Source organism: Mesorhizobium sp. Arg314, assembly GCF_053714275.1.
This window is the reverse complement of record NZ_JBSKBP010000008.1, coordinates 168,434-223,690: the sequence shown is the minus strand read 5'-3', so window position 1 is coordinate 223,690 and position 55,257 is coordinate 168,434. Positions and strand designations below refer to the sequence as shown.

The following is a 55,257-nucleotide window of genomic DNA, read 5'->3' as shown; positions in this document are numbered from 1 at the left end:
GCTTCGCGAACGAGCGCCTTCAGAGCGTCGGCGTTGATCTTGTCGCCCTCTTTGAAATCGATGGCGCGCCTGGTGTTGCCTTCGAGGCTGGAGTTGAAGAGCTTCGCCGGATCGGGCAGCGCCGCGCCCTTGGCGAAGGTCAGCTTGACCACGGCCTTGTAGGTCTCGCCGGTGCAGATCATGCCGGCGTCCTCCCAGACCGGCACGCCGCGCCATTTCCATGCCTCCATGGCTTCGGGCGCGGCCTCCTTGATAAGGCCGCGGAGCCGGGCAAGCGTCTCGCCACGCCAGTCGCCCAGTTCCTTGATCCTTCCGTCGATCAGCTCGGACGGAGACTTCTCGTCCTGCTCGCCGCCTTCTTGCATGTCCGGTTTCTCCCTTGATGCTGGATAAGAGATTGCCACCGTGGCCCTTTTAAGGGGGACGGCGCTTGATCGTTCGTGCGCTTACATCCGTTCGCCGGATCAGCATGACGTTCGTTGGATCGTCATCCTGATCCGGCTGCTAGTTGGAGCATGATCTCTTCCGAAAACCGGCTCCCACTTTTCGGGATCATGCTCCAGGCAACTGGCTCGCCTGCTTCACCCAGGAAACGAATTGCTCCTCGTCGAGCCGGTCGTTCTCATGGATGTGGAAATAGCGTGTGTCCTTGCTCTTGGATTCGCCGGGCGGCACCGGCTTGAGCGACATGCCGCGAAAGAAGGCCACCTTGATGTATTTGGTGAAGCAGTGGATGCCGAGAAACCAGCCTTCGCCTTCCATTCCGTAAAATGGAGAGTTCCATTTGACGGCCTTCTGCACGTTGGGGACGGCCTGCATGATGAGTTGGTCGAGCCGCCCCCCGATCCCGCTCTTCCAGCCCGGCATCGCCGCGATATAGGCCTGCACGGGAACATCGCCGTAGCCCTTGGCGATCTGCGGGTTGCCGCCTGAAAGCAGGACGGGCTTCGCGGTCGGGGAAACGGCGGCAACCTTCTGCGATTTCGCCTTCGCCATCAGGCCGATCCTATGCGCCCGCGCACCGACTCGTCGCGCCGCCTGGCGGCATAGGGCAGCACGAACATGTAGAGGCCGCTGAACAGCAGCAGGAAAAGCGGAATCAACGGCGAATAGACGATCCAGGCGGGCGGTGGGCCCATGGCCATGGCGGCGAAATTGGCAACAACGGTGAGTGTGAAGATGATCGACAGCCAGCGGTGAAGCTGCCTGATCCACTTGCTCCAGTTCAATCTAACCTCCCTTGCAAATGACGAGACGGATCGAGCTGCCTACCAGCGCGCCAGCTGCGAAAGCTGAATGAGGTTGCCGCAGGTGTCGTCGAGCTGCGCGATCGTCGCGCCGGTCACCGCGGTCGGCGCCATGGCAAAGTTGCCGCCATTGGCCTTGATACGCTCATGGTCGCCCTTGATGTCGTCGCTGAAAAGCATCAGCGCCGGCTGGCCCTGTTCGAAGATGGCCTGCTGATAGGTTTTCGCCGCCGGATTGTCGTTGAGCGCCAGCTGCAGTTCAGTGCCGTTCGGGTCGTCGGGCGAGGTAACCGTAAGCCAGCGAAATGGTCCATTGGTGAAGTCGGCCTTCTTGGTGAAGCCCAGGACGTCGGTATAGAAACCAAGAGCCTTTTCCTGGTCGTCGACATAGATGCTGGTCAGCTTGATCTTCATTTTCGTGTCTCCATTGCTTACACCTGCGGTTTGCCGCCCGCCCAGGACCGTGTCTGTCCCTTGAAGCTTTGGCGGACTTCAATCGATCCGCGAAAGCAAATGCTCCAAGGCCGTGAAGTTGCGCTTCCAGCCCACTGTGGCGCCGCGGTAGTACGGCTCCTGGTCGGTGCGGAAGCCAACCTGCTCCATGCGCAGATGCGTGCCCGCGTTCGTCGGGGTGAGCGTCCAGGTGACGACGCTCTCGAGGTCCTTGGTGTCCCAGCTGTAGGACAGCGTCCTGTTGGGCTCGACCGTCTGCACCTGGCAGTCGACGCCTCCCCAATCCGCGCTCAGATTGAAGCGATGGTCCACGACCGGCTTGAAATTGTTCTTCATCAGCCACTCCTCGATGAGATGCGGTTGGGTGAGCGCGCGCCAGATCTTTTCCGGCGGAAAAGGTATCTCGCGCTCGACAATCACGGAGCGCGTTCCGGCCGGCATTTCATTCATTGGTCCATCCTTTTGAGCAGGTCTTCCAGGTCGTCGAACCGGCTTTCCCAAAACCCCGCCATGTCGCGCGTCCAGTCCATCAACGGCGCAAGCGCTTTGAGCTGAGCGCTGTAATGGGTCTGGCGCCCTTCATGGCGGTCGCGTACCAACCCCGCCGCCTTGAGCACGCCGAGATGCTTGGACACCGCAGGCTGCGACACGCCGGCCTGCGCGGTGAGGGCTCCGACCGTCTGCTCGCCTTGACGACACAGACGCTCGAAGATGGCGCGCCTTGTCGGATCGGCAAGCGTCCTGAACAGCATATCGTGCGCGGCGGTCATCGCAATCAATAACCCGTTGGCTATTGATCGACGTATAACCGCTCGGATATGTATAAGTCAAGCAGCGAATGGGCGTGCTCGGCCGAAACCGCGGCTGTGGATCTATACCGGCATGCCGGTACGGCCCGAACGATACTGAATAGGTGTCTGTTTATGCCGGGTCGGCTGACGGAACAGTCAAATCCCTCAGCAGTGTCGAAAGCTCCGGCTCGTCGATGAGCAAGGCGGCGTCTGCCGCCGGCAGCCACGCGCGCTGCCGGTTCGCGGCTTCCTGCCAGTCGGCAAGCTCCTCGGTGACCTCGAGCAGATAGACCGCAACATCCACGCGAATGAAGCCGTTGTTGATGCGCTTCCAATAGGAATAGGTTCCGGCAGGTTGCCTCAGCGTCTTGCCGAGAACGCCTGCTTCCTCCTGGGCTTCGATCGTTGCCGCCTTGCGCCCGGACTTGCCCTTCATCGGCCAACCCTTGGGCACGATGAAACGCCGCGTGGCGCGTGAGGTGACCAGCAACACTTCGAGACCGCCGTCCTCGCGCAACCGAAACGGAATGGCCGCCACCTGGCGGATCCGCTGCCCTTTCCTGGCCCGGCGAACTGCTTTCTTCTTGGTTGTTGCCATCCCAAATTCCGGTGAGAGCAGCGCCCCTGCCATACGCTATCCGCGCGGGCAAAAAACCCTGTCCCCTGCAGACCCTAAAACCACCGCCCTTGCAATCCGGCATTTTGCCAGCAAGTAAGTCGGCTAATAAACTGAAAAAAGCGAAATGTCAGCGGCAAACCCGCGAAATCGTGTTGCCGACCGCTTCCATTCGACATGTCTGGTCATATACCGGCACATCGGGCCGCGGCTTGGGCGCGGTCTGCCTGTCAAGCTCGCGATACAATTGCTGCTGCTGTTGGTATTGCTGCCGCTGCAAACTGTTCTGCAACTGCTGAAGCTGGTTCTGCTGCACCAAAGCGTTGCGATTCGTCGGGATGACGACCTGCGCGTAAGCAACCTGAGAAATCGCGACCGCCAGCAAGGTGCCCGCAAGAACAGTCAGGGTGTGACGAAGCATTTGGTCGGCTCCCATGCGAAAAACCATGTGTTCTATATAGTGCGGCCGGCCAACGGCGCCATGGGCGACTGCGAAACGTGATGCTGTTCACGGAGGCAGCGCGAGTGCTCCACCAAGCAGTAGGAGATCGAGGGGCGCTTTGCCGCCGCCGAGAATCTGCCCGGCAACCCAGCATTGCACTTGACGGAAGCCATCGATTCGCCGCTCTATCGGGCCCGCGCCGGGCTGGAGCTCAATGGCGTCAACGGCGTCGGCCTGGCGGTCGGGTACAACGGCGCTTTCGGGGAAACGGTCAGGCAGAACGCAGTCAGCGCGTCCCTGAAGGTCAGCTTCTAGCTGACGCGGGGCGGGGGCCAAGAAGGGATGTCATGAGGACGAAGTACGCGTATCTTGCGGCGATGCTGGCAGCCGCCTGCATCGCAGGAGTGCCGGCGGCGGGGCTTGCCGCCCAGAACAAGGGCGACAAGGTGGCGCCTGCCGCTCAGCCCGCGGCAGCCAAGCCGCAACTGCCGGGTGGCGCCTCGGCGTTGTCGGAAACGCATGGCGACTGGACTGTCAACTGCCAGGTCACCGGCACCAACAAGGTCTGCAGCCTGTCGCATCAGCAGTTCAACAAGCAGAGCGGCCAGCGGCTGCTGGCGATCGAATTGACGACCAAGACCGGCCGGGACGCCGCGGGCACGCTGGCGCTGCCCTTCGGGCTTGCCTTGGCCAACGGTGTCTCGCTCGAGATCGACGACAAGAAGCTCGATGGCACGCTGCAGTTCAACACCTGCCAGCCGGTAGGCTGCCTGGTGCCGGTGGCGTTCGATGCCGATACCACGCCGCTCTTGCAGAACGGCACCACGCTGAAGATCGACGCCACGGCGGCGGACACGACGCAGCCGATCTCCTTCACCATCTCGCTCAACGGCTTGGGCAGCGCGCTCGCCCGAACGGCGGACCTGTCGGCGGATTAGAGCGCGTCACGCTGAAACGGATTCAGGCGACGCGCTTTAAGTCCTTGTTTTTATGCATGTCGTTGTCCCAGAACCGCGTACACTTCTGGGCGACATGCATTAGTTTTCGCCGGGATCGCTGCTGTATGTTGGCGGATGCGCCTGCAGGGATTTTGCTGAAGCGCCTATCGCTTCGTCATCCTATGGCGGAGCAAGGAGCGAAGCGACGCAGACCATAGGATCCATGCCGTGACTTCGAAGCGTTGCGACGATCCAGGTTCTGCTCCGCAGCGCTCCCTGGCTGGCGTAACGGCATGGATCCTCGGGTCTACGCGTCCGCTTCGCTCCCGCTCCGCCCGTGGATGACGACGTTGAGATGCTTCGGCCAACCACAGCGGTTTCCGTCAGCTATTCCACCTCACGCAATCGATAGCCGACACCGGTCTCGGTGATGATGTAGCGCGGCTGGTCCGGGGTCTTCTCGATCTTCTGGCGCAACTGGCGCACGTAGACCCTGAGATATTGGACGTCGGTCGAGTCGTTCCAGATCTGCTTCATCAGGAACTGATGGGTCAGCACCTTGCCGGCATATTGCACGAGCATGCGCAGGATGTCGTATTCCTTCGGCGACAGTTTTACGTCCTTGCCCTCGACCTTGACGATGCGCTTCACCAGGTCGACCGAAAGGTCGCCGGTGTGGAATACCGGCTTCTCGCCCTGCTGCTGGAATTTGTGGCGCAGCGCCACGCGGATGCGGGCTACAAGCTCGTTCATGCCGAAGGGCTTTGTCACATAATCGTCGGCGCCAAGCTCGAGCGCCGAGACGATACCGGCCTCGTCGGTGCGGCTGGAAAGGATGACGACCGGAATGTCGAGCCCGTCGCTGCGCCATTTGCCGAGCAGCTCGAGACCGGTCATGCCGGGCAGGCCGAGATCGAGCAGGATCAGGTCGGGCCGCTCGGCCTGCATGAGCTCGATCGCCGCCCTGGCGTTCGGCGCTTCGGAGACCGCATAGCCCTGACTGCCGAGGCCGACGCGCAGCAATTTACGGATCGGCGGTTCGTCGTCGACGACCAAGATGGAGACGGTCTGATTTGTCATGCCGCATCATCCGTAAGGGGGGCGCCCAGCACAGGCAACTCAGGCGGCACCGGCATGCGGATGGTAAAGATCGCGCCTTGCCGGTCGGTGCGGTTGGCGGCTGCGATCGTGCCGCCCATCGCCTCGATGAAGCCGCGGCTGATCGACAGGCCGAGACCGGTGCCGGCGCGCACCTGGTCGCGCTTGCGCACGCGGTAGAAGGTGTCGAATATCCGCTCCAGATCCTCCGGCGGGACGCCCGGTCCCTCATCCATCACCTGCAGGATGACGGCGCCGTTATCCACCCAGGCCTGCAGCCGGATGGCCGAGCCGGGCGAGGCATATTTGGCAGCGTTGTCGAGGAGGTTGAACAGCGCCTGCTCAAACAGCACCGGATCGAGCCGCAGCATCGGGAGGTCAGCCGGAATGTCTGTCTCTATTGTGTGCTCGGCGGTGATCTTCTGTGCCCGGTTCAGCGCCGAGCCGACTACATCGCCGACATAATGGAGCGCGTAGTTCGGCTCCATCGCGCCCGACTCGATCCTGGTCATGTCGAGCAGATTGGCGATGAAGCGGTTCAGCCGCTCCGCTTCGCTGACGACCGTCGACAGAAGCTCCGCGCGATCCTTTTCCGGCAACGCCGGCGCGAATTCCTTGAGCGTGCCGGCCGCACCCATGATCGCGGCGAGCGGCGTCTTCAAATCATGCGAGATCGAGGTGAGCAGCGCCGAGCGCAGCCGGTCGGCCTCGGCCGCAAGCCGGGCGCGGTCGACATCGGCGACGAGCTGGACACGCTCGATGGCGACGGCGGCCTGGTCGGCCAAGGCGTCGAGCAGGCGCTGCTGCTCCGGCGTCAGCAGCGGCCCCTGCTTGTCATTGTCGAGACCGACCACGCCGATCGCGGTTCGCCCCGTGCGCAAGGGGAGATAGAGACGTTTTGCGCCAGGCAAGGTGTCGGCGCCGCGGCCGGCGGCGCGGTTGTGCTCCCAGGCCCAGCGGGCGGCCGCGATGTCGGCCTCGGCCAGGGTGTCGTCCGGCGGATAGCCGGCCTTGACGGTGATGGTGCCGTTTTCCGGCAGCAGCAGCACGACGCGGACTTTCAGCATCGAGGCGATCTGAAAGGCGGTGGCCCACAGCACGTCGTCAAGCATGCCGGCGCCGGCAAGCTTCTTGGAGAAGGAATAGATGTCCTCGGTGGCGCGTGCCCGCGAGCGCGCGGCGACTGCCTGGCGCTGCACGCGCGCCGTCAGATTGCTGGCGATCACGGCCACGACGAGGAAGACCGCAAAGGCAACGATGCTTTCTGGATCCCTTATCGTCAGCGTGTAACGCGGCTCGAGGAAGAAGAAGTTGAAGGCAAGCGCGCTCAGGAAACAGGCATAGAGCGCCGGCCAGAGCCCGAACGTCACGGCCGCTGTCAGCACCGCCAGAAGCAGGACGCTGGCGAGATTGCGGACGTCGAGGAACTGGTCGAGGATCGAGCCGACGGCCAGCGCGCCGGCGACATAGATCGTCGAGAACAGATAGGGCCAGATCTGGAAAGGCTTCTGCTCGGGCGCCGCTTTCACCCGCGCCGACGGCGTGTCGGCATCGCGCCCGGCGCCCGAAATGACATGGACGCTGATGTCGCCGGCATTGCGGATCAGATCGTAAGTGAGCGAGCCCTCGATCAGCTCGCGCCAGCGCGAGCGGGTCGGCCTGCCGATGACGATATGGGTGAAATTGTTCGCCGTTGCGTGGCGCACGATGTCCTGGGCAACGTTCTGACCCGGAATGGTGGTGATCTCGGCGCCGAGCTGTTCGGCAAGGCGAAGATTCCTGGCCAGGCGGTCCTTGTCCTCCTCGGACAGGCCGGCCAGGCGAGGCGTGTCGACGTGGAGCGCCGTCCAGGGCGCGCGCAGCCGGTCGGCGAGCCGGCGCGCATAGCGGATGCGAGCCGCTCCGCCAGGCTGCGAGTCGACGCAGACGAGGACGCGCTCGCCGGCCGCCCAGGGGCCCGGAATGGCGTGCGACTGCATGTGGTTGAGCAGCTGTTCGTCGACGCGCTGGGCGGTGCGGCGCAAGGCCAGCTCGCGCAGCGCCGTCAGATTGCCCGGCGAAAAATAGTTCTCGATGGCGCGTTGCGCGGTGTTGGGGAAATAGACCTTGCCGTCCTGCAGCCGTTTGATCAGGTCGCTGGGGGTGAGGTCGATGACCTCGATGTCGTCGGCCTCGTCGATGATGGAATCGGGAACAGTCTCGCGCACCCTGACGCGCGTGATCTGGGCGACGACGTCGTTCAGGCTCTCGACATGCTGGATGTTGAGCGTGGTGTAGACGTCGATGCCTTGCGCAAGGATCTCCTGCACATCGAGATAGCGTTTGGGATGCCGGCTGCCGGGCGCGTTGGTGTGGGCAAGCTCGTCGACCAGGACCAGGGCGGGACGCCGCTTCAGGATGGCGTCGATGTCCATTTCGTCCAAGGTTTGGCCGCGATACTCGACCAGCCGGCGCGGGATCACCTCATAGCCGTCGACCAGGGCCTGGGTTTCCTTGCGGCCGTGCGTCTCGACGATGCCGATCACGGCGTCGATGCTGTCGGCGCGCTGGGCGCGGCCGGCCATCAGCATCTCATAGGTCTTGCCGACGCCGGGGGCCGCGCCGAGAAATATGCGCAGGTGGCCACGGCCCTCGCGCTCGGCATGCTCGAGGAGCGCGTCGGGGGACGGTCGGTTCTGGGAGTCGGTCCTGTCGTCCGGCATCAGGTCCAATCATGAATTGCGCCGGGGGTCGTGTCGATCCCCGGCGCGGAGGGTGATTACTTCAGGTCATCCAGCGCCAGGTTGAGCGCGAGCACGTTGACCGCCGGCTCACCCATGAAGCCCAGCTCGCGATCCTCGACATGGCTGGCGACGAGCGCCTTCACCTTGGCTTCGTCCACGCCGCGGGCCTTGGCGACGCGCGGCACCTGGAAATACGCGGCCTCGGGGCTGATGACTGGATCGAGGCCGCTGCCCGAGGTGGTGACGAGGTTCATCGGCACCGGCGTGTTCGGGTTTTCCGTCTTCAGCTTCTCGGCGTCACCCTTGATGCGTTCGATCAGCTTCGGGTTTGTCGGGCCGAGATTGGAGCCGCCGGAGGCGCCGGCGTCGTAGCCATTGCCGGCGGCCGACGGCCGGCCATGGAAATAGCGGTCGCTGGCGAAGGCCTGGCCGATCAGGCCGGAGCCGATCACCTTGCCGTCCTTGGTGATCAGGCTGCCATTGGCCTGGTTCGGGAACAGCGCCTGGGCAATGCCGGTCATGCCGATCGGATAGATGAGACCGGTCAGCACCGTGAAGAAGACGATCATGACGATCGCGGGCCTGAGTTGCTTGAACATCGGGGTTATCCTTATGCGAGGCCGAGGGCCGTAACGATCAGGTCGATCGCCTTGATGCCGACGAACGGCACGATGATGCCGCCAAGGCCGTAGATCAGCAGGTTGCGGGTGAGCAGCGAGCCGGCGCCGATGGCACGATACTTCACGCCTTTCAGCGACAGCGGGATCAGCGCGATGATGATCAGCGCGTTGAAGATGATAGCCGACAGGATGGCGCTCTGCGGCGTCGCCAGATGCATGATGTTGAGCGCCTGCAGCGGACCGGTCGACTGACCGGGCGCAACATAGAAGACGGCGAACATCGCCGGGATGATGGCGAAGTACTTGGCCACGTCGTTGGCGATCGAGAAGGTCGTCAGCGAGCCGCGCGTCATCAAGAGCGCCTTGCCGATCTCGACGATCTCGATCAGCTTGGTCGGATCGCTGTCGAGGTCGACCATGTTGCCGGCCTCGCGCGCGGCGACCGTGCCGGTGTTCATGGCGACGCCGACATCGGCCTGGGCGAGCGCCGGGGCGTCGTTGGTGCCGTCGCCGCACATGGCGACCAGCTTGCCCTTGGCCTGCTCCTCGCGGATCAGCGACAGCTTGTTCTCGGGCGTCGCCTGGGCGAGGAAGTCGTCGACGCCGGCTTCCGCGGCAATTGCCGCCGCGGTCAGCGGGTTGTCGCCGGTGATCATCACCGTGCGGATGCCCATCTTGCGCAGTTCGGCGAAACGCTCGGCTATGCCGCCCTTGACGATGTCCTTGAGATGGACGACGCCGAGCAGGCGACCGTCGCGCTCGACCGCCAGCGGCGTGCCGCCGGCCTTGGCGATCTCGTCGGCGATCGCCTGCAGGTCGCGGATCGTGTCGCCGGCCGGACGGGCGCCATGCGCGGCGACCGTCGCCTGGTTGACATGGGCAAGCACCGCATCCACCGCGCCCTTGCGCACCGACGAGCCGTCAATGTCGACGCCGCTCATGCGGGTCTGCGCGGTGAAGGGCACGAAGGTCGCGTGCAGCGTTGCCATGTCGCGAGCCCGGATGGCGTATTTCTCCTTGGCCAGCACGACGATCGAGCGGCCTTCCGGCGTCTCGTCGGCCAGCGAGGCAAGCTGGGCCGCATCGGCCAGCTCCTGCTGGGGGACGCCCTTGACCGGGCGGAACTCCGTCGCCTGGCGGTTGCCGAGCGTGATGGTGCCGGTCTTGTCGAGGAGAAGTGTATCAACGTCGCCGGCGGCCTCGACGGCGCGGCCGGACATTGCGAGCACGTTGAAGCGCACCAGGCGGTCCATGCCGGCGATGCCGATGGCCGACAGCAGCGCGCCGATCGTGGTCGGGATCAGCGTCACGAAGAGCGCAACGAGGACCGTCACCGAGATATAGCCGCCCGAATAGGAGGCGAAGCTCGGGATGGTCGCGGTCGCCAACACGAAGATCAGCGTCATGCCGACAAGCAGGATGTTGAGCGCGATCTCGTTCGGGGTCTTCTGGCGCTCCGCACCTTCGACCAGCGAGATCATGCGGTCGAGGAAGGTATGGCCGGAAGCGGCGGAGATGCGCACGCGGATCCAGTCGGACAGCACCTGGGTGCCGCCGGTGACGGCCGAACGGTCGCCGCCGGATTCGCGGATGACGGGCGCGGATTCACCGGTGATCGCGGCTTCGTTGACGGAGGCCACGCCTTCGATCACCTCGCCGTCCGAGGGGATGATGTCGCCGGCTTCGACCAGCACGATGTCGCCGACCTTCAGGCTGGTGCCGGGCACCAACTTGAATTTCGAGCGATCGCCATTGGCGAGCAGCTTGGCCTGGGTCTCGGTGCGCGCCTTGCGCAGCGAATCGGCCTGCGCCTTGCCGCGGCCTTCGGCGACGGCCTCGGCGAAATTGGCGAACAACACGGTGAACCAGAGCCAGATGATGATCTGCAGGGTGAAGCCGAGATCGCCGCCGCCGGTGACGAGATCCTTGACGAACAGCACGGTGGTGAGCGCCGAGACGACGGCGACGACGAACATCACCGGGTTCTTGATCAGCGTGCGCGGGTCGAGCTTGCGGAAGGCGCCGCCGATGGCGGGCACCAGGATGCGGGCATCCAGGATGCTCGCGGATTTGGACTGGCTCATTTCGAGGCTCCAGTATCGGTGATGTTGGACGGCGCCGGGTGTTCGGTCTTCGGCAACAGGCGCGGAAGGCCGGAGGCCAGCAGCCACAGCACGAACAGCACGGCTGCCATGCCAAGGAAGGTGGAGAGCGTCGGAAAAGGACGAGGCTTCTCGTCCCCACCGTCATCGGGCGCTCCGTCACCGGGTTGGCGACGGTCGTGCCGACGTATGTTGTTGAACCAGGGCATGGTCATCTCAGAAGGTCTGTCCGTGGATCATCGCCAGGTGCTCGACGATCGGGCCGACGGCAAGCGACGGGAAGAAGGTGAGGCCGCCGACGATGATGATGACGCCGACCAGGAGGCCGACGAACAGCATGCTGTCGGTCGGGAAGGTGCCGGCGGAAGCGGGCACGGTCTTCTTGGCGGCCAGCGAGCCGGCGATGGCTAAAGCCGGGATGATGACCAGGAAGCGGCCCATCAGCATGCCGATGGCCATGGTGATGTTGTACCAGTGCGTGTTGCCGGAGAGGCCGCCGAAGGCCGAGCCGTTGTTCGCGGCCGCCGATGTGTAGGCATAGAGCACCTCGGTGAAGCCATGCGGGCCGCCATTGGCCATCGAGGCCACGGCGCTCGGCAGGACCACGGCGATGGCCGTGAAGATGAGCATCGCCAGCGGCAGGCACAGGATGGCGAGCATCGCCATCTTGACCTCCTTGGCCTCGATCTTCTTGCCGAGATATTCGGGCGTGCGGCCGACCATCAGGCCGGCGACGAAGACGGCGATGACGACGAACATCAGGATGCCGTAAAAGCCGGCGCCGACACCGCCGACGATAACTTCGCCGAGCTGCATGTTGATGAGCGGGATCATGCCGCCAAGCGCGGTGAAGCTGTCATGCATGGCGTTGACGGCGCCACAGGAGGCGGCCGTGGTGATGACGGCGAAGAGAGCGGACAAGGCGATGCCGAAGCGGGTCTCCTTGCCTTCCATGTTGCCGCCGTCGATGCCGAGCGCATGGACCAGCGGGTTGCCGGCGGCTTCCGCCCAGTAGCAGACGGCGACGCCGGCCAGGAACAGCACGCCCATCGAGGCAAGGATGGCCCAGCCCTGGCGCTCACTGCCGACCATGCGGCCGAAGACGTTGGTGAGCGCAGCACCCAGCGTAAAGATCGTCAGCATCTGGATGAAGTTCGAGATGGCGTCGGGGTTCTCGAAAGGATGCGCCGCATTGGCGTTGAAGAAGCCGCCGCCATTGGTGCCGAGCATCTTGATGGCGACCTGCGAGGCAACCGGTCCGAGCGCGATCGTCTGCTTGGCGCCTTCCAGCGTGGTCGCATCGACATAGGGCCCGAGCGTCTGCGGTATGCCCAGCCAGACATAGGCAAGCGTCAGCACGATGCACATCGGCAGGAGCACGTAGAGCGTGCAGCGGGTGAGATCGACCCAGAAATTGCCGATCGACTTGCCTGAAGCGCGGGCAAAGCCGCGGATCAGGGCAATGGCGATTGCAATGCCGGTGGCGGCGGACACGAAGTTCTGAACGGTGAGGCCGGCCATCTGCACGAGGTAGGACATCGTGCTTTCGCCGCCGTAGTTCTGCCAGTTGGTGTTGGTGATGAAGCTGGCTGCGGTGTTGAAGGCGAGCCCGGGCTCGACCGCCGTCATCCCGGCGGGATTGTAGGGCAGCACGCCCTGCAGCCGCTGCAGCGCGTAAAGAACGAGGAAGCCGGCGAGGTTGAAGAGCAGCATGCCGGTCGCGTAGACGGCCCAATGATGTTCTTCCTTCTCGCTCGTTCCGGCGAGGCGATAGAGGCCACGCTCGATCGGAACGAGCACCAGCGACAGCAAGGTCCGGTCGCCGCTGAAAACGCGATACATGTAGCCGCCGAGCGGCTTCACGAGCAAAAGCAGGACCCCGCAATAGACGAGGATCTGTATCCAGCCGTTGAGTGTCATGATGTGACCTTCCGTGCGCCGATCAGAAGCGTTCTGGGCGGATGAGGGCGTAGGTGAGATAGGCGAGCAGGAACAAGGTCACCGCGCCGCCAAGGATGTAATCGAGAAGCATGATCCGACCCTTCCGCTCAGATAACGTCGCAGGCTTTGACGTAGGCTAAGGACAGGGCGAAGAACAAAATCCCGATCCCGAGAACTAGGAGGTCCATTGCAGGCGTTCCTTGTTTTTCATTTGTGTCGACGGCCCGCATCGGCGGGATCAAAACTGCGCGCGGACGCACGTCACCTTGGCGGTGACGGCGATCAAGCGCTTCTTCGAATGGAAATATGGACCCGATCGCCATAAAGGTTCGAGACGGGGCGGATGAGAAAGATATAGGAATTTTATAGGGGTTTTGGCTGGCTTACCCAGCGGGCGTTGCCTACGCCTTCGCCCGACGGTCTCTGTCCGCAAAATCAGTCTGTAACTATCCTACTTTACTGTCAAGCGGCAGCGAAGTGCGAAAGCATCAGGTTCAATCATCTCTTATCTAATAGTATGATTTTTCGTTGTTTTCTGCCCGCTTGCAGTGTCTGTTACTTTCCTACATACTCGCCGCAGTTGATTGCCTGCCAGCGGACGGATAATCGCGAAGATGCTCCAGAAGCGGACTGGGGAGGACTGGCCAATGACCGAAGCTGACAGCCAGGCGTTGCGAACCACGGAAGAGGACGACGACCGGCACGACCATGTCAGGCGCATTCCCGATATCATCTCGCAGGTGAAGGACAGCTATGCGGAGCTGCGGCCGGCCGAGCGTCGCGTCGCCGACGTCGTGCTCGACGACGTCAAATATGCGGTCGATGCCTCAAATGCGGCACTCGCGCAGCGAGCAGGGGTCAGTGAACCGACGGTGACCCGCTTTTGCCGTGCCATCGGTTGCGAGGGTGTGCGCGACTTCAAGCTGAAGCTGGCGCAGAGCCTGGTCGTCGGCGCGCTCTATCTTGCCACCAAGCCGCAACCCACGAATGGCGACAGCGGCATGCCTTTCTGGAACGCGGTGTTCGGCGAGGCGCGGCGCGCGCTGCAGGAGGCGGAGCGGCAGATCGATCCGGGACAGTTGCAGAAGGCGGCGGAGCTGATCGCCAAGGCGCGGCAGGTGACGGTGTTCGGCCTCGGCGGCAGTTCGTCGGCGCTGGCGCAGGAGACGCAATACCGCCTGTTCCGCTATGGCATCACCATCAGCGCGCAATGCGATCCGTATTTGATGCGCATGACCGCCTCGACACTGAAGCCGGGCGATCTGGTGATCGCGATTTCGGCCACCGGCCGCACGCGCGAGGTGATCGAAGCGGTCGAGCTCGCCAAGCATTATCGCGCCAACGCGATCTGCGTGACGGCGCCGGACACAGAGCTGACGCGCGTCTGCGACGTGCCGCTGACGGTTGCCGTGCCAGAATATCCCGACACGCTGAAGCCGACCGCGTCGCGCTACGCCTTCCTCGCGGCCATCGATCTTCTGGCGGTGGCGACCGCTTACAGGATTGACGGCCCGGCGCGCGAAACCGTGCGCCGCATCAAATACAACGCCCAGATCCATCGGACGGGCAAGGAGATGGAGCCGCTCGGAGATTGAGGCGGCTTTCCCTTCTCCCCTTGTGGGAGGAGGTGGCCTCGCGAAGCGAGGTCGGATGAGGGGTGCTCCCGGGGACGCCAGCGTCTCACTCCGCTGGAACACCCCTCATCCGTCTCGACGCTATCGCGCCGATCCACCTTCTCCCGCAAGGGGAGAAGGAGAAGGCGGCGGCGCCGGCTTCGAAAAGGAATTCGAACTGAAAAAGGGACCAAGAAGAATGCTCGACATCGCACCATTGCAACAGGCAGCAACCTGGCTTGGCGCTTTCGGCCGTGCGCTCGAGGCCGGCGACATCGAGGCTGCGACCGGCCTTTTCGTCGAGGATTGCTACTGGCGCGATCTGCTTGCCTTCACCTGGAACATCAAGACCATGGAGGGGCAGGCCGCGATCCGCGAGATGCTGAAGGCCACGCTCCATCTGGCGCAGCCGTCGCACTGGCACCTGACCGGAGACCCAAGCGTCGACGACGGCATCATCGAAGCGTGGTTCAGCTTCGAGACGGTGGTCGCGCGGGGCGAGGGGATCCTGCGGCTCAAGGACGGCCGCTGCCGCACGCTGTTCACGGCGATGACCGAGCTCAAGGGTTTCGAGGAGCGGAAGGGGCCGGCCCGGCCGCTCGGCATCCGCCACAAGGCAGACCCGAAGCGCGAGACCTGGGCGGAAGCAAGAGCGCGCGAGGCGCGCGATCTCGGCGTGCATGACCAGCCCTATTGCCTGGTGATCGGCGGCGGGCAGGGCGGCATCATGCTGGGCGCCCGGCTGCGTCAGTTCGGCGTTCCGACCCTCGTCATCGAGAAGAACGCGCGCGCCGGCGATTCCTGGCGCAACCGCTATCGCTCGCTCGTGCTGCACGATCCGGTCTGGTACGACCATCTGCCCTATGTTCCGTTCCCGGAAAACTGGCCGGTCTTCACGCCCAAGGACAAGATGGGCGACTGGCTGGAAATGTATACCCGCGTCATGGAGCTGAACTATTGGGTGGCCACCAAATGCATCAGCGCCGCCTATGACGAGGCAGAAAAGGTCTGGACGGTGGTTGTCGATCGCGTCGGCCAGCGCGTCACGCTGAAGCCGAAACACATCGTCTTCGCCACCGGCGCCTATGGTCCGCCGAGGCAGATCGAGTTACCGGGCGCGGACAGCTTCAAGGGCGAGCTCTTGCACTCCAGCCAGTATTCCACCGGCGAGAAGTTCCGCGGCAAGCGTGTCGCGGTGATCGGGGCGGCAAGCTCGGGCCACGATGTCAGCGTCGATCTGTGGGAAGCGGGCGCGAAGGTAACCATGGTGCAGCGCTCGCCGACGACGGTGGTGAAGTCCGACACGCTGATGGATGTCGGCTTCGAGATATTCTCGGAAAGGGCGCTGGCGCGCGGCATCAGCACCGACAAGGCCGACATGATCGTCGCCTCGACGCCCTTCGCGCTGGTGCCGAAGGGCCAGCGCGCGCTCTACGATGTGATCAGGGCGCGGGACGCGGATTTCTACAAGCGCCTCAGCGACAGCGGCTTTGCCATCGACTTCGGCGAGGACGAGACCGGGCTGTTGATGAAGGCCTACCGCACCGGCTCCGGCTACTACATCGATGTCGGCGCGTGCGCGCTGATCCTGAACGGCGAGATCGCGGTGAAGAGCGGCGTCGGCATCAAGTCGCTGACGCCGAACGGCATCCTGTTCGAGGACGGCAGCGAACTCGCCGTCGATGCGATCGTCTGCTGCACCGGCTACCAGTCGATGAACGAGACGGTTGCCGCGATCGTCTCGCGCGAGGTCGCCGACAGGGTCGGCCCGTGCTGGGGCCTCGGTTCCGGCGTGAAGGGCGACCCGGGTCCGTGGCAGGGTGAGTTGCGCAACATGTGGAAGCCGACGGCGCAGGAAGCGTTGTGGTTCCATGGCGGCAACCTGGCGCTGTCGCGCTTCTATTCGAAGTACGTGGCGCTGCAGCTCAAGGCGCGCATGGAAGGGATTGCGACGCCGGTTTACGGCGAGCCGAGCAACGCCGGGTAAGGTCGACCCCACTCCGTCGAGCTTCGCTCGACACCTCTCCGCCGATCGACGGGGGAGGGGAAAGGCGCGCACTTATTCCAAGTGGCCCCTTCCTCTCCCTCCGGAGGGGGGGAGAGGTGTCGAGCGAAGCAGCGACGGAGTGGGGGAAGCCGTTCGTCAAACGCGCCGCCGCCGCAAGCCTGCCGGCCCTCTCCCCTCGGGGGAGATCGGCTAGTCACTTCCCAAATGCCTGGCCGCCACCTCCACATGCGTATGATGCGGATGCGGTTCGAAGCGCTCCGTCTCCTCGTGGTCGGGCGCTTCGTTCGGCCACCATTTGCCGCCGAGGACGATGCCGTTGGAGACCAATCGCTGATCTGAGACCAGCGAGGCGCCGACCGCATCGACGAAGGTGAAGCGGCCTGGCAGTTGCCTCAGTACCGCGACATCGCCGATACCGCCCACCTCCAGTACGCCCAGTTCCGGCCTGGCGATCGCGTTCGCCGGAGCCACCGTCGCCGCGCGCAGCACCTCGACCAATGGCATGCCGAGCGCCATCAGCTTCGACATGCAGACGAGGATGTCGAAGGCGGGGCCGTCGACGCAGTAGAGATGCACGTCGCTCGAGATGACGTCGGGCGCCAGGCCTTCGGCGAGCATCGCCTTCGCCACCTCGAAGTCGAAGGAGCCCATGCCGTGGCCGATGTCGAAGATGACGCCGCGTTCGCGCGCCAGGCGCATATCCGGCCGCACCGCGCCGGAGGCGAACACCGGCGCGTTGGGAAACGGGCGGAAGCAGTGGGTGAGGATGTCGCCGCGGCGCAGCCTGGGCAGCACCTCGGAACGGCCGGGCGGCGGCTCGTCGATATGCGCCATCAGCGGCAGGCCGACCTTGTCCGCGGCTTCGAGCGCGAGGTCGACCGGCGCGATGCCGCTGGTGCCGCCGGCATGCTTGCCGGAACGCACTTTTACGCCGACGACGACATCGGCGTGCTCGCGCACCGCCGCCACCGTCTCGCGCGGCTCGCAAAGCCTGAGGTCGCTGCATTCGCCGACGGACACAGTCTTCGCGAAGCCGAATATGCCGGCAAAGGAGATGTTGACGTAAGCGAGGATGCGGACCTTCGAGCGCTCGATGACATGGCGGCGGAAGCCAAGGAAATTACCGGCGCCGGCGCTGCCGGCGTCGATGAAGGTGGTGGTGCCGCTCCTGGCGGCGAGCCGGTCGGCATCGACGCCGAGCGAGGTGCCGCCCCAATAGACGTGGCTGTGCAGGTCGACGAGGCCGGGCGTGACGATACAGTCCCTGGCGTCGACGACTTCACCCGACGCCTCGGCATCGATGGCGGCGTCGATTGCAGCGACGCGGCCATCGGCAATGGCAACGTCGCGTTGCGCATCCAGACCCGATGCGGGATCGATGACACGCCCGCCCTTGATCAGGAGATCGAACTGCATCGGTGCCCTCCCTCTGTATGACCGCGCTCAGACCGGCCGGTAGGCGACGGCTTCGATCTCGATCTTGATGTCGATCATCAGGCGGGATTCGACCGTGGTGCGCGCCGGCGGGTCCTGCGAGAAATGCTTTGCATAGACGGTGTTGAAGGTGCCGAAGTCGCGCGCGTCCTCCAGCCAGACGGTGGTCTTCACCACATCGTCCATGGTGCAGCCGGCCAGCGCAAGCGCGGCCTTGACGTTCTGCAGCACCTGCTCGGCCTGCTCGGCGATGCCGCCCTTCACCACAAGCCCGTCGCTGCCCACCGGGACTTGACCGGAGACATAGACGAAATCGCCGGCGCGCACGGCGGGCGAGAGCGGAACATGCGATTTTCCAAAGCACTGCTTGGGCAAGTGAGCCTCCTTTTGTCGACTGGGGGAACCGGGTCACATAGCCGTCTACGCCTGTCGGCATGATCCTCATAGAGACAATGTCGGAAAGCAACATTTTTTCGAAATTCATGTTGCTTTATTACAGAAGCCTGAGCATCTTGCGCCCGACGCTTGCGACCGCTGCGCACATATGAGGGGAGATCCAGGATGGCCTTCGACAAAAATCCGTTTCCGGAAGGCGATGCCGATCGCCACGCGCTTTGGGAAATGCTGGTGCGGCGCGACATCGATGCTTTCCTCGGACAGGACTGGTCGATGGTCGAGGACGATTTCATCGCCGAGAGCTTCTTCGGCATGCATGCGCATTTCCTTGCCAATGCCGATGCCTGGCGGCTGCAGTTCCCGAGGCTGGACGTCTATCGCGACGAATGGCTGCGCCAGGCCAAGGAGACCGCGGCGACGAAATTCGCCGAGCCATTGCGTGAGGCGCTGTTCCGCGTCACCAACATGCGCGACATCGATGTCGATGGCGATCGCGCCGTGCTGCACAAGAAGTTCGATGGCTCGGTCGCCAAGGCCGACGGCGGTGTCGATCGACTCAAATGGCAGACGCTCTACTTCTGCCGCAAGGTCGGCGGCCGTTGGAAGATCGCCGGCTTTGTCGGTTACATGCCGCACCCGCTCGGCAGCTAGCGGCCTGTCGGACGGTGCCCGCATTGGCAAAATCGCCCGTTGTGGGGCTTAGCCGAAGCGCCTGTTAGCTCGTCATTCTGGGGCGGAGAAAGGAGCGTCGCTTCACTCCTTGCTCCGCCCGTGGATGACGACGACGTTAGGGAGGCTTCAGCCGATGGGCTCGCTAGGATAGAAGCGGCAATCGCTCGTCAGGCGAGCGGTGGTCGAAGACGACGCCCATGGTCTTACCAATTGCCGCCATGACGATTAGTTCGACGAGACGGTCGTCGCTGTCGCCGCAGGCCGGATCGGAACGGCGGATGGCTTCGAGCATCGCGCGCGTCGAGACGGTGTCGCCAGCACGAAATTTCGAAAGGGCATACGTTACAAGGTCTTGCACCGTCAACTCGGCGACGGGCACTTCGGCAGCAACGTCCATCGGCCTCCTCCTGCCATGAACCCTGTCCCGTCAGAATGATACGCCAATGGCTGACCGGCGCCAGCGAAATGGTGGTCCGACCAGAGTGATTGCCGACAGTCTGCCGCCAAGATGTGGACACCAGCCACCCAGGCTCGACATGTGCTCGACGCACTGCGCTCGGGTTGGTAAGCCCGTCGCGCGCAGGGAGACGATCCGAGTCGAGACATGACCGTTGCAATCGAGATGGGGCAGACCACGGCAGGCACGCCGGCTGCCCTCGACCTTGAGGAATTGCTGGCGACCCGCCTGCTGGTGCAGGGCAATTCGGGCTCCGGCAAGTCGCACCTGTTGCGCCGGCTGCTCGAACAGAGCGCGCCCTGGGTGCAGCAGACCATCATCGACCCAGAAGGCGACTTTGTCTCGCTCGGCGAACGCTACGGCCATCTGGTGATCGACGCGGAGGAGCATACCGAGCGCGGCCTGCAGGCGGCTGGCGAGCGGGCGCGCATCCACCGCGTCTCGACGGTGCTCAACCTCGAAGGGCTCGACGCGGAGAACCAGATGCGGCGCGCCGCGGCTTTCCTCGGCGGATTGTTCGAGGTCGCGCGCGACCACTGGTATCCGATGCTGGTGGTCGTCGACGAGGCGCAGCTCTTCGCGCCCGCCGCCGCCGGCGAGGTTTCGGACGAGGCCCGCAAGCTTTCGCTGGGCGCCATGACCAATCTGATGTGCCGCGGCCGCAAGCGCGGGCTTGCCGGCATCATCGCCACGCAGCGGCTGGCGAAGCTCGCCAAGAATGTTGCGGCGGAAGCCTCCAATTTCCTGATGGGCCGGACCTTCCTCGACATCGACATGGCGCGCGCCGCCGACCTGCTCGGCATGGAACGCCGGCAGGCCGAAGCGTTTCGCGACCTGGAGCGCGGGCATTTCATGGCTCTCGGTCCGGCGCTGTCGCGCCGTCCGCTCGGCCTGCGCATCGGCCAGACGGAAACCAGCCCGCGCAACGGCACGCCGCGGCTGATGCCGCTGCCGGAGGCGACGCTGGAGGATGCGCGCTCGATCATTCTGGCCGCGCCGCCGCCGGAGACGGTCAGGCCGCAACGCCGGCCTTCGCCTGACCTGCTCGATCAATTGATGGCGGCCAAGGCCGCGCCGCTGGATATCCGCCCCGAGCCGGCGGAGCCGCAGCCCAGCGCCGAGGACCTGGCCGAGCGGCGCGAGCGGATGGACCGCATCCTGCGTGCCATCCTGGCCGAGCCGGATGCCGGGTTCCGCGTGATCGGTGTGCTCTACCAGGAGTTCGTGGTCCGCTGCCGCATCGAAGGACTTGCCTCCGTTGTGCCCGATCTTTCGGAGTTCCGCCGCATGCTGACGCGGGCTCGCGCTGGCGTGGGCTCCGACATGGCCGAGGACGATGCGTGGCGGGACGTGTCGGTGCGCGCCTCGCTGTTGCCGGAGGATATGCAGGGCGTGTTCATGATGATCGCCCGCGCCGCCAAGGAAGGCTGGCCCTGCCCGAGCGACGCGGCGATCGCGCGGGCCTATGGCTCGCATTCACTGCGCCGCGCGCGGCGGCTGCTCGATTATATCGAGGAGCAGGGCCTCATCGTCTGCCAGGTCGACGGCGCCGGCCGGCGCACCGTGACGCTGGTCGAACTCGCCTGGGCGACGTCGCCGGGCGATCCCAATGCCGGAGAGCAGGACAGCTCAGCGGCGTGACAGCTGGAGGCAGGGTACCACCCTGGCGGCTGATGACTTCAGGGTCGGATGCTTCGAACACGCTTCCATCGGCCTCCGACTGGGGATCGCATTCACGGCTGCAGCTCGAGCGTGCGTGCATCGCGTAGCGGTGGCGCGCGATGGGTGGAGACGACGACGATCCGATCGTTGAAGCGGGCGAGCAGCCGATCGAGGATACGCTCCCCCTGCGTCTGGTCGAGGTGCTCGGTCGGCTCGTCGAGCAGCACAAGCGGCCGGGAAGACAACCAGGCGCGCGCGAGATTGATGCGCTGCGCCTCGCCGAGCGAGAACCGGTCCTGCCTGATCCAGGCGTCCAGCCCGCCCGCCTCGCGGATACGACCGTCCATTTCGACGGCTTCCAGCGCCCGCCAGAGTGCCGCATCCGGGGCATCGCCGGCGAAGAGATTGGCGCGAACGGTGTCTTCGAGGACGACCGCGTCGTGCAGGACGAGTGCCACGAGTGCTCGGCGCTCGCTTGCCGACAGGATACGGTCGCCGGCGGCAAGGGCATCGTCACCGATCCAGCCGGCGATCTGCTTGAGCAGGCTCGTCTTGCCCGAACCGCTTGCGCCGACGAGCACCGTCGGCCGGCCGCGTGCGAGGAGCACGGAGATGGGCATTCCAATCGCCCGGCCGTCAGGCGCGCGGCGCTGCAGGGCGCCGTGACGCAGGAGGCCGGGCTTGACGTCCTCCGGTGCGAATTCGCGCCTGTCCGCCGCAGAGCCGCGCGTCCATTGTCCGATCTCGATGCGAGCCGCGTTGCGGCGAAGCGCGGCCACCAACATGCGCGATGCGCCATTCATGGTTTCGCTCAGCGCCAGCCAGGAGAAAGCGAGCAGCATCGGCGGCAGAAGGTCCGCGCCCTGCTTGCCGGCATGCCAGGCGGCTGCCATCACGCTGATGCCGGCGACCGGACCGAAGGCCGGGCCGATCATGTCCAGCACGGCCTGCAGCCGGCGAAGCGCAAGCAACCGCCCATCGGCTCGGGACAGCGCGGCAAGGGCTTCGCCGCATTCGCGGCTCCAGGCGCCCTCCGCCTTCAGCGGGACGGCTGACGCCATGGCCGCGCCAAGCCGGCTTGCGCCCCCGCGACGCAGCGACCTGGTCTCACCCCATGCCATGGCGCCAGCCTTGGCCACCCGGTTCCCCGCGAACAGGATGGCAAGCAGCAAGAAGGTGATCGGCAGGAGGGACAAAGGCGCCAGCACCGCCGAGCCCGCGATCAGGATCGCGAGGCCGCAGGCGAGCGTCAGCGCCGGCAGGCCCGCGCGCAGCCTGGCGTAGTCGAGGTCCTCGACGTCGTCGAGATAGTCGGCAAGGCGCGCGTCGTCGCCGAGCTGCCATCCCGCCCGGCGCACCACCGGCGCCGCCGCCATGGCAGCGAAGAGCTCGACGCGACGCGCTACCTGATCGGCGAGCGCCGCCTTGTGTCCGGTCAGGCGCTCGCCATAGCGGGCGGCGGTGCGGCCGACCGCGAAGAGCCGGACCAGCGCCGCCGGGATGTGGAAGTTGAAGGTGAAGGCGGCGGCGGAAAGGCCCGCGATCGCCACCGATCCGAGCAGCCAGGCGGAAACGCCGCCCAGCAATATGGCGCAGGCCAGCGCGGCGAAGGCAAAGCCCGTCGCCAGCCGCCACGACTTCCGGCTCGTTGACTGGAATGCCGCGCTCATGCCGCCGCCTCGACCGTATCGCCGTGGGTGAGTTCGAGCACGATGTCGGCGGCAGCCGAGAGGTCCCGGTCATGTGTCGCCACAACGACGAGCCGCTCCCCTGAAATCTCGAGCAGCATATGTCGCACGGCTTCTGCCGTCTCGCGGTCGAGCTTTGCCGTCGGCTCGTCGGCCAGCACGGTTCGTCCGCGAAGTTGCGCGCGGGCGACCGCGATGCGAAGCCGCTGGCCGCCGGAAAGATTGGCGCCACCCTTGTCCAGCCTGGCATCGAGGCCGCCGGGCAGCAGCGCGTCGTCGAGCAACCCGATCGCGCGGGCGACGTTCTCCAGCCGGTTCCGGTCTACCGCGCCGGCGTTCCACGAAATGGCCTCGGCCAGCGTTCCTTCGGGCACGTAAGCGTCCGTCGAAATCCAGGCGATCTCTTCAGCGGCCAACGGATGGGTCACTGGCGCCGCGCCAGGTTCGAGGCCGGCGAGACGGCGCAACAAGGTCGATTTGCCCGATCCGCTCGGGCCGACGATGGCGACAAGGCCATGCTCCGGCAGCGCCAGCGACAGCCGGTCGAGCACCGGCAGGGCCTTGGCCACGACCGGGCCTACATCCAGCAGCCGGTCCAGGGCGTCGGCCGCCGCCAGCCCTTCCGCCTTGGCGTGGTACTGTTCCGAGAAGCGCCGGAACGGCGCGAAATATTCCGGCGCGATCATCAGTATGAACAGGCTTTGCCAGAGCTCGAGATTGGAGAAGCCCGGGATCGTCGCAAGCTTCAGGTGCCCGAGGCCGAGGAAGACGGCGAGGATCGCAATCGAGAGCGAGGCGAAGAAGTCGATGATCCCGGCATTCGCAAAGGCGATACGCAGAAGGCCGATCGTCTTGCCCGCGTAGCCCTCCAGGCGCTGGCCGAGTTTTGCCTCCTCGGTTGCCGTCGCGTGGTTGGCAAGAATTGTGGGCAGCGTGCGGACGCGGTCGGCGAATTGGCCCGCCAGCCGGCCGAAGGCACGTTCCTGGGCGTCGGCGTGCCGGCGAATGGCGTCGCCCACCAGTGCGAAGAACAGGATCATCACCGGCGTCAGGCAGATGACCAGCAGCGCTGCCTGCCAGGAGACGAAGCAAAGCACAATGGCCGCGAGCAACGGGCCGGCGGCCATCATGGCCGCGGCGGCACGATGGCCCACCACCAGCGCGGCGATCGACTCTGGATGGCGTTGCATCGAGACGATCAGGGCGCCTGTCGAGAGCGACTGCAGCTGCCGCGCCGGCATTTCGCTCAGTCGCTCGCCTGCCAGCGTTCGCAGCCGCGTCGACACGGCGTTTTCCGAGGAAGCCTGCATCCTTTCGGCGGCGTATCCGGCGAAGCAGGCAGCTGCAAGCAGCACGATCATCCCGGCGACGAGCCACGGATAGACCGCCTCGCCCATCATGAGCCGGCCAGCGGCCATCGCCGCCGTCGCGGCGAAGCCGAGCCTCAATGCCGTGCGAACCGCCTGCAGGGCGACAAGACTGCGCAATCCGGGCCTTGCCAATCGCTCGGCGCTGGAGAGCGCCTCGAATGCGGCAGGCTCCGAGGCGACGGGATCAGGGCGCGGTACGGGAACGGCGGCTATCTTCATGCACTCCTTTTTGTCACGCGCCGGGACGAAACGAATTGATCCATGTCAAGTCGAGTATATCCTCTGCGCGTTATGAGACGTAGCCAGAAAGGATACTTCCATGTCCGACGTTCTCCTCGTAGACCTTTCCCGGCTGCAGTTCGCACTAACGGCCCTCTACCACTTCCTGTTCGTTCCGCTCACGCTCGGCCTTTCCATCCTGATCGCCATGATGGAAACCGTCTATGTGATGACCCGCCGCACCATCTGGCGCGACATGACGAAGTTCTGGGGCGTGCTGTTCGGCATCAACTTCGCTCTCGGGGTCGCCACCGGCATCACCATGGAATTCCAGTTCGGCATGAACTGGGCCTATTACTCGCATTATGTCGGCGACGTGTTCGGGGCGCCTCTCGCCATCGAGGGGCTGATGGCCTTCTTTCTCGAAGCCACTTTCGTCGGACTGTTCTTCTTCGGCTGGGACCGGCTTTCGCCGCGCGCGCACATGACAGTGACCTGGCTGATGGCGCTCGGCACCAACTTCTCCGCGCTCTGGATCCTGATCGCCAATGGCTGGATGCAGAACCCGGTCGGCTCGGCCTTCAACCCGGACACGATGCGCATGGAAGTCACGGACTTCGTGGCGGTGATCTTCAATCCGGTGGCGCAGGCGAAGTTCGTCCACACCGTTTCCGCAGGCTATGTCTGCGCCGCCACCTTCGTGCTCGGCGTCTCGGCCTGGTATCTGCTGAAGGGGCGCCACGTCCAGCTTGCCAAGCGCTCCTTCGTGATCGCCTCGGCCTTTGGCCTGGCATCGGCCCTTTCCGTCATCGTGCTCGGCGATGAGAGCGGCTACGCCCTGACCGACAATCAGAAAATGAAGCTCGCAGCCATCGAAGCCATGTGGGAGACCGAGCCGGCGCCGGCATCGTTCACGGCATTCGGCATCCCGAGCCAGAGCGATCGCGAGACGCATTTCGCCATCCGCATTCCATGGGTGATGGGCATCATCGGCACCCGCTCGGTCGACAAGCAGATCGCCGGCATCGACGAGCTCGTCGCCCATGCGGAAGTCCGCATCCGCAACGGCATTGTCGCCTACGACGCGCTGGAGAAGATCAAGGCAGACCGCAAGGACACCGGCGCCCGCGCGGTCTTCGATGCCAGCTCCAAGGACCTCGGCTACGCGTTGTTGCTCAAACGGTACCTGCCCGATCCGCGGCAGGCGAGCGAACAGCAGATCAAGGACGCGGCCTGGTCGACGGTGCCTTACGTGCCGCTGCTCTTCTTCGGCTTCCGCCTGATGGTGGCCTGCGGCTTCGCGCTGCTGGCGCTGTTTGCGGTGTCGCTGTGGCATACGACGCGGGAGACGGAAGCGCCGCGCTGGCTGTTGCGCGCCGCGCTCATCGCCATGCCGCTGCCGTGGATCGCCGTCGAGGTCGGCTGGTTCGTGGCCGAGTTCGGCCGCCAGCCCTGGATCATCGACGGGGTGCTGCCGACCTTCCTTGCCACGTCGGAACTTGGCGTGAGCGACCTTCTGCTCACCATCGCCGGCTTCACGCTCGTCTACGGCGTGCTCGCCGTCATCGAGGTCAGGCTGATGCTGGCCGCCATTCGCAAGGGGCCGGAAGTCGCTAGGGTCATCGATGATCTGCGTCCGGGCGCCGACCCCGCAATGCAACCGGCAGAGTGAAAGGATCACGACGATGATCGAATTTCTCTTCGACTATGAAACGCTGCGCGTGATCTGGTGGATGCTGCTCGGCGTGCTTCTGATCGGCTTCGCCGCGACCGACGGGTTCGACATGGGCGTCGGCGCGCTGCTGCCCTTCGTGGCCAAGACGGACGCCGAGCGGCGTGTGGCGATCAACACCATCGGCCCGGTCTGGGAAGGCAACCAGGTGTGGTTCATCCTCGGCGGCGGCGCCATCTTCGCGGCATGGCCGGCGCTCTACGCGATGAGCTTCTCCGGCTTCTACCTTGCGATGTTCCTGGTGCTTCTGGCGCTGATCATGCGCCCGGTGGCCTTCAAGTACCGCTCGAAGCGGCCGGATCCGGCCTGGCGCACGCGTTGGGACTGGGCGCTGTTCGTGGGCGGCGCGGTGCCGGCGTTGATCTTCGGCGTCGCCGTCGGCAACACGCTGCAGGGCGTGCCGTTCCACTTCACGCCGGACCTGCGCCCGATCTATGAAGGCAGTCTTTTCGGGTTGCTCAATCCGCTCGCGCTCTATTGCGGCGTGGTTTCGCTCGCCATGCTGGTGACCCATGGCGCGGCCTGGCTGACGTTCAAGGCGGAGGGCAGCGTCGCCGACCGCGCCCGCGCTGTCGGCGCCCGCTCCGCCATAGTCACGGCGGGGCTCTTTGCCGGCGGCGGCGTGCTGGTCTGGCTCGGCCTGCTCGGCGGCTACCGCGTGACGTCGCCAATCGTCTGGGACGGACCGTCAAATCCGCTGGTCAAGACGGTGGTGGCCGATGGCGGCGCCTGGCTGGCGAACTTCCATGCTCACCCGCTGCTCTGGATCGTACCCGCGCTCGGCATCGCCGCGCCATTGCTTGCCGCCGCCGGTTTCCAGGCGCGGCTCGAAGGGTGGACCTTCATTGCCTCGAAGCTCGGCGTTGCGATGATCATCGCCACGGTGGGGCTCGCAATGTTCCCGATCCTGTTGCCATCGAGCAGCAACCCCAGCCATTCGCTCGCGGTCTTCGACGCTTCGTCCAGCCGCACCACGCTGCGCAACATGCTGATCGCCACGGTGATCTTCATGCCGCTGATCCTTGCCTATACCGCCTGGGTGTACAGCGTGCTGTGGGGCAAAGTCGGCGAAAAGAGCGTCGAAAAAGCGGGCTCGTCGGCCTACTGATCCAACCGGAGTTCCTGACCATGTGGTATTTTTCCTGGATACTCGGCCTCGGGCTGGCCGCCTCCGTCGGCATCCTCAACGCGCTCTGGTACGAGCTGCGCACCGTCCGCGAAGAACCCGTCGAGGACACCGTCGCCTTGCCCACGCCTTAAGGCAGGCGTGACGGAGGAGCGATCATGACGGGCGCAAAGTCGGAGCCGTTGCACAATCCGGCGGACATGAGACGGGCGCATGTACAGAAGCTTGCGCTCTGCCACATACTCGAAGGCATTGCCGACGACCTGCCGTCGCGCGTCGACCGGCTCCAGTGTCTGGCCGTGGCGGCCGATCTTTTGCCGTTGCTGCGTGAGTGCCACCGCTTCGAGGAAGAGGTCGTCTTCCCCGCCTTTGCGCGGAGAACCGGCGAGGAAGACACTATCGCGAGGCTCAAGCTCGAGCATCTGGAAGACGAAAGCGCGGCGGCGGATCTCAGCGAGGCGTTGCTTGCCTGCGGCCACGGGCGGCCGATCGAAAATCCGGAGGCGTTCGGCTACATGCTGCGTGCCTTTTTCGAATCGATGCGCCGCCACATCGCCTTCGAGCACGACCATGTGCTGCCCGAGATTCTCGATCACCAATAAAGGGACAAGGGGATCAATCCCCGGCGCGCGCAGCCAAGCGCTCGATGTCGTCGACGATGACGTGGCGGTTGTTCTCGATGCGGATGACATTCTCGCTCCGCAGGCGGGTGATCTGCCGGCTCACCGTCTCCACGGTGAGACCCAGGAAATCCGCGATCTCCGCGCGCGACAGCGGCAGGTCGAAAGCGGCGCCGCGCCGCTCCGGCCCGGCGGCGGGATCGATGTTGCGCACGATCATCAAAAGGAAGCTCGCGATCTTCTCGGAGGCCGTCTTGCGGCCGAGCGCCACCATCCAGTCGCGCGCCTGATCGAGCTCGCGCAGCTTCTGTTCGAGCAGGCGATGCTCGAGATCAGGCTGCTCCTTTATCATGCGCTCCAGCGCCTGGCGTGGGAACGAACACAATTCGACGTCGGTCGCGGCCTCGGCGGAGAGCGTGCTCTCGCTCTGGAAGGGCCTGCCGAGGAAATCGGGTGCGAATTGCAGGCCGACGATCTGCTGGCGGCCGTCGGAAAGCGTCTTGGTTAGTTTCACGACGCCCGAAAGCACGTTCGAGAAGCGCTCGACGCTCCTGGAATCGCCCATCAGTTCCTTGCCGGCCTCGGCCTTGTACCGTTTCGTCGATCTGGCAAGGGCGACAAGCTGCTCAGAGTTGAGCGCGCCGCATATGCCACGATGCCGCGCCTCGCATGAAACGCAGAGCACCGGGACGCCCGCCGTGTGAATGTCTTCGCGCACGATGCAACACCTATAGTGTTCCCTCCGCCTGCCAGCAACGCATGCGGGGGCGCGATAGCGTCGCAGTCCGTGCTTGCAGGCGGCGGAGTGAGCCGAACCTGTCTCGGCCACGTTCGCCGGTTCTACCTGTCCTCGACGATCCGCAAATACGCCGCCGTCACGAACAGCACGATGAAGCCGAACAGGATGCGGCGGCCGCCTTCGGGCATCTGCAGGATGGTGAGCAGTGTGGTCAGCACGGTCAGAATCAGCGCGCCGATGATGGTGCCCATGTAGCCGCCGCGGCCGCCGAAGATCGAGGTGCCGCCGATAACGGCGGCAGCCACCGAAGGCAGCACCAGCGGCTCGGCGAGCGACAGCGAGGGTGCCTTGATCAGGCCGATATAGAGCAGGCCCGTGATGCCGGCGAGCAGGCTGGAGACGATGTAGAGCGCGGTGATCACCTGCCAGTAGCGGACGCCGGACAGACGCGCCGCGCGTTCGTTGTCGCCGACGGCGTAGAGCAGGCGGCCGAAGCCGGTGCGGTTGAGCGTGAAGACGATCAGCACAGCGACCGGCACGAACAGGAGAAGCGCGTTGGGAAAGCCGTAGGTGACGCCGGTGCCCAGCCAGTTGAGGAAATCCGGGATCTTTGCGCCCGAAGCGATCACGGTGCGCTGATAGACCTGCAGGAAGCCGGTGCCGATCAGGCTGGTGCCGAGCGTCATGATCAGCGGGTGCACCCGGAAGACGCCGACGCCGATGCCGTTGACGAGGCCGATCAGCACCGCGGGCAGCATGGCCAGCAGGAAAGCCACCGTCGGATCCTGGTTGACGATCTGGGTCGCCATGATGAAGGCGCTCATCGTCGCCACCGTGCTGACGGAGAGATCGATGCCGCCGGTCAGCATCGTCATGGTCTGGCAGCCGGCGAGGATCGCCAGCGGGATCGCGAATTTCGCCGTGTTGGCGAGCCAGCGCTCGTTGACGATGCCGGGGCGCAGAACCTGCAGGATCACCACGAGAATGATCAGCAGAATGATCAGCGGAATGAGCGGCCGATCGGCCATGAAGCGTTTGATGCGGCGGCCGAACGAGACCGGCTGGGGCAAGGTCGCGATGTCGGTCATGGCGTTGCTCCCACCGGACGGCCGCGGATGGTGATGAAGGCGCCGAACATCACGACCGCAACCATGATCAGGCCTTCGATGATCGCGGTGACGTTCGGATCGATGGCTAAAAGCGTCAGGTCGGTGCGCACCAGCCTGAGCACGAAGACGGCGATGATCGGCCCGAGCAGGCCGCCCTTGCCGCCGCCGAGCGCCACACCGCCCAGCACCACCGCCGCGACGCTGGCAAGCAGATAGGGACCGGGGATCGGCGCGCCGATGCCCGTGCTCATCGTCAGCGCCAGCCCGCCCATGGCTGCGAACAGGCCCGACAGCGCATAGGCGATGATCCTGGTGCGCATCACCGGCACGCCGCTGCGGAAGGCGGCCAGCTCGCTCGAGCCAATGGCGTAGATGGACAGGCCAAGGCGTGAGCGCCGAAGCGGTATCCAGATGATGCAGAGGCAGACAATCAGCACCAGCAGTGCCTTGGGCAGCCAGGCATCGATGGTCTCGGGGACGCCCGGTATCGGCACCGTGCCCGAGATCATCGCCTTCAGCCATTCGGCGGCGGCGCCGCCGGGAGCGCCGAGCACAAGCAGCGCCGCGCCCTGCAGCACGAACAGGGTCGCAAGCGTGACCACGATGTCCGGCACGCGGGTGACGACAATAAGGATGCCGTTCAATGCGCCGAGCACGAACCCCATGGCCAGCACGAACGGCACGACGAACAGCGCATAGTCCTCGCTGGCGCCGTTCATCATCGAGGCTGCCGTCACGCTGGTCAACGCCATCATGGCGGCGACCGAAAGGTCGATGCCGCCGGCGATGACGACGACGGTCTGGGCGGCGACGGCGAAAGCGTAGGGCAAAACAGCCCGTGCGAGCGAGCCGAAGTCGCCGCTGCCATAGCCCGGCTGGATCAGCTTGGTGACGACGAAGAGAAAGATCAGCAGGGCGAACAGGCCGGCGACCCAGCCCTGGTTGCGCAAGAAGCGGCTCATGATGCCGCCTCGGCATTGGAACCGGGTTTCACCTCGGCAAGGATACCGACATCCGCCCTGGCGCCGCGCGGCAGGCCGTAGGCAGCCCGCATCAGCGCAGGCTCGTCGGCAAGCTCGACCGGGAAGGTGTCGACGACGCGGCCGCCGAAGATGACGATGACGCGGTCGCAGACACGCTGCACCTCCTCCATTTCGGATGTATAGAACAGCACCGATTTGCCCTGGCCGGCGAGCTCGCGCAGCAGCTTGTAGATCTCCTGCTTGGTGCCGACATCGATGCCGCGCGTCGGGTCGAAGCAAAGGATGGTGCGGGCGTTCGCCGCGATCCAGCGGGCAATGGTCACCTTCTGCTGGTTGCCGCCGGAAAGGCGCTGCACTTCGCCCTGTGCGCGTGTGTCGATCTGCAATCTGCCGATGGCGCTGGAAACCACCACCTGCTCGCGCCGCATGCGGATCGGGCCCCATTTGCGAAGCGCGGCGCTGAAGGGGAGCGCGATGTTCTCACGCACCGAGCGCTGCATGGCTAGAGCCTCGGCGCGATCGCCCGGCACATAGGCGATGCCGGCCTGGATGGCATCGCTCGGATGCGAGAATTTCACCGGCGCGCCATCGACGTCGATGGCGCCGCCTGTCGGACGAATCGAGCCGGCGAGGGCGGCGAAGAGCTCGTCCTGGCCCTGTCCCTCGAGCGCAAACACGCCGACGACTTCGCCATTGGCGAGATCGAAGGAGACGTCGTTGAGCTTGGTGCCGAGCTGCAGGTTGCGGACCGACAGTCGCGGTCGGCTGCCGACGGCGGCCGCCACATCGCCTGCCGCGCGCGCGGCGACACGTGTCTTGTCGATGCGGGTGCCGAGCATCATCTCGACGATCCTTTCCTCGATGCCCGGTTCGATGTCGACGACACCGACCGTGGAGCCGTCGCGCAGAACGGTGGCGCGGTCGCAGAGCGCGGAAATCTCGACGAAACGGTGCGAAATGAAGATGACGGAGCGGCCGGCGTCGCCTTGGCGGCGCACGACTTCGAGCACCTTCTCGGCGAGGTTTGCGGGAAGTGCGGCGGTCATCTCGTCGAGCAAAAGCACGTCGGGCTCGACGGCGAGCGCGCGCGCCAGGTCGAGCACGCGCAGGATGGCTAAAGGGATGTCGCGCGCGGTATCGCGGATGTCGAGGTTCGGAATGCCGAGCTCGCGCACCCAGGCGCGGAAGGGCTCGACCGGCGTGCCGGTCAGCCGCAGATTGGAAAATACATCGAGATCGGGGATCAGTGCCGGTTCCTGGTAGACCGGCAGCAGGCCGGCGCGCCGGGCGGCGGCCGGCGAGCGGACATCAAGCTGCTTGCCGCGGATCAGGATCCGGCCGGCATCCGCCTTGATCGCCCCGGTCAGGATCTTCACCAGCGTCGATTTTCCGGCGCCGTTGGCGCCCATCAGCGCATGAACTTCGCCAGGCAATACGGACAGCGATGCGTTGCGCAGCGCTGCCACCGCGCCATAATTCTTCGCCACGCCGGTGGCATCGAGGAGAGGGCGTTGCGGCAACGGGTTTGTTGTCAAATCGTGTGGTTCCCGTTCCAGAACTAATGCAGGCGGTTGAAGCAGTGACTTCCCCTTCTCCCCTGGTGGGAGAAGGTGTCGCCGAAGGCGACGGATGAGGGGTGTTCCAGGGAACACTGACGTCTCACTCCGCTGGAACACCCCTCATCCGTCTCGGCGCTGTCGCGCCGATCCACCTTCTCCCACAAGGGGAGAAGGCAGAAGGGCGTCTCATCCCTTATTCGCCGGGCCCCTTGCAGGCGACGATCTGGTCCTTGGTGTAGGTGGTCCAGTTCGGGATCGAGATCGAGACCGGCCATTCCGGGCTGAGCGACGGGTCGGCGGCCGCTTTCAGCTTGGCCTTGCCCCCGTCGGTGGCGTTGTCCCACAGCTGAGGGTCGACCAGAACGGTCTGCTGTGCCGGCTTCTTGCCGTCGAGGATCTGCAGGGCGAGCGTCACGCCAGCGCCGCCAATCGAGCCGGGGTTGGTGACGGCGGCGCCGACCAGACCCTTGACCGTGTTCAACTGGCCGACGAAGCCGGCATTGTCGGCGCCGACGACCGGCACCATGGGCGCCTGCTGTTCGACCAGCGCATCGACGATGACGTTGTCGATTCCGGAAGTCCAGATGCCGTTGATCGGCGTGCCGGTGGCGAGGAAGGACAGGATCTGCTGCTTGGCCTGATCCTGCTGCCAGCCGGTGAACACTTCCTGCGCGACCTTCACGTCAGGGAATTCGGCCAGCGCCTTCTTGAAGCCCTTGTCGCGATCGCTGTCGGCCGATGCGCCAGCGGCGCCGCGCATGTAAAACACCTCGCCCTTGCCACCCATCTGCTGGAACAGCCACTTGGCGCCGAGATAGGCATATTGTTCCTGGTTGTTGGAAATGATGTAGGCGGACGGCTCGGTCACCGCCTGGTCGACGGCAACGACGACGATGCCGGCCTTGGTCGCTTCCTCGAGGCCGGCCTTGATGCCGGCCGGATCGGCTGGATTAACGACGATGGCGTCGACCTTGGCGCTGATCAGGTTGCGGATATCCTCGAGCTGGCCGGCGGCGTCGGTGTTGCGGTGGGCGATGTTCAACTTCGCCACTTCGCCGGAAGCGAGCGCCTGCGCCTTCATCGCGCAGACCATCTCCTCGCGCCAGCCATTGCCCTGCACGGTGTTGGAAATGCCGATCGTGTACTTGCCGGCAGCGACAGAGGCGCCCACCGAAGCAAGCAAGGCGGCGCCCGCAAATAGCGAAGCCACGGTCAGATGTTTTTTCATTTCAGTACTCCTCCACATTTGATTTTTCAGTTCTGTCTCAGGGCGCCGACGCGATCGGAGCCAAGCTTTTCGTCATTTGATGAAGGGGCGCAGCACGTCGCGGGCAAGCAGGAAGCCGCGCTTGACCTTTTCATCCGTCCCCTCGAAGCGCCGGTCCTCATGCTCGATGATGACCGGTCCGTCATATCCGGCCCGGTAAAGGCCGGAAAAAATCCTGCTCCAGTCGATGTCCCCAAGCCCCGGCATGCGCGGCACCTGCCAGCCTATGCCAGCCGAAAGGATTCCGCGCTCATACAAACCATCATGATCAATCATCAGGTCCTTGGCATGCACATGCAGCATGTTCTTGCCGAACTCGCGGATGAAGCGCTCCTTGTCGATCATCTGCCAGACGAGATGCGAGGGATCGAAGTTCATGCCGACATCGCCGCCCCAGGCTTCCAGGATGCGGCGCCAGACATAGGGCGAGTAGGCGATGTTGTGCCCGCCCGGCCATTCGTCATAGCTGAAGATCATCGGGCAGTTCTCGAAAGCGAGCTTCACGCCATGCTCGCGGGCATGGGCGATGATCGCCGGCCAGACTTTCCGCGCGTCTTCCCAGTTTGCGTCGACGGTCTTCGAGGCGTCGCCGCCGCAGAAAGTGTTGACCAGCGGCACATCCATGTTGCTCGCCAGCACGATCACCTTCTTCAGATGATCGATCACCGCCTCGCGATGCGCCCGGTCGGGATGCAAGGGGTTGGGGTAGAAGCCGAGGCCGGAGATGGTTACGCCTCTGCCGGCAAGCTCGGCGGCGATGTCCTTGGCCTTTGCGGCCGGGACATCCACGTCGATGTGGCTGGTGCCGGCATAGCGACGGCTTGCCCCGGACGTCTTAGGCCAGCAGGCGATTTCCAACGCTTCGAAGCCGACCGAGCGCGCCCAGTCGACGATTTCGCCGAGCGGCGTATCCGGAAACGGTGCTGTCAGCAGTCCAAGCTTCATGATCCCTCCCAGTTCCTAACTATGCAGATCGCGCAGGCTGCTTCAACCGCGCATCTGCCGGCTCAGCGCATACTTGTCTGACAAAGCCCATCGGATCGTTCGAGAGCAGGCCATCGAGACCGGCGACGACATGCGCTCGGAATGTCGCGTTGGCAGCGAGTGTCGGGTCGAAGATGGCCTCGATTGCTAGGATCGCATCGGCGAGCGTCTTGCTGTTCAAACCCACGCGGTCGGCGATGGCTGCGACCCTTTCGGCAAAGGGGTCGGACACCTGCCAGGCGCGGCCGAAACGCGCGGAAGCCTTGATCAGATAGGCCATCCAGCCGGCAACAGGCACCGAGAGGAGCGCGATGCTCTCGCCCTTCGCCAGGCGGTCGCGGATCGGGTTGAGCAGACGCTGCACGATCTTCTGCGAGCCGTCGGTGGCGATCTGGTGGTTGCGGTGGCGGATCGCCGTGTTGGTGAGGCGCGAAAGGCTCTGCTCGAGATAGGCCGCCGGCGCCATGCCGGGCACACTCATCAGCGTCGGCAGCGTCTCCTCGGTCAGCATGCGGTGGACGAAACGAGCCAGAAGCGGGTCGGCGATAGCATCCGAAGTGTGCTCGAAGCGGCCCAAAACGCCGAGATAGGAGAGCGTCGTCTGGGCGCCGTTCAGCACCCGCATCTTGAGATGCTCGAACGGCGTGACGTCATCGACGAAACTGGCGCCGACGCGATCCCAGCGTGGCACGCGGCCGGCGAAGCGGTTCTCGATCACCCATTGGCGGAAGCGCTCGCCGACGACGACGGCGCCGTCATGGTAGCCGAAGCCCTTCTCGACCGTATCGATGTCGGCCGCGGTCGTCGCCGGGGCGATACGGTCGACCATGGCCGAAGGGAAGGCGACATTGGCTTCGATCCAGTCCGCCAGCTTCCTGCCGCGCCGTTCGACGAATGCCCGCACGACATTGCCGAGGATGATGCCGTTGGCCGGGATGTTGTCGCAGGACAGCAGCGTCACCGGCCGGCCATGCGAAGCCATGCGCAGTTCCAGCGCCCTTGCCAGAATGCCGGGCACGCTGCGTGGCGTCTCCGGATTGGCGAGATCGTGCGCGATGTCGCGATGGTCGAGGTCGAGCGCGCCGCTCGACGGGATGTGGCAATAGCCCTTCTCGGTCACCGTCATCGTGACCATCTCGATGTCAGGCGAGGCGAGCACGTCCAGCGCCGGCGCCGCACTGTCCTGACTGTCGACGATGCGGACGATGCTGCCGATGACGCGGGGCTCCATCTCGTCGTTCTGGCGGATGAGGCGCGTGTAGAGGCCGCTCTGTTGCCCAAGCGTCCCGGCAAGCAGAGGCGGCCGTATGTTGATGCCGACCAGTCCCCAGCGGTCGAAACGGATTGCCAGGAGGTCGTCGGTGTATTCGGCCTGATGGCAGCGGTGGAAGGCGCCGACGCCGATATGAGCGATCCCGGGCTTCAGCGCGGCGCGATCGTAAGCCGGCTCGCGGACCTCGGACGGCAGGCGGCCGAGCAGGGCAGGGCCGAGGCTTTCGGGCGGCGACGCGCTCACCGGTTGGCCCCGATCACCCATTGCTCCTGGTCGACCAGCGTGCCGGTCATCGGACCGGCCGCGTCGGAAAGCAGGAAGACGGCAAGGTTGGCTATGTCGATAACGGAGAACAACCGGCCGAAGGGTTGCATCGCATTGGCCGCGTCAAGCCAGCCCGGACCCTGACCGAGCGTGTCGGCCTGCATGGTGCGTTCGGCCGGCGTGTCGGTCCAGCCGACATTGATGCCGTTGACACGGATGCGGTCGAAGCGATGCGCATTGGCGGCGTTCTTGGTCAGCGTCGCCAGTGCGCCCTTGGTGGCGGAATAGACGGCGAGGTCCGGCGAGCCGCAATGCGCGTTGATCGACAGGATGTTGACGATGGCGCCGCCCTGTCTGCGCTTCTTCATGTCGGCGATCGCCGCCTGCATCAGGAAGAAGGGCGCGCGGGCGTTGACGGCAAACACCGACGACCAATCGTCGAGCGTGGCATCGATGAAAGAGGCGCGATCGGTCAGACCGGCGGCGTTGACCAGGCCGTCGATGCGGCCGAAGCGTTCGATGCAGGCTTGTGTCAGGCGCGGCGGGGCTTCGGGATCGCCGAGGTCGGCAGCAGCGAAGGCGGCGGCAGTGCCCATCGCCGAGAGCTCGGCAGCGGCAGCGTCGCCGCGCTTCTGGTCCCGGCCGGTGATCAGCAGTCCGGCAGCGCCCGAGCGCGCGGCGATCTCGGCGATCGCCCGGCCGATGCCTTGCGTCGCGCCGGTGACCAGCACCACCTTTCCGTCGAGACGAACCTCCATTCCTCCTCCCGGAACAAAGTTTCTATTTTTTCAAATATGGAACGACAGTTCCCGATAGTCAATTGCTCCGGTCAGCCTGTCCGCTGCGCGACGACGCCGTGGACCAAGGCCATGCCGACGGCCAGCGAGGCGGCAAGCGAACGGAAACCACCAAAGTCCTGCTCGACCACTTCCAGCCAGGTGTCGGAGAGTTTTACCAGCGGCGAAAAGGTGCTGTCGGTGATGGTGACGATGCGCGCCTTGCGCTCATGCGCGACGGCGACGAGGTCGGGCGTGATCGAATTGTAAGGGCTGAAGGAGACCGCAAGCACCGCGTCGCGCTGGCTTATGCAGCCGACCTGGTCGAGCGCGGTCGAGCCGACATTGTCGACCAGCACATTGCGCACGCCCTGCTGCGAAAGTGTAAGAGACAGATAGGTGGTGACGGGGAAGGCACGCTTGCTGCCGATCACATAGATCAGCTCCGCCGCCGCCAGATGGTCGATCATCGTCTCGAAACTGTCGATGTCGAATGTGTTACCGATGCGCCCGAGCGAGGCCTGCGAGGCGCCGACCAGGCCGTTGAGGAAATGCAGGTGTGCGTTGGGTTCCGCCGCCTTTTCCTGGCTGCCTTGCGTATCCGGCCAGGAGCCTTTCATGCGGTCCTTGAACAGGAGCTGGAAATCGGAAAAGCCGGAATAGCCGAAGATCTGCGCGAAGCGCACCAGCGTCGAGGGCTGCACGCCGGCCTGATCCGCCACCTGCGCGATGGTGCCCAGCGCTACCTCGCTCGGATGCTGCCAGAGGAAGATCGCGACCTGACGAAGCCGTTTCGGAAAATGCACCGTGCCTGACGAAAGCACCGCCCGCAATTCTTCGTAGGTTTGCGGCTTGGTGTAACCCAGCGCCGCCAGCGAGCGGCTTCGCTTTCTCGCCGCCGTCTCCAGGCTATGGGCAGACGGTTCGTCGGTCGCTCCGTGATGGTCGCTCATAGGATATGCCTCATTGTGATCCCAACCATCGGAAGCGTCATCCGATCCCTACCCTCCGGATGCGGCCCGCTTGCTGAAGCATGATCTTTTCCGAAAACCGGTTCCCACTTTTCGGGATCATGCTCTAGCTGGACCTGTGCAAAAAGCTAACGCGGCACAATCGTTTTACAAAACAAAAAATAGAAATATCATTCGAAAACAATAGTGGTCCGTTGCGGCAAATACCGGCGCCGACCTCTACAGCGAACCTTGGGGAGAATAATCGCAATCATGGTCTATGCAACCGCCGATGGTATGTCGCGTCAACGTCTCCGTGTCGGCATGGTCGGAGGCGGCCGCAATGCCTTCATCGGCGCCGTGCATCGGCTGGCCATGCGGCTCGATGACCAGATCGCGCTGGTCGCGGGCGCGCTGTCCTCCGATCCGGGCAATGCCGCGGCCTCCGCCGCCGAGATCGGCATCGCGCCCGAGCGCAGCTATGCCGACTACCACGCCATGGCGAAAGCCGAAGCGGCAAGGCCGGACGGCATCGAGGCGGTGGTCATCGTCACGCCCAACCATCTGCATGCGCCGATCGCGACCGCCTTCCTCGAAGCCGGCATCGACGTCATTTGCGACAAGCCGCTGTCTACGACGCTTGGCGAGGCGCAAGCGCTGGTGGCGCTGACCAAAGCGAGAAAGCGACGCTTTGTCGTCACGCTCAACAATACCGGCTACGCCATGGTGCGCCAGGCGCGCGAGATGGTGGCGGCGGGCGAGCTTGGCCGCATCGTGTCCGCGCACGGCGCCTACATCCAGGACTGGCTGACCAAGCCGATCGACGCCGAAGGCCAGAAGCAGGCGGAATGGCGCACCGACCCGGCGCGCGCCGGGCAATCGGCGGTGCTCGCCGATATCGGCGTTCACGCCTTCAACCTCGCAAGCTTCGTCTCCGGTTTCGAGGCCGAGGCGGTTTCCGCCGATCTCTTCACGGCCGTGCCGGGGCGGCGGCTCGACGACAACGCGCATGTCTTGCTGCGTTGGACGGGCGGAGCGCGCGGCACGATCCTCGCCAGCCAGACCTCGCCCGGCCACTACAACGATCTCTCGGTGCGCATCTATGGCGAGAAGGCCGGTCTCGAATGGTCGGGCTCGCGGCCGGAGGAACTGCGCTTCTCGCCCTATGGCGAGGAAACGCGCACGCTGGTGCGCGGCGGCCATGGCTCGACAGCGGAGGCTCGGCGCGTGTCACGCATGCCGGCCGCGCATCCGGAGGGTTACATCGAGGCCTTCGCCAATTTCTACCGCGACGCCGCCGACATCATCCGCGCGCATCGCTCGGGCGGAGCGGTCGATGCGGGGCGCGTGGCGCAGGTGCCCGATGTCGTCGATGGCGCGCGCGGCGTGAAGTTCGTGGTGGCGGCGGTGGAGTCGAACGCGGCGGGTGGGGCGTGGACGGCGGCGAGGTTCGGGTGAGGCATGCGAACCGCGCCGCAAGCGAATGGCGGCCGGAGATTTCGAACAGGATCAACTTGCGACGCGCAACCGACGAGAACGAACAAAGCTCCTCAATCCTTCGGGATCCATCGCGCGCCCGAATGCGTAGCCTTGCAATATGTCGCAGCCTAGCCCCTTGAGCAGACGTGCGTGCTTCATCGTTTCCACGCCTTCAGCAATAATTTCGATACCCAGGGATTTGCCGATCTCGATGATCGAGGAGACGACTTGCCTTTGCTGCGGCGAGTTCACGATAGGATCCACCAACTGGCGATCTATCTTCAAGCGGCGCGGTTGCAATTTGAGCAAACTGACAATGGACGCATAGCCGGTGCCAAAATCGTCAATTTCGATGTCGATGCCGAGTTGCTTGATCTGCTCGACGTTCCACGTGACCAGATCGTCGTTGTCGTCGAGGAAGATCGATTCGACGAGCTCAAAGGAAAAGGTTCCCTTCCTGATGTTGAGGTCCCGCAAGCTTTTCAGGAGTTGCTCATCCTGCAGGCGCCGCGCCGAAACGTTGACTGACACGCGCGGAATGCCAATCTTCTCGGCGGACCACGCTTCGAAATCCAGTAGCGATTGCTGGAGGACTTTCCGGTCTATCACCGAGACGACGTTCAGTTCTTCGGCAGTCTTCAGGAAGACCTCAGGCGCCAGAATTCCCCTCTCTGGATGTTTCCACCGCGCCAGCGCTTCAACGCCCACGATCTCCAGCGTCTTCGCGTCAAATTGAGGCTGGTAGAATGCGACGAATTCGTTTCGCTCGAGACCGGCCAGAATCTCGTCGGCTATTCTCTTCGTGTTGACGATTTCGCTTTGCAGCTCGCCACTGAAGAATTCATGCCGGTTGCGGCCCCGCCGCTTTGCCCGGTAGAGCGCGATATCGGCGTTCACCAGCAACTGCCTGGCATCGGCATCTTTACCATTGTCGATCGCAATTCCGACGCTGACGCCGAAACGGCATTGGTGGCCGTGGTAGTAAACGGGTCTGCGCATCTGTTCGATAATGCGGTCGGCAAGCACGGCCGCCTGGCCGACATCGTCATGCACCGTGCAGAGCACGATGAATTCGTCTCCTCCAACCCGAGCGACGAAACCGCGGTCGCCGACATTGGACTGGAGAACGGATGATGCGTGCACCAGCATTGCGTCGCCCGCCGCGTGGCCGAGCGTATCGTTGATATGCTTGAAGCGGTCCAGATCGACGTGAAGCAGCGCCGCGTAGCCACCGCTGAGCCTGGCCTTTGCCGCATAGTCTTCCAGTACCTGGTCCAGGTAACGCCGATTGGGCAAATCCGTCAGCGAATCGTGCAGGGCGACGTGTTCTATGCGCGCCTTGGCAGATTCAAGTTCCGTATTTTTCGACTCGGTCAGCTGTTTTGCGCGAACCAGATCGGTGTTCAGCAAAACGTCTGCCGTCACGTCCCACTCCGCGCCGACCATTCGCGGCGAATTGCTTGCGGTCTGGTAGAAGATCGCCCTGGAGCGGACGTGACGAATTTCGCCGTCCGGACGGACAATCCGGTATTCCGATGAATATGTGCCCCGCTCGGCCGCGGCCTTGTCGAAGTCTGCAAGCGCACCCGGCAGATCGGCAGGATGAATCGCCCCGGCCCAGTCCCGATATCCGCGTTCCCCGCCATCGGCCTCTCTGCCGTATATTTCGTTGACACGATCGTCCCACGCGAGGTGATTGGTCTCGAGGTCATGCTCCCACACTCCGATGGCCGACGCCTCCAGAGCAAGTTCCAGCCGTCGCGACAGCCGGTTCAGTTCCCAGTAGTTACGCTGTCTTTCATTGATCAGGCGGCCCGCTGCCAGGAAGGGAATCAAAATCAGCGCCGCTGCTGCCGCCATGATCGCCCGGAGCCGCCAGGCGTTGGCGGGTGTGGCGGGCCAACCGCCCTTGGGAACAGCAGCGATCTGCCAGGAGCCTGATGGAAAAAGAACGTCGGCCATCACCGGATCGCTTTTGACGACCCGTTCGCTACCGAAGAACTGCATTCCTTTCTCACCAAGGGCGTCATTGCCGATGAGGGCGATGTCGATCCCGAGATTCTTGTCGAGAAGACCGCTCGCCTGGTAGAGGCGCTGCACGTCGACGACAGCGGAAACGATGCCCCAGAACCGTTCGGTGTTGCCCGCGCTTTTAACGAATACCGGAAATCGGCCGATGAACGCCTGTCCTCCTTGCGCCAGATCGACCGGGCCGGCGAGAATGAGCTTGCGCTCGTCGCGCGCACGCAGCGCCGCCGCACGCTGCTGGTCGTTCTTGCGGTAATCGAGGCCGATGGCTTTCTCGTTGCCGGCCATCGGGTACATCAGGGAAATGACCAGGTCGGGCGCGCCGGCAATGTTGCGAAGCTGGGACTCTTCGTTGAACAGTCTGCTGGCAAGCTCAGCGAAACGTTGCTGTCCCATGTAGGGTTCGGTCGTGACTGCCGCGACCAGTCCTCGCGCCAGCTGAAGGTTGCCGTTGATCTTCCCTTCGAGCTTGGCACGAACGACATTGACCTTGGCCAGGACGTCCGCGCGGTCGACCTGATCCGAAACGATCTTGTTTTGATGGTCGGCGAACACCGCGCAAACGGCAATAACCGCAACCGCGATCGCCACCGGAATCCTCGCCGGTGAAAAAACGCCCCCCTTCACGCGGGCGAACATATCGGCGAAAAAAGCCAATAAAGCGTGGTTCCCTGTGCTTTCAGGCTCTCGGAGCGAGCCTCGCCGAGGAAATATTAGTTCGCAATAACTTAATTTTAGCCTTCACGATCTTTAAAAATTTTCCGCCGTCGGACACTGGTGCGCGCAGAACGCACCAGAACTTGCCGTATGCGAAATTAAAGCGCGTCGCGCTGAAACGGATTCAGGCGACGCGCTTTAAGTCCTTGTTTTTATGCATGTCGTTGTCCCAGAACCGCGTACACTTCTGGGCGACATGCATTAGTGGCTATCGACCTTCTTCTGGACGACCCGATACGTCCCGACACCGCGCTTGGTTGCCCCGATTGAATAGGCCATCGGAATCTTGGGAGCGTTGTCGGGAAGGCCGTACATATCCTTGCCGGCCCTTACCGCGAATGAAAAGTGCTGCCAGGAAACTGTGTCGTGCTCGTTGAGGAAATCGAGTGATAGCCCCGCAGCGATCAAGGCGTTCACCACGTCGCTGATCGGATGAATCCATTCGTAGTAGCGAGGATGCTTCAAGGTGCGCTCGTCGCCGGTATAGGTCAGCTTCTCGTTCCAGACGAGCGGTCGCGCTATAGGCGTTCGCCAATCGTCCTTCAACTCGAGCGCGGCAGCCTTGCGGTTGCACTGGAACATCAAGGGATGGCCTTCGGCCATATAGAGCCGGCCGCCGGGCCGCAAAAGATCGGCTACCACTCGGGCCCAACGGAAGACATCGTCGAGCCAGTTCACCGATCCCCAGGTGACGTAGACGATGTCATAGGTCCGGTCGAGCGCTTCGACAGCCTCGTATAGCGGCGCTTCGACGAAACGGACGTCGCTGCCCGCCTTGGAGGCGAAATCTCGCGCCGCAGCGATTGCCTTTGGTGAAAAATCCAGGCCCGTCACGCTGCCAGCGCCGAGATTCCTCAGGCTGATCGTGTCGAGCCCGATGTGACATTGCAGATGGACGATGTCCTTGCCGAAAATGTCACCAACCTCGCGCGTTTCCAGCTCATAGAGGTTGGATCCACCAGACAGCACATTCTCGATGCGGTAGCTGCCCGTTCTGTCGGTCGCGTGCAACTCGGCGCGATCATCCCAATTCAGGAGATTTGCGTCCAGAAACGGTTCCAAATTGCCCCCGATCTCAGCCGCCGCAGGGTTAACAGCTGGTTAATAGACATTGCAGCGAGAGCGGATGAGCGTCAATCCCGGATGTCGTATCCGCGTGGCGCAACGCGGCACGATGACAATGCTCCGCACTTGACCGGAGTTGCGCGCTGGCCGTCGGAACGCCGCATAGGCTAGCCCTTGATCACCAGCCGACGGTCGAATCGACGAAGAAGCGCTGGAGGAAGGCGAACAGGATCAGTGGCGGCGGCACGGCGAGCGTGGCGCCGGCCATCACCCAAGCCGGTGTTGACGGCGCCGCGATTGTAGCTGAGCAACCGGCTCAGGCTGATGACGATTGGATAGGCGTCAGCATTGCCCTGCAGCACGGTGAGCGGCCAAAGATAGCTGTTCCAGTGATAGACGAAGGCGAAGAGCGCAAGTGCTGCGATCGCCGGTGCCATGCCACGATCGCGGTGTGATGTTCGTGGCGGCGGTGGTGGAGTCGGCCGGGGGGCGTGGACGCCGGCGCGGTTTGGGTGAGGGCGAGCCAGCCACGTACTTGACGAGTTGAGGCAGGTGCCTACGATCGCTTACAGGCTGTCATGGAAGAGTCGGTGCTGGGAAGAATGAACTCGAGCCTGAGGCGCTTCGACGTCGCCGCCTTGCGCAAGCTCGCAGGCGAAAAGGTATTTGCGCGCGGCGAAGCTTATCATCTCAACGGCCATGTGGAGATACTCTCCATCGACAGCTGGCGCGCGCTTGCGCAAGTTGCCGGCAGCGAGGAATACCGCACGGAAGTTACCGGACGAGACTTCGAAATCGCGGGAAGCTGTTCTTGCCCGGCCTTCGGGGACACGGGATTCTGCAAGCATATGGTCGCGGTCGCCTTGGCGCGGAATGCTGAAAACCGCCGGGACGGACGCGGAAGGGATCCGACAATACCTGCGGTCGAAAGGCCCCGATACGCTGGTCAGCTCCGCTTAAGGAGCAAACGCAACTTGATGAAGCTCTTGGGATGAACCCATGCGGCGGTCCGAGATCGAAAGCCAGAATCGTTATCTTCTGAAAAGACAGCACGAGTTCCGCATGGCGGCCGATGTCGTCGCGAAGGCCTGGATGGCATTCCCTGAGATACAGGCGATTGCTGTCATTGGCTCGGTGGCGAAGCCGCTCTGGAAGGAGATCCCCAGATTCAGCGAGTTCCGTCGCGCAGGCATCGAGGTCTGGCACGAGTGTGGCGATCTCGACTTGGCTGTCTGGGTCGATTCGCAGCAGCGGCTTGGCGAGTTGCGCCGCGCCGGCGCCGCGGCGCTGCGGCAGGCGTTCGAGGCGGGCGTAGGCATCAGTATCGTCAGCAATCAACTCGACATCTTCCTGTTCGAGCCCGTAAGTGACCGCTACCTCGGCCGGCTCTGTTCCTTCAGCCAGTGTCCGAAAGGAAAGCACGACTGCCTGGTTCCCGGTTGCGGTGCGGTGCCCTTCAACAAACGCATCGCGGATTTCCAGCCTGGCACCGACCTGCTCGCGCCAATCGACTATTCGACGCTCTACCAGCGGGACGTTGGCCTGCTGCGCTCCGCGCTTGAATTGCCCAACGTCGATGATGGCAGCGCATCTGCGAAATGATAGGGACGGAGGCTCAAGGCGGGCTACCGTCTGGAGATCCAGGGTTCTTCCGCCTCGATCGCCACCTTTGCGTGCCGGCGCCCGGAACTATAGCAGCCTTAGCCTTTGGTCGATGAGCTGGAACAGCCGCTCGTCGTCCACCTCGGTTGTCACGTGGCAAACCGGCAGGCCATCGGCGGCGCCGTTCTCAACCAGCTTTGCCCACGTGCGGCCATAAGCGCCGGATTGATCGCAATCGACGGCGATCACCGCATCCGCGCCTTCGAACAGGGTGCGGTCGATAAGGAAGGCGGTCACGCAAGGGTCGTGCAGGCTGGCGTCGCCGCTGCCATAGTGGCGCATCATGGCTATTGCCGTTCTCATGATCGGGGTGGCGTCGCGCTCGAGCTGGTCGAACCGCGCCTTTGTCAGTGTTGCATGGCGCGTCACATCGAGGCCGAACATTGTCATCGGGATACCAGACGGCAGCACAACCTGCGCGGCGTGCGGGTCGATCCATATGTTGAACTCGGCGTCCGTCGCTGTGTTGCCGGGGGCTCGGCGGCTTCTTCGGGACGCTCGGCGGCCCACTCGGTCGCCTTGATCGTGGCGCGCATCCACTTCTTGGCGATATCGCCATGGTCGGCGAGATAGGCCAGCGCTGCATTGTTGCGGAATGCTTGGGCGGCGCGTCATTCTCATCGGGATTTGGGATCGGCTCCTCGTCGGGCAGCCGATCCGGATCCGGCTCGCGCATCGGCTTCGGTTCAGGGATGGGCGGCGGCGTGGGCACCGGCGTCGGAGACGGGTCCGGATTGGGGAGAATGGCCATCGCGTTTTCCTTCCGCTCGGTGCCTCGGCAAGCTCTGCTGCGATCCCAACATGAGGGATGTCCTGCCCGACCTGAAATGATGCCCGACCTGAAATGATGGAGGTGATCGCCGCATTCAGACGCTTCGTCGGGAGCGATCGGCGGCGCAAGCTGGCAGAACGGTCGCGCCCGCGGATGGTTCCAGCACGATCTGGCCGCGCGCTGGCGGCGACAAGTAACGATCAAATGATTCTGCGCGCCTGTTTCGGCTCTTGCCGGCGTCGGTCGGCGCCTTAGTTCCCATTGCGGGCGGGTGATCATCTGTCGAGACAGGAGACGGCCGTGAAGCACCAAACCCTTGACCAAATCAACGCCGTTGCCGACGTTCAAGCCGAAGCACCGGCTCTCATCGCCAATCGCGGTCAGCGCCTCGAGCGCTGGGCGCAACTTCTCGAACAAAGTCCGAGCCGCCTCACGGCGCTCGCAGGCACCGAATACACCTCACCCGACATGCGTGAAAGAATGCGTACCGACGGATCGGCGATCGCCGTCGCTTTCGCGGATCCGATCTTTCGCGCGCAAGGCTTGCACGACGACACTTACGGCGAAGCCAAGCGCTTCTTCGAAATGAGCGACTGGCAGCTGCATGAGGTCGTCTGCCATTGCCATGTCGGCGCCAACATGCCGGCACGCTGGGCGGCGTCGCGGGTGCGCGCGGCGATCTCTCCGGGCGCAGGCATTCTTGCCTGGCTGAGAGCGGTGTTCATGTATTAGCCGTGTCACAATGCACGGGACCGCACCGGTTCGAGATCTTGCTGGGAGCGACGGAGACCAGACTGGTTCTCCGCACTCCCTTTTTCCTGTGCTGCGGCCCGGCGTCGCTCTTGTGGAGATCGCCATAACCCGAACCGCAGGTCGCGCGCGGCCGGTCATGCGGTCATCTGGATGATCAACGTCAGTGTGCCGTCACCGTCGATGTTGGCGGCAACGACCTGTGTCGAGTTGAGGCCGTTGGCGCGCAGGACCGACGTTGCCTCGGGTGAGGCATCGACCGAGCTCTGCAGCTTGGCCAGCTCCTTGGCAGTCGTCCTGGTGACTATGGCTTCGGCCTGCGCCTTCACCTCCGAAGGCAGGTCCTCGATCGCCACCACGACAATGTTGGTGACGCTCTGGTCGGCATTATCCTGACCGGGTTGGGCCTGATCGGGGGCGGGCTCCTGGGCCGGCGGCGGGGCCTGTGGCTGGGGATCGGCGAGTTGAGCCGAAGCCGGCTGCGCCAGTGCCATTGCCGACAGCGTCAGGACCATGGTCAAGGTGCGCATCGTCTTTCCTTTCCATCTGGAAATCTGACGACACAACCCTCCGGACCGGACGATGGTTCCCGGATAGTCGTCGATGCGGCAACTCAAGAGGCGCGTATTGTCCGGAAGGTGACGGAATAGCGGTGTCGTTCGACCGGCGGGATGCTGTGTTCCCACTCGTTTCGTGCTGGGCCGGCCATGAGATAAACGGACCTGGGCTCGACGTCGATCGTTTCGCGATCCCACGCCGCGCCGTTCTTGCGGCGCAGCGTGGCCAATCCCCGGTACGGCGAAACCTCGTGCTGCGCGAAGGATTAGGGGTTGGAAAGCAGGTTCGAAGCTTGCCTGCCTCTGGCTGTCGGTCAACGCGTCGCCGGCGTGAGGATGCGTGCCACTTGATCGGCAATCGCCAGGCTGGAGGTCAGGCCGGGACTTTCGATGCCGAACAGGTTGACCAGGCCGTCGATGCCGTGCGTCGCGGCATCCTGGATGACGAAATCGCTGTTGGCGTCGCCCGGGCCGGAGAGTTTCGGCCGGATGCCGCTATAGGCCGCCTGCAGGCTGCCGTCGGCCAGATCGGGCCAGTATTTGCGGATCGCGGCATAGAAGCGCTCGCCGCGCGCCGGATCGACGCGATAGTCGAGAGTGTCCGTCCACTCGACGTCCGGTCCGAAACGGGCGGTGCCGGCAAGGTCGAGGGTAAGATGGACGCCGAGCCCGCCGGGCTCGGGCACGGGATAGACAAGATGTGAAAAGGGCGCGCGCCCGGCAACCGAGAAATAATTGCCCTTGGCGTAGCGAAGCGTCGGCAGGAACTGCCGGCCAAACCCTTCGAGCGAGCCTGCCAAGGCGATAGCGCCGAGGCCGGCCGCGTTGATGAGGCGCGATGCGGCAATCTCGAACTGCTCGCCGCTCGCCGTGTCCATGGTCCGCAGCACGATCCTGCCCGCCTCGACACGGCCGGAGACGATGCGGGTGTTGAGCGAGAGCATCGCGCCGCTCTCCTCGGCATCGCCAAGCAGGGCAAGCATCAGCCCGTGGCTGTCGACAATGCCGGTCGAGGGCGAGAGCAGCGCCGCGGTGCAATGCAGCGCCGGTTCCAATCCTTGCGCCTCCATGGCGGAGAGGGATCGCAAGTCCCCGACACCGCAGGCCGCGGCGTTGGCGCGAATGGTGGCCAGCACCGGCTCCTGTGTCTCGTCGGTCGCGACGATCAGCTTGCCGCAGCGACGGTGGCGGATCGAACGGTCGGCGCAGTAGCGGTAGAGCATGTCGCGTCCCGCCACGCACAGACGGGCCTTCAGCGAGGCTTGCGGGTAATAGATGCCGGCGTGGATGACTTCGGAGTTGCGTGAACTCGTTTCGGTGCCGATGGCGTCCGCGGCCTCGAGGATCAGGGTATCGAGGCCCTGCGCGGCCAATCTGCTCGCAATGGCCAGACCAGCCACGCCAGCGCCCGCGATGATGCAATCGACTTGTTCCATGCTCTGATCCTGCTGCACCATCGTTGCCGCGACAGGTCGAGGCTTGTTGGCGCTATCGATCTCGACATCACGGCCCTTGCGATCAGCCTGCGCGATGAGGCATCAACCGCCACAATGCAAGGCGGAACTTTCGGATTTCTCAACGAGGAAGCCCCGTCCTATTTCCGCTTTGGACGCCTGCAACTGGAGCCACCATGATGGACGTCAGACCGAATTCGCCCGAAGCCCGCGATATCCGCTACCACCTGCATGCCTATACGAACGCCCGCAAGCATCAGGAAACCGGTCCGCTGGTCATCGAAAAGGGCGACGGCATCTATGTCGAGGACATCGCCGGCAACCGCTATATCGAGGCGATGGCGGGCTTGTGGAGCGTTGCCGTGGGCTTCTCGGAAAAGCGGCTGGTCGAAGCGGCGACAAGGCAGATGTCGAAGCTGCCCTTCTATCACGACTTCGGCTCGAAGGCGCATTCACCGCTGATCGACCTGGCCGAGAAGCTGGTGCAGATGGCGCCGGTGCCGATGAGCAAGGCCTATTTCACCAATTCCGGCTCCGAGGCCAGCGATACCGCGATCAAGATGATCTGGTATCGCTCGAACGCGCTCGGCCAGCCGGCGCGCAAGAAGATCATCAGCCGCAAGCGCGGCTATCATGGCGTCACCATCGCTTCGGCGAGCCTGACCGGCCTGCCCAACAACCATCTTTCCTTCGACCTGCCGATCGCCAACATCCTGCACACGTCGACGCCGCATCACTGGCGCGACGCTGAGCCCGGCGAGAGCGAGGAACAATTCTCCGCGCGGCTCGCCGACGATCTGGAAAAGCTGATCCTTGCCGAAGGGCCTGAAACGATCGCCGCCTTTATCGGCGAGCCGATCATGGGCGCCGGCGGTGTCGTCGTTCCGCCCGCCGGCTATTGGGAAAAGATCCAGGCGGTGCTGTCGAAATACGGCATCCTGCTTGTGGCCGACGAGGTCATCTGCGGCTTCGGCCGGACCGGTGAGATGTTCGGCTCGCAGACCTTCGGCATGAAGCCCGACATCATGGTGCTGTCGAAGCAGATCTCCTCCTCCTACCTGCCGATCTCGGCGCTGCTGATCAACGATCATGTGTTCGAGCCGATCGCCGACGAGAGCGACCGCATCGGCACTTTCGGCCACGGCTTCACGGGCGGCGGTCATCCGGTCGCCGCGGCCGTCGCGCTTGAGAACATCAAGCTGATCGAGGAGCGTGACCTTGTCGGCAATGCAAGCAAGGTCGGTGCGCATCTGCAGGCAAGGCTGCGCAAGCTCGCCTCGCATCCGCTGGTGGGTGAAGTGCGCGGTGTCGGTCTCATCGCGGCAGTCGAGCTTGTGGCAGACAAGGCAAGCAAGGCGCCTTGGGGCAAGCCAGCGGCGCTCGGCGCACTGGTCAACGGCTTCCTGCAACAGAACGGCGTCATCTCGCGCAACATGGGCGACGCGATTGCCTTCTGCCCGCCGCTGATCATCACCGAGGCGCAGATCGACGCGCTGGTCGATGCGTTCGAACGCTCGCTCGACGCGGCTCTGCCGCAGGTCCATCCGCAGGGCTGACAGCTTCGTCAGGCGTTCAGCGCCTGGTGGGCGGCAGCTGGCCTATCTCTCGCCCAGAAAGTGAATTAAAAGAAGCTAGCGATGCTTTGAGATTAAGATGGCAAGGCACTGAAAAAGCGTCAGGTCAATCATCAATTACAGCGCTTGTTTGACTGGCGGACCACGAACGATGAAGACGGGCAATTCGTCTACGCCATAGCCCTCTCGTGAGCCTCGAATGTCTCGATAATCAAATCTCGTATCTGCATGGCAGGCGGGTTTCGGACGGTATCAAAACGCCAACTCACACCAAACGCATAGCGTGGGAATGGCAGTGGGCAGGGCGACGCTGCAAATATTCCAAGGTCGCAGAGCGCGTGTGCCGCATGGCTTGGAATCGTCGCGACGCTATCGGTACCGCGCAACAGGAAGGACAGAGCCGAAAAATGTGTTGTCGCAGTTCGAACCTTACGCCGTAGGCCATGTTCGAATCTGAGAGACGACGTGCGCCCGTGGCACCTATGCGATTGGTTATAGCGTGGTCACTCTGCGTCATGGGGTCGTTCTTGCGGATAGGCCTGCCGGCGCGGTGACTGACGCTTGACGTACAACGTCAATTTTTCTAGGATTGACGATGCATGATCCTGAGCTATCGAGACAAAATGACGGAGCAGTTTGCGAAGGGGGAGTTCGTCAAAGCTTTTCAGGGTTTTGAAGATCAGGCCGCCCGGCGGCTGTCGATCCTGAACGCGGCGCTCTCGCTCGATACGCTTCGCGCCCTGCCGGGAAACCGGCTGGAAATGCTCAAGGGGGATCGTGCCGGACAATACTCCATTCGCATCAACCAGCAATGGCGCATCTGTTTCGAATGGCCGGACGGTCAGATTGGGCCGGGCAATGTTGAAATCTTGGACTATCACTGAGGAAAGGAGGTCAGGCCATGTTCATGAGAGCCGTTCACCCCGGCGAAGTCCTGAAGGAAGAATTGAACGCGTTGGGCGTCACGCCGACCGAGTTCGCGCGGCAGATCGATGTGCCGCCGAACCGGGTCAGCCAGATCATCGCCGGCAAGCGTGCCGTGACCGGCGACACTGCCTTGCGCTTCGGGCACTGGTTCGGCACCGAGCCGCAGTTCTGGCTCAACCTGCAAAGCGCTCATGAAATCCGCATCGCCGAGGAAAAAGCGGGGTGGGAGATCGCGCGGTTGCCGATACGGGCCGGCGCGCGCCGCCCGGACGCGCCAAATATGGCATAGAGCGTGCCAAGCCCCTGCGGCAATCGGCGGTGCTAGGTAGCAATTTTCGCAGAACATCGCGCCGCGGCGTGCAATCGTCGGCAAATGGCGGAGAGAGCGGGATTCGATTTTGTCGCTATAGCATTGAAAACTTTAATCTTTTCGTGACGTGTGTTACGCAGTTTGTTACGCGGCCGCGACAACGATCCATGATCGGTAGAAGTAAATGCTACAGGGGCGGGCCTCTCAATCCGATCAACCTCGCCTGGACAGGCAGCGCCTTGGTCCCAAGCCTATGCAGGTTTTTGCGGGCCGCCATTGGCCGGTATCCAGCTGCTCGCGCGTGAGGAATGGCAGCTTTGCGCGCATATCTGCCGTTGAGATCAGCTTCGTATCCTCCAATAGCAGACTGAGCTTCCGCATCCTTGTTATCTGTTGCGACAGCTAGTTTGCTGAGTGGTCGTCCCATTGCTCGCAACTGCTCCGCCCGAATTTACACCGTTCCTGGACGCGGATTAACGCCACTTAACCGCAAGCACGACCTAACTGTTGGAACTCGGAACTCCAGCAAGGCAGAGGTCAGTGTATTGCATGTGCTGCCCGTGGGCCTATTTCGCATGATCGACAGGCGCCTACGCAGTCACCGCAACGCATCAATCGCGAAGGAAACGAGTTCCTGAGCTGAAATCTCGCAATGGTTCGGAGGCGTTGCACTGACAAGTCTGGGGTCCCACAAGACGACGAGCGAGGCGCATAAGCAGGAGGCGGCAGCGCGCGGATCTGTCCGTTGGAACTCCTTTGCGCCAACGCCGGCGCGAATAAGCTCTCCCACGAGGCCCTGAAGCCGATTTCGATATTGTCTGTACGACGGCCAGTTGCTGCTCGCGGTGAGGGCAATCAGACCGTACATTTGCGGTTCGCTCTGCTGGGCCTTCAGCAGCAAGCGATGGTGGCCAAGCATTGTTTCTTTCAGTTGCTCTGTTGCGCGCGTCAAGTGGCCTGCACTGGATGGCTCGAAGCAGAGGTCACTTTCATAGAAATCCGCTGCGATGGCGTCCCATATCTCCGCCTTCGAGGGGAATGTTCGATACAGCGTTGCGGGAGATTTTCCAAGCAGTCGAGCGATGTCGGCGACTGTCGTTTTCGACGGCCCATACCGGCGACACGCCGCCGTGCCGGCTCGAATGATCGGCAATCTTTCATCGGCTAAAGGATCATTCCTCGCAATGCTGAAAAGGGCCATCGTTCACTCTCAACGGTATGCTCGGATCACTAATTCGCATGCAGCCACGCTCGACATTCAGTAGGAAATCTGCCCGTCCACTATCTGGCCCCCTTTTGAGGAAAGCTCCCGTTTCAAAATCTCGCGAGCCTTGGGGCTGATGACCGCGGCTGGGGCAGCAATGGCCACCCGCGCTGCCGAACCGGCAAAATTGGCGGTCGCCACCCCGATCTTATCCGCATAAGTCGCCTCTTCTCCGGCCAGGCTTTGTCCTGCCAGCCGTTGTCCAAGAAGGCGCACAATGCCGGGGGTATCGGCAAACGCGCTGTGGCCGAGTGGATCGCGGGGTGTGACGTCGCTGGTGTCGATAACCGAAACGCCAAGCTCTTCGAGCACGGAAGCGTATGGCCTCAGATCGGTTCCACCGACGCGTCGAACTCCTCCCGAAAGCAGCCGGGAGACCTGCAGGGCCTTGTCGTTGGTCGACGTGAAGATCGTGAAATGCGGTCGGGTCGCGCCCATCTCGATGAACTGACGGCGAAACACGTCGATGTCGATATCCGGCGACGCGAAAACCACGTTCCTAACTTTCGTCGGGATGGTCTGATCGCGCATGGCGATATCGCGCAGCGCCTCGGCCGTCAGCCATGCGCCCATTGAGTGAGCCAGGATCGTCACGTCGGCGACGTCGGGGCTTCTTGTGGCCTGGAGGATCAGGTCTTCCAAGGCGCGCCGTGAGTAGTTGGTGCTTTCCTTGTCATAGAGATAGTCGAATGGATCCCCGCGCGACGGCCATGTGAAGAGAATCGGCGCTGCATCGGTTCCGGTATCGTGAACGATCTGGGCGAAGCGGAAGACGGCCTCGGCGTATGTGTTGTTGAAGCCATGCACGAAGATAAGCACCTTCCGCTTGCCGTTGCGATTCTTGCGAACCCACTCGAGAACTGCGCGTTGCGAAGCGATTTTGTCGACACTGAGTACCGCAAACTCCTTTTCGGGGTCGGCTTTCACGAGCAGAGGCCACTGGATCTCTCCGACCGTGCGGTTCCGGTCGGGAGGAATGGAGACGACTATCCTGTTGAGCGAGATCGCCGCTCCGCGATCGCCACTATAGAGCTGGCCGCGATCGTCCGATGGCTTGCGCGTCGTCGCGACCAGCATGTCGACGTGGGCAGCATCACTGGCGGCAAAGGGGAGAGGTTGAAAGACGTTTTCGGGTCGAGTGGCGCAGCCGATCAGCAGGCTCAGCATCGCGGGAACAAGCAGGCCTCGCCACCAACGCACACGAAACCTCAGCCCCGGCCAGGCGTGACGTTTTCTTCTCATCGGACGACGGCCAGACTGCGCAGAAACTGATCGGCTGCGAGGACGATGAAAGCGACCACGGTCATCATCAGCGCGCGCCGGAAGCGCGTCTGCTTGATGATCCTGACTCGAGACACCTTGAGCAGTTCGGCGGCAAGAACCGAGGTCCAATCGGAGGTTAGCGCCTCGCGGACGAAATCCCCGAGATTGGCGAATGTGCTGGGGTCGACATAATAAACGCGCTGCTCGGAGCCACAGAACTTCTTCGCGACAAGATGCTTTTCCGCGCGGGCCCGGCTCGGGTGAATCACCTGCCCGAACTGCAGAATCGGCATGATGAGAACGCCCCAGACGCCTGCGAAGAACAGTGGCCCGAGAGGCGCGTGCGTCGGCAGGAGATCGCCGAAATGGAGCACCAGATTTAGCGCCAGGATGTAGCCCACGCCGACGATTTGCGCCTTTGTGTCATAGGCGCGTACCGTCGTCTGCGCTTCCTGCAGAGCAGCGAGCAGCATCTTGTCGGTGTAGTCGCGGGTGTTGCCTCGTCCGGGCATCGTGGAATCCGTTTGAAGAATCAGCTGCTCAACCAGCCGTGGCTGACGACTATCGACGGGGCCGTCAGAGGCCCACTCGCCATCATGTGCTCGGCGGCGGGTACGTACCGCTTTCGCACATTTGACCTCGCGAATGCTGACCGCATCTGTCATTGTTATACTCCGAGGAACAACGCAAGCCGCGCCTGATCGGCCGCTGGTTGCGCTTTTGGCGTGCTGATTGCCTCAAGAAACCCGGCCACCATTGGCATGGTGCTTGCTGTGAGCTCGAACTGTGCGGGAGCGCGGAGCCAATCGAGAACCGAGCCATTGACCAAAAGCAGGAGCGCGCGCGCGGCCAATTCTGGTGAGAAGGTAGGCGCGAGCCGGCCGCGGGTTGCGGCGAGTGCTATCACGGACTCGAACAATTTCTGCAGCGCCAAGTCCGCTTCCCGCTGACGCGTAACCACCGGCAGCATGTCCTCGGAATATTCGCAACGCAGCCAGAGTATTGAAAGGATGCGGGAACGTTCCGGATGGGTTTCGAATGCCTGCAGCCCCTCCCGGATTGCGTCGGCCAGCTCGCGCAATGGATCAAGATCAGGCTGACCGGCGAGGCGAGCCGTAAGCCGGTCGCCAAACTCCTCGTTCGGCATGTTGGCTCGCCGCTCCAGCGCAGCGAATATCTCCTGCTTGTCGCGGAAATGCCAGTAGACGGCCCCGCGCGTTACGCCTGCGGCACTTGCGATCTGTTCCAGGGTAGCACGGGTCACGCCGCGCTCGAGGAAGACGTCGATGGCCGCAGCCAAGACGGCCTCGCGTGTCTGTTCGGCCTCGGCCTTGGTGCGTCTCATGTGAATCCTTCCTCTGCGTCAATTTTTACATACATCCACGACTTTCCCTATTTACATACATGCAAGAATGTATATAAGCAAGCCGGAAATTGTCGGGGCCAGCGACGAATTTCATCGGACTGGCCACAACAGAGGGTCTGTCATGAAGTCCGCATCCACGATTGCCTGCTTGGGATTAGCCGTCTTTGCGTGCGTTGGTGCGTCCGCGCCGCCGCCAC

The 55,257-nt window shown here is 63.7% G+C and carries 58 protein-coding genes (2 of these 58 only partly in view); 18 read left to right on the top strand and 40 right to left on the bottom strand.

What is annotated here, in order from left to right; genetic code table 11:
* The 8 genes from ACWGS9_RS11595 to ACWGS9_RS11560 form a co-directional block, all read right to left on the bottom strand.
* Positions 1-365 carry the 5' portion of a DUF1801 domain-containing protein gene (locus ACWGS9_RS11595; RefSeq protein WP_454505369.1) on the bottom strand. It extends 34 nt beyond the left edge of the window, so only the first 365 of its 399 coding nucleotides appear in the window; the start codon lies at positions 363-365; its stop codon lies beyond the left edge, outside the window.
* A 187-nt stretch (positions 366-552) separates the two neighbouring features.
* Positions 553-996 carry a DUF1801 domain-containing protein gene (locus tag ACWGS9_RS11590; protein ID WP_454505368.1) on the bottom strand — a complete coding sequence of 148 codons (444 nt, stop codon included), beginning with the start codon at positions 994-996 and terminating at the stop codon, positions 553-555.
* On the bottom strand, positions 996-1,229 hold the full coding sequence (locus tag ACWGS9_RS11585) for a hypothetical protein (RefSeq protein ID WP_454505367.1): 234 nt from the start codon (positions 1,227-1,229) through the stop codon (positions 996-998). Before ACWGS9_RS11585 ends, ACWGS9_RS11590 begins: the two co-directional genes overlap by 1 nt.
* Before the next feature lie 39 nt (positions 1,230-1,268).
* A complete protein-coding gene (locus ACWGS9_RS11580; RefSeq protein WP_454505366.1) occupies positions 1,269-1,661 on the bottom strand; it encodes a VOC family protein in 393 nt (130 codons plus the stop codon).
* A 78-nt stretch (positions 1,662-1,739) separates the two neighbouring features.
* Complete coding sequence (locus ACWGS9_RS11575; RefSeq protein WP_454505365.1) at positions 1,740-2,150, bottom strand: SRPBCC family protein; 411 nt, start codon at positions 2,148-2,150, stop codon at positions 1,740-1,742.
* Positions 2,147-2,470, bottom strand: a complete 324-nt coding sequence (locus ACWGS9_RS11570) for an ArsR/SmtB family transcription factor (RefSeq protein WP_454505364.1) — start codon at positions 2,468-2,470, stop codon at positions 2,147-2,149. Before ACWGS9_RS11570 ends, ACWGS9_RS11575 begins: the two co-directional genes overlap by 4 nt.
* A 151-nt stretch (positions 2,471-2,621) precedes the next feature.
* Positions 2,622-3,089: an NUDIX hydrolase gene (locus tag ACWGS9_RS11565; RefSeq protein ID WP_454505363.1), complete on the bottom strand. Its 468-nt coding sequence runs from the start codon at positions 3,087-3,089 to the stop codon at positions 2,622-2,624.
* A 148-nt stretch (positions 3,090-3,237) separates the two neighbouring features.
* Positions 3,238-3,528 (bottom strand): hypothetical protein, encoded by a 291-nt coding sequence (locus tag ACWGS9_RS11560; RefSeq protein WP_454505362.1) that lies wholly within the window; start codon positions 3,526-3,528, stop codon positions 3,238-3,240.
* Positions 3,529-3,708: 180 nt separating this feature from the next.
* Here ACWGS9_RS11560 and ACWGS9_RS11555 point away from each other — a divergent pair, with 180 nt between their 5' ends.
* Positions 3,709-3,864, top strand: a complete 156-nt coding sequence (locus tag ACWGS9_RS11555; RefSeq protein ID WP_454505361.1) for a hypothetical protein — start codon at positions 3,709-3,711, stop codon at positions 3,862-3,864.
* 32 nt (positions 3,865-3,896) lie between these two features.
* A complete protein-coding gene (locus ACWGS9_RS11550; protein ID WP_454505360.1) occupies positions 3,897-4,487 on the top strand; it encodes an invasion associated locus B family protein in 591 nt (196 codons plus the stop codon).
* Between the two features lie 387 nt (positions 4,488-4,874).
* Here ACWGS9_RS11550 and ACWGS9_RS11545 read toward each other — a convergent pair whose 3' ends face one another.
* The 8 genes from ACWGS9_RS11545 to ACWGS9_RS11510 are packed head-to-tail and all read right to left on the bottom strand — an operon-like array spanning position 4,875 to position 13,294.
* Positions 4,875-5,567 carry a response regulator transcription factor gene (locus ACWGS9_RS11545; RefSeq protein WP_454505359.1) on the bottom strand — a complete coding sequence of 231 codons (693 nt, stop codon included), beginning with the start codon at positions 5,565-5,567 and terminating at the stop codon, positions 4,875-4,877.
* Positions 5,564-8,287 carry a DUF4118 domain-containing protein gene (locus ACWGS9_RS11540; protein ID WP_454505358.1) on the bottom strand — a complete coding sequence of 908 codons (2,724 nt, stop codon included), beginning with the start codon at positions 8,285-8,287 and terminating at the stop codon, positions 5,564-5,566. The genes ACWGS9_RS11545 and ACWGS9_RS11540 overlap by 4 nt, the downstream gene beginning before the upstream one ends.
* Before the next feature lie 56 nt (positions 8,288-8,343).
* Entirely contained in the window at positions 8,344-8,907 is a 564-nt protein-coding gene (gene kdpC / locus ACWGS9_RS11535; protein WP_454505357.1) for a potassium-transporting ATPase subunit KdpC, read from the bottom strand.
* A gap of 11 nt (positions 8,908-8,918) precedes the next feature.
* Positions 8,919-11,012, bottom strand: a complete 2,094-nt coding sequence (gene kdpB, locus ACWGS9_RS11530; RefSeq protein WP_454505356.1) for a potassium-transporting ATPase subunit KdpB — start codon at positions 11,010-11,012, stop codon at positions 8,919-8,921.
* Positions 11,009-11,239 (bottom strand): hypothetical protein, encoded by a 231-nt coding sequence (locus ACWGS9_RS11525; protein WP_454505355.1) that lies wholly within the window; start codon positions 11,237-11,239, stop codon positions 11,009-11,011. The genes kdpB and ACWGS9_RS11525 overlap by 4 nt, the downstream gene beginning before the upstream one ends.
* 7 nt (positions 11,240-11,246) lie before the next feature.
* Positions 11,247-12,950: a potassium-transporting ATPase subunit KdpA gene (gene kdpA, locus ACWGS9_RS11520; RefSeq protein ID WP_454505354.1), complete on the bottom strand. Its 1,704-nt coding sequence runs from the start codon at positions 12,948-12,950 to the stop codon at positions 11,247-11,249.
* Positions 12,951-12,972: 22 nt separating this feature from the next.
* Positions 12,973-13,062: a K(+)-transporting ATPase subunit F gene (locus ACWGS9_RS11515; RefSeq protein WP_040990279.1), complete on the bottom strand. Its 90-nt coding sequence runs from the start codon at positions 13,060-13,062 to the stop codon at positions 12,973-12,975.
* Positions 13,063-13,078: 16 nt separating this feature from the next.
* Positions 13,079-13,294, bottom strand: a complete 216-nt coding sequence (locus ACWGS9_RS11510) for a hypothetical protein (RefSeq protein ID WP_454505353.1) — start codon at positions 13,292-13,294, stop codon at positions 13,079-13,081.
* Between the two features lie 324 nt (positions 13,295-13,618).
* Between ACWGS9_RS11510 and ACWGS9_RS11505 the strand changes: the two genes are divergently transcribed.
* Both ACWGS9_RS11505 and ACWGS9_RS11500 read left to right on the top strand, forming a co-directional pair.
* A complete protein-coding gene (locus tag ACWGS9_RS11505; protein ID WP_454505352.1) occupies positions 13,619-14,566 on the top strand; it encodes a MurR/RpiR family transcriptional regulator in 948 nt (315 codons plus the stop codon).
* A 217-nt stretch (positions 14,567-14,783) separates the two neighbouring features.
* Complete coding sequence (locus ACWGS9_RS11500) at positions 14,784-16,571, top strand: NAD(P)-binding domain-containing protein (RefSeq protein ID WP_454505351.1); 1,788 nt, start codon at positions 14,784-14,786, stop codon at positions 16,569-16,571.
* 210 nt (positions 16,572-16,781) lie between these two features.
* Here the strand turns inward: ACWGS9_RS11500 and ACWGS9_RS11495 are convergent, their stop codons facing one another.
* The gene (locus ACWGS9_RS11495; RefSeq protein ID WP_454505350.1) at positions 16,782-18,008 is read right to left on the bottom strand and encodes an amidohydrolase/deacetylase family metallohydrolase; all 1,227 of its coding nucleotides are present in this window, start codon (positions 18,006-18,008) and stop codon (positions 16,782-16,784) included.
* 27 nt (positions 18,009-18,035) lie between these two features.
* Positions 18,036-18,401: a RidA family protein gene (locus ACWGS9_RS11490; RefSeq protein ID WP_320217850.1), complete on the bottom strand. Its 366-nt coding sequence runs from the start codon at positions 18,399-18,401 to the stop codon at positions 18,036-18,038.
* A gap of 186 nt (positions 18,402-18,587) precedes the next feature.
* On the opposite strand from ACWGS9_RS11490, the gene ACWGS9_RS11485 reads away from it, so the two are divergent.
* On the top strand, positions 18,588-19,073 hold the full coding sequence (locus ACWGS9_RS11485; protein ID WP_454505349.1) for a hypothetical protein: 486 nt from the start codon (positions 18,588-18,590) through the stop codon (positions 19,071-19,073).
* Positions 19,074-19,236: 163 nt separating this feature from the next.
* Here ACWGS9_RS11485 and ACWGS9_RS11480 read toward each other — a convergent pair whose 3' ends face one another.
* Positions 19,237-19,491, bottom strand: a complete 255-nt coding sequence (locus ACWGS9_RS11480; protein WP_454505348.1) for a hypothetical protein — start codon at positions 19,489-19,491, stop codon at positions 19,237-19,239.
* 207 nt (positions 19,492-19,698) lie between these two features.
* Between ACWGS9_RS11480 and ACWGS9_RS11475 the strand changes: the two genes are divergently transcribed.
* Complete coding sequence (locus ACWGS9_RS11475) at positions 19,699-21,192, top strand: helicase HerA domain-containing protein (RefSeq protein ID WP_454505347.1); 1,494 nt, start codon at positions 19,699-19,701, stop codon at positions 21,190-21,192.
* A gap of 92 nt (positions 21,193-21,284) precedes the next feature.
* Here ACWGS9_RS11475 and ACWGS9_RS11470 read toward each other — a convergent pair whose 3' ends face one another.
* Both ACWGS9_RS11470 and ACWGS9_RS11465 read right to left on the bottom strand, forming a co-directional pair.
* Positions 21,285-22,883, bottom strand: coding sequence for an ATP-binding cassette domain-containing protein (locus ACWGS9_RS11470; protein ID WP_454505346.1), 1,599 nt, complete (start codon positions 22,881-22,883; stop codon positions 21,285-21,287).
* Positions 22,880-24,490 (bottom strand): ATP-binding cassette domain-containing protein, encoded by a 1,611-nt coding sequence (locus ACWGS9_RS11465; protein ID WP_454505345.1) that lies wholly within the window; start codon positions 24,488-24,490, stop codon positions 22,880-22,882. The genes ACWGS9_RS11470 and ACWGS9_RS11465 overlap by 4 nt, the downstream gene beginning before the upstream one ends.
* A gap of 100 nt (positions 24,491-24,590) precedes the next feature.
* Between ACWGS9_RS11465 and ACWGS9_RS11460 the strand changes: the two genes are divergently transcribed.
* Genes ACWGS9_RS11460 through ACWGS9_RS11445 form a run of 4 tightly spaced genes read left to right on the top strand, consistent with a single transcriptional unit; the run spans position 24,591 to position 27,950 of the window.
* The gene (locus ACWGS9_RS11460; protein ID WP_454505344.1) at positions 24,591-26,162 is read left to right on the top strand and encodes a cytochrome ubiquinol oxidase subunit I; all 1,572 of its coding nucleotides are present in this window, start codon (positions 24,591-24,593) and stop codon (positions 26,160-26,162) included.
* Positions 26,163-26,175: 13 nt separating this feature from the next.
* Positions 26,176-27,330 carry a cytochrome d ubiquinol oxidase subunit II gene (gene cydB / locus ACWGS9_RS11455; protein ID WP_454505343.1) on the top strand — a complete coding sequence of 385 codons (1,155 nt, stop codon included), beginning with the start codon at positions 26,176-26,178 and terminating at the stop codon, positions 27,328-27,330.
* Between the two features lie 20 nt (positions 27,331-27,350).
* The gene (gene cydX, locus ACWGS9_RS11450; RefSeq protein ID WP_135858807.1) at positions 27,351-27,482 is read left to right on the top strand and encodes a cytochrome bd-I oxidase subunit CydX; all 132 of its coding nucleotides are present in this window, start codon (positions 27,351-27,353) and stop codon (positions 27,480-27,482) included.
* Between the two features lie 24 nt (positions 27,483-27,506).
* Positions 27,507-27,950 (top strand): hemerythrin domain-containing protein, encoded by a 444-nt coding sequence (locus tag ACWGS9_RS11445; RefSeq protein ID WP_454505342.1) that lies wholly within the window; start codon positions 27,507-27,509, stop codon positions 27,948-27,950.
* A 13-nt stretch (positions 27,951-27,963) separates the two neighbouring features.
* Here ACWGS9_RS11445 and ACWGS9_RS11440 read toward each other — a convergent pair whose 3' ends face one another.
* The 9 genes from ACWGS9_RS11440 to ACWGS9_RS11400 all read right to left on the bottom strand — a co-directional run bounded on the left by ACWGS9_RS11440 (position 27,964) and on the right by ACWGS9_RS11400 (position 37,875).
* A complete protein-coding gene (locus ACWGS9_RS11440; protein ID WP_454505341.1) occupies positions 27,964-28,686 on the bottom strand; it encodes a Crp/Fnr family transcriptional regulator in 723 nt (240 codons plus the stop codon).
* A 122-nt stretch (positions 28,687-28,808) separates the two neighbouring features.
* A complete protein-coding gene (locus ACWGS9_RS11435) occupies positions 28,809-29,795 on the bottom strand; it encodes an ABC transporter permease (RefSeq protein ID WP_454505340.1) in 987 nt (328 codons plus the stop codon).
* Entirely contained in the window at positions 29,792-30,778 is a 987-nt protein-coding gene (locus ACWGS9_RS11430) for an ABC transporter permease (RefSeq protein ID WP_454505339.1), read from the bottom strand. Before ACWGS9_RS11430 ends, ACWGS9_RS11435 begins: the two co-directional genes overlap by 4 nt.
* A complete protein-coding gene (locus ACWGS9_RS11425; protein WP_454505396.1) occupies positions 30,775-32,319 on the bottom strand; it encodes a sugar ABC transporter ATP-binding protein in 1,545 nt (514 codons plus the stop codon). Before ACWGS9_RS11425 ends, ACWGS9_RS11430 begins: the two co-directional genes overlap by 4 nt.
* Before the next feature lie 232 nt (positions 32,320-32,551).
* Positions 32,552-33,586, bottom strand: coding sequence for an ABC transporter substrate-binding protein (locus ACWGS9_RS11420; RefSeq protein WP_454505338.1), 1,035 nt, complete (start codon positions 33,584-33,586; stop codon positions 32,552-32,554).
* Between the two features lie 72 nt (positions 33,587-33,658).
* Positions 33,659-34,570 carry a sugar phosphate isomerase/epimerase family protein gene (locus tag ACWGS9_RS11415; RefSeq protein WP_454505337.1) on the bottom strand — a complete coding sequence of 304 codons (912 nt, stop codon included), beginning with the start codon at positions 34,568-34,570 and terminating at the stop codon, positions 33,659-33,661.
* Between the two features lie 19 nt (positions 34,571-34,589).
* The gene (locus tag ACWGS9_RS11410; protein ID WP_454505336.1) at positions 34,590-36,125 is read right to left on the bottom strand and encodes a mannitol dehydrogenase family protein; all 1,536 of its coding nucleotides are present in this window, start codon (positions 36,123-36,125) and stop codon (positions 34,590-34,592) included.
* Entirely contained in the window at positions 36,122-36,904 is a 783-nt protein-coding gene (locus ACWGS9_RS11405) for an SDR family oxidoreductase (protein WP_454505335.1), read from the bottom strand. The genes ACWGS9_RS11410 and ACWGS9_RS11405 overlap by 4 nt, the downstream gene beginning before the upstream one ends.
* A 71-nt stretch (positions 36,905-36,975) precedes the next feature.
* Positions 36,976-37,875: a MurR/RpiR family transcriptional regulator gene (locus tag ACWGS9_RS11400; RefSeq protein ID WP_454505334.1), complete on the bottom strand. Its 900-nt coding sequence runs from the start codon at positions 37,873-37,875 to the stop codon at positions 36,976-36,978.
* 270 nt (positions 37,876-38,145) lie between these two features.
* Between ACWGS9_RS11400 and ACWGS9_RS11395 the strand changes: the two genes are divergently transcribed.
* Positions 38,146-39,330 (top strand): Gfo/Idh/MocA family protein, encoded by a 1,185-nt coding sequence (locus ACWGS9_RS11395; RefSeq protein ID WP_454505333.1) that lies wholly within the window; start codon positions 38,146-38,148, stop codon positions 39,328-39,330.
* A gap of 51 nt (positions 39,331-39,381) precedes the next feature.
* Here the strand turns inward: ACWGS9_RS11395 and ACWGS9_RS11390 are convergent, their stop codons facing one another.
* The 3 genes from ACWGS9_RS11390 to ACWGS9_RS11380 form a co-directional block, all read right to left on the bottom strand.
* Positions 39,382-42,018 (bottom strand): bifunctional diguanylate cyclase/phosphodiesterase, encoded by a 2,637-nt coding sequence (locus ACWGS9_RS11390; RefSeq protein ID WP_454505395.1) that lies wholly within the window; start codon positions 42,016-42,018, stop codon positions 39,382-39,384.
* A gap of 279 nt (positions 42,019-42,297) precedes the next feature.
* Complete coding sequence (locus tag ACWGS9_RS11385; protein WP_454505332.1) at positions 42,298-43,158, bottom strand: class I SAM-dependent methyltransferase; 861 nt, start codon at positions 43,156-43,158, stop codon at positions 42,298-42,300.
* 170 nt (positions 43,159-43,328) lie between these two features.
* Complete coding sequence (locus ACWGS9_RS11380; protein WP_454505331.1) at positions 43,329-43,598, bottom strand: hypothetical protein; 270 nt, start codon at positions 43,596-43,598, stop codon at positions 43,329-43,331.
* A gap of 141 nt (positions 43,599-43,739) precedes the next feature.
* On the opposite strand from ACWGS9_RS11380, the gene ACWGS9_RS11375 reads away from it, so the two are divergent.
* Both ACWGS9_RS11375 and ACWGS9_RS11370 read left to right on the top strand, forming a co-directional pair.
* Positions 43,740-44,156, top strand: a complete 417-nt coding sequence (locus ACWGS9_RS11375; RefSeq protein ID WP_454505330.1) for an SWIM zinc finger family protein — start codon at positions 43,740-43,742, stop codon at positions 44,154-44,156.
* A gap of 4 nt (positions 44,157-44,160) precedes the next feature.
* Positions 44,161-44,763 carry a hypothetical protein gene (locus ACWGS9_RS11370; RefSeq protein WP_454505329.1) on the top strand — a complete coding sequence of 201 codons (603 nt, stop codon included), beginning with the start codon at positions 44,161-44,163 and terminating at the stop codon, positions 44,761-44,763.
* An 87-nt stretch (positions 44,764-44,850) separates the two neighbouring features.
* Here the strand turns inward: ACWGS9_RS11370 and ACWGS9_RS11365 are convergent, their stop codons facing one another.
* On the bottom strand, positions 44,851-45,363 hold the full coding sequence (locus ACWGS9_RS11365) for a nucleoside hydrolase (RefSeq protein WP_454505328.1): 513 nt from the start codon (positions 45,361-45,363) through the stop codon (positions 44,851-44,853).
* Between the two features lie 532 nt (positions 45,364-45,895).
* Between ACWGS9_RS11365 and ACWGS9_RS11360 the strand changes: the two genes are divergently transcribed.
* A complete protein-coding gene (locus ACWGS9_RS11360; protein ID WP_454505327.1) occupies positions 45,896-46,327 on the top strand; it encodes a hypothetical protein in 432 nt (143 codons plus the stop codon).
* 155 nt (positions 46,328-46,482) lie between these two features.
* On the opposite strand, the gene ACWGS9_RS11355 is transcribed toward ACWGS9_RS11360, so the two are convergent.
* Together ACWGS9_RS11355 and ACWGS9_RS11350 are read right to left on the bottom strand one after the other, a co-directional pair.
* Positions 46,483-46,875: a hypothetical protein gene (locus ACWGS9_RS11355; protein WP_454505326.1), complete on the bottom strand. Its 393-nt coding sequence runs from the start codon at positions 46,873-46,875 to the stop codon at positions 46,483-46,485.
* A gap of 341 nt (positions 46,876-47,216) precedes the next feature.
* A complete protein-coding gene (locus ACWGS9_RS11350; protein ID WP_454505325.1) occupies positions 47,217-48,338 on the bottom strand; it encodes an NAD(P)/FAD-dependent oxidoreductase in 1,122 nt (373 codons plus the stop codon).
* A 197-nt stretch (positions 48,339-48,535) separates the two neighbouring features.
* Here ACWGS9_RS11350 and ACWGS9_RS11345 point away from each other — a divergent pair, with 197 nt between their 5' ends.
* The 3 genes from ACWGS9_RS11345 (at position 48,536) to ACWGS9_RS11335 (ending at position 51,146) form a co-directional block, all read left to right on the top strand.
* Positions 48,536-49,912, top strand: coding sequence for an aspartate aminotransferase family protein (locus ACWGS9_RS11345; RefSeq protein WP_454505394.1), 1,377 nt, complete (start codon positions 48,536-48,538; stop codon positions 49,910-49,912).
* Between the two features lie 617 nt (positions 49,913-50,529).
* Positions 50,530-50,814, top strand: coding sequence for a type II toxin-antitoxin system RelE/ParE family toxin (locus ACWGS9_RS11340; RefSeq protein WP_454505324.1), 285 nt, complete (start codon positions 50,530-50,532; stop codon positions 50,812-50,814).
* Between the two features lie 17 nt (positions 50,815-50,831).
* Positions 50,832-51,146, top strand: a complete 315-nt coding sequence (locus ACWGS9_RS11335) for a HigA family addiction module antitoxin (protein WP_454505323.1) — start codon at positions 50,832-50,834, stop codon at positions 51,144-51,146.
* Positions 51,147-51,765: 619 nt separating this feature from the next.
* Here ACWGS9_RS11335 and ACWGS9_RS11330 read toward each other — a convergent pair.
* The 4 genes from ACWGS9_RS11330 to ACWGS9_RS11315 all read right to left on the bottom strand — a co-directional run bounded on the left by ACWGS9_RS11330 (position 51,766) and on the right by ACWGS9_RS11315 (position 55,039).
* On the bottom strand, positions 51,766-52,368 hold the full coding sequence (locus tag ACWGS9_RS11330) for a TetR/AcrR family transcriptional regulator (protein ID WP_454505322.1): 603 nt from the start codon (positions 52,366-52,368) through the stop codon (positions 51,766-51,768).
* 57 nt (positions 52,369-52,425) lie between these two features.
* Complete coding sequence (locus ACWGS9_RS11325; RefSeq protein ID WP_454505321.1) at positions 52,426-53,598, bottom strand: alpha/beta hydrolase; 1,173 nt, start codon at positions 53,596-53,598, stop codon at positions 52,426-52,428.
* Positions 53,599-53,669: 71 nt separating this feature from the next.
* On the bottom strand, positions 53,670-54,359 hold the full coding sequence (locus tag ACWGS9_RS11320; RefSeq protein WP_454505320.1) for a hypothetical protein: 690 nt from the start codon (positions 54,357-54,359) through the stop codon (positions 53,670-53,672).
* 2 nt (positions 54,360-54,361) lie between these two features.
* Entirely contained in the window at positions 54,362-55,039 is a 678-nt protein-coding gene (locus ACWGS9_RS11315; protein WP_454505319.1) for a TetR family transcriptional regulator, read from the bottom strand.
* 142 nt (positions 55,040-55,181) lie between these two features.
* Between ACWGS9_RS11315 and ACWGS9_RS11310 the strand changes: the two genes are divergently transcribed.
* Positions 55,182-55,257, top strand: partial view of an efflux RND transporter periplasmic adaptor subunit gene (locus ACWGS9_RS11310; protein ID WP_454505318.1) — the start only. It continues 998 nt past the right edge of the window; 76 of the gene's 1,074 nt are visible here — the first part of the coding sequence; the start codon lies at positions 55,182-55,184; the stop codon falls past the right edge of the window.

Coding starts and splice junctions, on each gene's coding strand:
- ACWGS9_RS11590 (WP_454505368.1), bottom strand. CDS start 996: ATGGCGAAGGCGAAATCGCAGAAGGTTGCCGCCGTTTCCCCGACCGCG.
- ACWGS9_RS11580 (WP_454505366.1), bottom strand. CDS start 1,661: ATGAAGATCAAGCTGACCAGCATCTATGTCGACGACCAGGAAAAGGCT.
- ACWGS9_RS11575 (WP_454505365.1), bottom strand. CDS start 2,150: ATGAATGAAATGCCGGCCGGAACGCGCTCCGTGATTGTCGAGCGCGAG.
- ACWGS9_RS11570 (WP_454505364.1), bottom strand. CDS start 2,470: ATGACCGCCGCGCACGATATGCTGTTCAGGACGCTTGCCGATCCGACA.
- ACWGS9_RS11565 (WP_454505363.1), bottom strand. CDS start 3,089: ATGGCAACAACCAAGAAGAAAGCAGTTCGCCGGGCCAGGAAAGGGCAG.
- ACWGS9_RS11560 (WP_454505362.1), bottom strand. CDS start 3,528: ATGCTTCGTCACACCCTGACTGTTCTTGCGGGCACCTTGCTGGCGGTC.
- ACWGS9_RS11550 (WP_454505360.1), top strand. CDS start 3,897: ATGAGGACGAAGTACGCGTATCTTGCGGCGATGCTGGCAGCCGCCTGC.
- ACWGS9_RS11545 (WP_454505359.1), bottom strand. CDS start 5,567: ATGACAAATCAGACCGTCTCCATCTTGGTCGTCGACGACGAACCGCCG.
- ACWGS9_RS11540 (WP_454505358.1), bottom strand. CDS start 8,287: ATGCCGGACGACAGGACCGACTCCCAGAACCGACCGTCCCCCGACGCG.
- kdpC (WP_454505357.1), bottom strand. CDS start 8,907: ATGTTCAAGCAACTCAGGCCCGCGATCGTCATGATCGTCTTCTTCACG.
- kdpB (WP_454505356.1), bottom strand. CDS start 11,012: ATGAGCCAGTCCAAATCCGCGAGCATCCTGGATGCCCGCATCCTGGTG.
- ACWGS9_RS11525 (WP_454505355.1), bottom strand. CDS start 11,239: ATGCCCTGGTTCAACAACATACGTCGGCACGACCGTCGCCAACCCGGT.
- kdpA (WP_454505354.1), bottom strand. CDS start 12,950: ATGACACTCAACGGCTGGATACAGATCCTCGTCTATTGCGGGGTCCTG.
- ACWGS9_RS11515 (WP_040990279.1), bottom strand. CDS start 13,062: ATGCTTCTCGATTACATCCTTGGCGGCGCGGTGACCTTGTTCCTGCTC.
- ACWGS9_RS11510 (WP_454505353.1), bottom strand. CDS start 13,294: ATGGCGATCGGGTCCATATTTCCATTCGAAGAAGCGCTTGATCGCCGT.
- ACWGS9_RS11505 (WP_454505352.1), top strand. CDS start 13,619: ATGACCGAAGCTGACAGCCAGGCGTTGCGAACCACGGAAGAGGACGAC.
- ACWGS9_RS11500 (WP_454505351.1), top strand. CDS start 14,784: ATGCTCGACATCGCACCATTGCAACAGGCAGCAACCTGGCTTGGCGCT.
- ACWGS9_RS11495 (WP_454505350.1), bottom strand. CDS start 18,008: ATGCAGTTCGATCTCCTGATCAAGGGCGGGCGTGTCATCGATCCCGCA.
- ACWGS9_RS11485 (WP_454505349.1), top strand. CDS start 18,588: ATGGCCTTCGACAAAAATCCGTTTCCGGAAGGCGATGCCGATCGCCAC.
- ACWGS9_RS11480 (WP_454505348.1), bottom strand. CDS start 19,491: ATGGACGTTGCTGCCGAAGTGCCCGTCGCCGAGTTGACGGTGCAAGAC.
- ACWGS9_RS11475 (WP_454505347.1), top strand. CDS start 19,699: ATGACCGTTGCAATCGAGATGGGGCAGACCACGGCAGGCACGCCGGCT.
- ACWGS9_RS11470 (WP_454505346.1), bottom strand. CDS start 22,883: ATGAGCGCGGCATTCCAGTCAACGAGCCGGAAGTCGTGGCGGCTGGCG.
- ACWGS9_RS11465 (WP_454505345.1), bottom strand. CDS start 24,490: ATGAAGATAGCCGCCGTTCCCGTACCGCGCCCTGATCCCGTCGCCTCG.
- ACWGS9_RS11460 (WP_454505344.1), top strand. CDS start 24,591: ATGTCCGACGTTCTCCTCGTAGACCTTTCCCGGCTGCAGTTCGCACTA.
- cydB (WP_454505343.1), top strand. CDS start 26,176: ATGATCGAATTTCTCTTCGACTATGAAACGCTGCGCGTGATCTGGTGG.
- cydX (WP_135858807.1), top strand. CDS start 27,351: ATGTGGTATTTTTCCTGGATACTCGGCCTCGGGCTGGCCGCCTCCGTC.
- ACWGS9_RS11445 (WP_454505342.1), top strand. CDS start 27,507: ATGACGGGCGCAAAGTCGGAGCCGTTGCACAATCCGGCGGACATGAGA.
- ACWGS9_RS11435 (WP_454505340.1), bottom strand. CDS start 29,795: ATGACCGACATCGCGACCTTGCCCCAGCCGGTCTCGTTCGGCCGCCGC.
- ACWGS9_RS11430 (WP_454505339.1), bottom strand. CDS start 30,778: ATGAGCCGCTTCTTGCGCAACCAGGGCTGGGTCGCCGGCCTGTTCGCC.
- ACWGS9_RS11420 (WP_454505338.1), bottom strand. CDS start 33,586: ATGAAAAAACATCTGACCGTGGCTTCGCTATTTGCGGGCGCCGCCTTG.
- ACWGS9_RS11415 (WP_454505337.1), bottom strand. CDS start 34,570: ATGAAGCTTGGACTGCTGACAGCACCGTTTCCGGATACGCCGCTCGGC.
- ACWGS9_RS11405 (WP_454505335.1), bottom strand. CDS start 36,904: ATGGAGGTTCGTCTCGACGGAAAGGTGGTGCTGGTCACCGGCGCGACG.
- ACWGS9_RS11400 (WP_454505334.1), bottom strand. CDS start 37,875: ATGAGCGACCATCACGGAGCGACCGACGAACCGTCTGCCCATAGCCTG.
- ACWGS9_RS11395 (WP_454505333.1), top strand. CDS start 38,146: ATGGTCTATGCAACCGCCGATGGTATGTCGCGTCAACGTCTCCGTGTC.
- ACWGS9_RS11390 (WP_454505395.1), bottom strand. CDS start 42,018: ATGTTCGCCCGCGTGAAGGGGGGCGTTTTTTCACCGGCGAGGATTCCG.
- ACWGS9_RS11380 (WP_454505331.1), bottom strand. CDS start 43,598: ATGGCACCGGCGATCGCAGCACTTGCGCTCTTCGCCTTCGTCTATCAC.
- ACWGS9_RS11375 (WP_454505330.1), top strand. CDS start 43,740: ATGGAAGAGTCGGTGCTGGGAAGAATGAACTCGAGCCTGAGGCGCTTC.
- ACWGS9_RS11370 (WP_454505329.1), top strand. CDS start 44,161: ATGCGGCGGTCCGAGATCGAAAGCCAGAATCGTTATCTTCTGAAAAGA.
- ACWGS9_RS11355 (WP_454505326.1), bottom strand. CDS start 46,875: ATGCGCACCTTGACCATGGTCCTGACGCTGTCGGCAATGGCACTGGCG.
- ACWGS9_RS11350 (WP_454505325.1), bottom strand. CDS start 48,338: ATGGAACAAGTCGATTGCATCATCGCGGGCGCTGGCGTGGCTGGTCTG.
- ACWGS9_RS11345 (WP_454505394.1), top strand. CDS start 48,536: ATGGACGTCAGACCGAATTCGCCCGAAGCCCGCGATATCCGCTACCAC.
- ACWGS9_RS11340 (WP_454505324.1), top strand. CDS start 50,530: ATGATCCTGAGCTATCGAGACAAAATGACGGAGCAGTTTGCGAAGGGG.
- ACWGS9_RS11335 (WP_454505323.1), top strand. CDS start 50,832: ATGTTCATGAGAGCCGTTCACCCCGGCGAAGTCCTGAAGGAAGAATTG.
- ACWGS9_RS11330 (WP_454505322.1), bottom strand. CDS start 52,368: ATGGCCCTTTTCAGCATTGCGAGGAATGATCCTTTAGCCGATGAAAGA.
- ACWGS9_RS11325 (WP_454505321.1), bottom strand. CDS start 53,598: ATGCTGAGCCTGCTGATCGGCTGCGCCACTCGACCCGAAAACGTCTTT.
- ACWGS9_RS11320 (WP_454505320.1), bottom strand. CDS start 54,359: ATGACAGATGCGGTCAGCATTCGCGAGGTCAAATGTGCGAAAGCGGTA.
- ACWGS9_RS11315 (WP_454505319.1), bottom strand. CDS start 55,039: ATGAGACGCACCAAGGCCGAGGCCGAACAGACACGCGAGGCCGTCTTG.